50 protein-coding genes and 4 pseudogenes are annotated in these 56,445 nt (G+C 62.0%); 32 read left to right on the plus strand and 22 right to left on the minus strand.

Features of this window, described 5'->3' with window-relative positions; all coding sequences use genetic code 11:
- Positions 1-123 precede the first annotated feature (123 nt).
- Positions 124-720, plus strand: a complete 597-nt coding sequence (locus tag NTD89_RS27280; protein ID WP_017253590.1) for a MarC family protein — start codon at positions 124-126, stop codon at positions 718-720.
- On the opposite strand, the gene NTD89_RS27285 is transcribed toward NTD89_RS27280, so the two are convergent.
- From NTD89_RS27285 to cobG, 5 genes are all read right to left on the minus strand, one after another.
- Entirely contained in the window at positions 717-1,496 is a 780-nt protein-coding gene (locus tag NTD89_RS27285) for a hypothetical protein (protein WP_145160283.1), read from the minus strand. The two genes, NTD89_RS27280 and NTD89_RS27285, sit on opposite strands and share 4 nt — an antisense overlap.
- A 237-nt stretch (positions 1,497-1,733) precedes the next feature.
- Complete coding sequence (cobJ, locus tag NTD89_RS27290; RefSeq protein ID WP_262210632.1) at positions 1,734-3,371, minus strand: precorrin-3B C(17)-methyltransferase; 1,638 nt, start codon at positions 3,369-3,371, stop codon at positions 1,734-1,736.
- Complete coding sequence (locus NTD89_RS27295; RefSeq protein WP_177410092.1) at positions 3,371-4,105, minus strand: precorrin-2 C(20)-methyltransferase; 735 nt, start codon at positions 4,103-4,105, stop codon at positions 3,371-3,373. The genes cobJ and NTD89_RS27295 overlap by 1 nt, the downstream gene beginning before the upstream one ends.
- The gene (locus tag NTD89_RS27300; RefSeq protein ID WP_083355479.1) at positions 4,102-4,728 is read right to left on the minus strand and encodes a precorrin-8X methylmutase; all 627 of its coding nucleotides are present in this window, start codon (positions 4,726-4,728) and stop codon (positions 4,102-4,104) included. The genes NTD89_RS27295 and NTD89_RS27300 overlap by 4 nt, the downstream gene beginning before the upstream one ends.
- Positions 4,721-6,067 carry a precorrin-3B synthase gene (cobG, locus tag NTD89_RS27305; RefSeq protein WP_262210633.1) on the minus strand — a complete coding sequence of 449 codons (1,347 nt, stop codon included), beginning with the start codon at positions 6,065-6,067 and terminating at the stop codon, positions 4,721-4,723. The genes NTD89_RS27300 and cobG overlap by 8 nt, the downstream gene beginning before the upstream one ends.
- A gap of 38 nt (positions 6,068-6,105) precedes the next feature.
- Here cobG and cbiE point away from each other — a divergent pair, with 38 nt between their 5' ends.
- The 9 genes and pseudogenes from cbiE to NTD89_RS27345 all read left to right on the plus strand — a co-directional run.
- Positions 6,106-7,311 carry a precorrin-6y C5,15-methyltransferase (decarboxylating) subunit CbiE gene (gene cbiE, locus NTD89_RS27310; protein ID WP_262210635.1) on the plus strand — a complete coding sequence of 402 codons (1,206 nt, stop codon included), beginning with the start codon at positions 6,106-6,108 and terminating at the stop codon, positions 7,309-7,311.
- On the plus strand, positions 7,308-8,027 hold the full coding sequence (locus NTD89_RS27315; protein ID WP_262210637.1) for a cobalt-precorrin-6A reductase: 720 nt from the start codon (positions 7,308-7,310) through the stop codon (positions 8,025-8,027). Before cbiE ends, NTD89_RS27315 begins: the two co-directional genes overlap by 4 nt.
- Positions 8,028-8,934: 907 nt before the next feature.
- Positions 8,935-9,330 (plus strand): DUF2946 domain-containing protein, encoded by a 396-nt coding sequence (locus tag NTD89_RS27320; protein WP_106577683.1) that lies wholly within the window; start codon positions 8,935-8,937, stop codon positions 9,328-9,330.
- 46 nt (positions 9,331-9,376) lie between these two features.
- Positions 9,377-9,859 carry a copper chaperone PCu(A)C gene (locus NTD89_RS27325; protein ID WP_262210638.1) on the plus strand — a complete coding sequence of 161 codons (483 nt, stop codon included), beginning with the start codon at positions 9,377-9,379 and terminating at the stop codon, positions 9,857-9,859.
- Positions 9,860-9,923: 64 nt separating this feature from the next.
- Positions 9,924-10,286: a DUF2946 domain-containing protein gene (locus tag NTD89_RS27330; protein ID WP_262210670.1), complete on the plus strand. Its 363-nt coding sequence runs from the start codon at positions 9,924-9,926 to the stop codon at positions 10,284-10,286.
- Positions 10,287-10,379: 93 nt separating this feature from the next.
- Positions 10,380-12,440 carry a TonB-dependent copper receptor gene (locus NTD89_RS27335; protein ID WP_262210640.1) on the plus strand — a complete coding sequence of 687 codons (2,061 nt, stop codon included), beginning with the start codon at positions 10,380-10,382 and terminating at the stop codon, positions 12,438-12,440.
- Between the two features lie 116 nt (positions 12,441-12,556).
- On the plus strand, positions 12,557-13,939 hold the full coding sequence (locus NTD89_RS27340; protein ID WP_262210641.1) for a PepSY-associated TM helix domain-containing protein: 1,383 nt from the start codon (positions 12,557-12,559) through the stop codon (positions 13,937-13,939).
- Between the two features lie 14 nt (positions 13,940-13,953).
- A pseudogene (locus NTD89_RS29630) lies at positions 13,954-14,057 on the plus strand (iron ABC transporter substrate-binding protein); the annotation flags it as partial.
- Positions 14,058-14,067: 10 nt separating this feature from the next.
- Positions 14,068-14,400 (plus strand): annotated as a pseudogene (locus NTD89_RS27345) (FecCD family ABC transporter permease); the annotation flags it as partial.
- A 7-nt stretch (positions 14,401-14,407) separates the two neighbouring features.
- Here the strand turns inward: NTD89_RS27345 and NTD89_RS27350 are convergent.
- The gene (locus NTD89_RS27350; protein WP_262210643.1) at positions 14,408-18,982 is read right to left on the minus strand and encodes a DUF4329 domain-containing protein; all 4,575 of its coding nucleotides are present in this window, start codon (positions 18,980-18,982) and stop codon (positions 14,408-14,410) included.
- 259 nt (positions 18,983-19,241) lie between these two features.
- Between NTD89_RS27350 and urtA the strand changes: the two genes are divergently transcribed.
- The 11 genes from urtA to ureC all read left to right on the plus strand — a co-directional run bounded on the left by urtA (position 19,242) and on the right by ureC (position 29,394).
- Entirely contained in the window at positions 19,242-20,507 is a 1,266-nt protein-coding gene (gene urtA, locus NTD89_RS27355) for an urea ABC transporter substrate-binding protein (RefSeq protein WP_262210644.1), read from the plus strand.
- 141 nt (positions 20,508-20,648) lie between these two features.
- A complete protein-coding gene (gene urtB, locus NTD89_RS27360; protein WP_262210645.1) occupies positions 20,649-22,151 on the plus strand; it encodes an urea ABC transporter permease subunit UrtB in 1,503 nt (500 codons plus the stop codon).
- Positions 22,151-23,230, plus strand: coding sequence for an urea ABC transporter permease subunit UrtC (gene urtC, locus NTD89_RS27365; RefSeq protein WP_262210646.1), 1,080 nt, complete (start codon positions 22,151-22,153; stop codon positions 23,228-23,230). The genes urtB and urtC overlap by 1 nt, the downstream gene beginning before the upstream one ends.
- Entirely contained in the window at positions 23,227-24,087 is an 861-nt protein-coding gene (urtD, locus tag NTD89_RS27370) for an urea ABC transporter ATP-binding protein UrtD (protein ID WP_145160253.1), read from the plus strand. Before urtC ends, urtD begins: the two co-directional genes overlap by 4 nt.
- A gap of 163 nt (positions 24,088-24,250) precedes the next feature.
- On the plus strand, positions 24,251-24,949 hold the full coding sequence (gene urtE, locus NTD89_RS27375; RefSeq protein WP_262210647.1) for an urea ABC transporter ATP-binding subunit UrtE: 699 nt from the start codon (positions 24,251-24,253) through the stop codon (positions 24,947-24,949).
- A 31-nt stretch (positions 24,950-24,980) separates the two neighbouring features.
- Positions 24,981-25,820 (plus strand): urease accessory protein UreD, encoded by an 840-nt coding sequence (locus NTD89_RS27380; protein ID WP_262210649.1) that lies wholly within the window; start codon positions 24,981-24,983, stop codon positions 25,818-25,820.
- Positions 25,821-25,911: 91 nt separating this feature from the next.
- Positions 25,912-26,214, plus strand: coding sequence for an urease subunit gamma (gene ureA, locus NTD89_RS27385; RefSeq protein ID WP_003171437.1), 303 nt, complete (start codon positions 25,912-25,914; stop codon positions 26,212-26,214).
- A gap of 8 nt (positions 26,215-26,222) precedes the next feature.
- Positions 26,223-26,735, plus strand: coding sequence for a GNAT family N-acetyltransferase (locus tag NTD89_RS27390; RefSeq protein ID WP_145160247.1), 513 nt, complete (start codon positions 26,223-26,225; stop codon positions 26,733-26,735).
- A gap of 5 nt (positions 26,736-26,740) precedes the next feature.
- The gene (locus tag NTD89_RS27395) at positions 26,741-27,274 is read left to right on the plus strand and encodes a GNAT family N-acetyltransferase (RefSeq protein WP_145160245.1); all 534 of its coding nucleotides are present in this window, start codon (positions 26,741-26,743) and stop codon (positions 27,272-27,274) included.
- Positions 27,271-27,576 (plus strand): urease subunit beta, encoded by a 306-nt coding sequence (locus tag NTD89_RS27400; RefSeq protein WP_145160242.1) that lies wholly within the window; start codon positions 27,271-27,273, stop codon positions 27,574-27,576. The genes NTD89_RS27395 and NTD89_RS27400 overlap by 4 nt, the downstream gene beginning before the upstream one ends.
- 117 nt (positions 27,577-27,693) lie before the next feature.
- Positions 27,694-29,394, plus strand: a complete 1,701-nt coding sequence (gene ureC / locus NTD89_RS27405; RefSeq protein WP_262210651.1) for an urease subunit alpha — start codon at positions 27,694-27,696, stop codon at positions 29,392-29,394.
- A gap of 259 nt (positions 29,395-29,653) precedes the next feature.
- Here the strand turns inward: ureC and NTD89_RS27410 are convergent, their stop codons facing one another.
- On the minus strand, positions 29,654-30,598 hold the full coding sequence (locus tag NTD89_RS27410) for a DnaJ C-terminal domain-containing protein (protein ID WP_145160238.1): 945 nt from the start codon (positions 30,596-30,598) through the stop codon (positions 29,654-29,656).
- Between the two features lie 238 nt (positions 30,599-30,836).
- Between NTD89_RS27410 and NTD89_RS27415 the strand changes: the two genes are divergently transcribed.
- Positions 30,837-32,105, plus strand: a complete 1,269-nt coding sequence (locus tag NTD89_RS27415; protein ID WP_242199019.1) for an Hsp70 family protein — start codon at positions 30,837-30,839, stop codon at positions 32,103-32,105.
- A 135-nt stretch (positions 32,106-32,240) separates the two neighbouring features.
- On the opposite strand, the gene NTD89_RS27420 is transcribed toward NTD89_RS27415, so the two are convergent.
- From NTD89_RS27420 to NTD89_RS27430, 3 genes are all read right to left on the minus strand, one after another.
- Positions 32,241-33,254, minus strand: a complete 1,014-nt coding sequence (locus tag NTD89_RS27420; protein ID WP_145160234.1) for an AI-2E family transporter — start codon at positions 33,252-33,254, stop codon at positions 32,241-32,243.
- A 205-nt stretch (positions 33,255-33,459) separates the two neighbouring features.
- Positions 33,460-33,768, minus strand: a complete 309-nt coding sequence (locus NTD89_RS27425) for a PsiF family protein (protein WP_145160232.1) — start codon at positions 33,766-33,768, stop codon at positions 33,460-33,462.
- A gap of 71 nt (positions 33,769-33,839) precedes the next feature.
- Positions 33,840-34,628 carry an AraC family transcriptional regulator gene (locus tag NTD89_RS27430; protein WP_262210653.1) on the minus strand — a complete coding sequence of 263 codons (789 nt, stop codon included), beginning with the start codon at positions 34,626-34,628 and terminating at the stop codon, positions 33,840-33,842.
- A 97-nt stretch (positions 34,629-34,725) separates the two neighbouring features.
- Here NTD89_RS27430 and NTD89_RS27435 point away from each other — a divergent pair, with 97 nt between their 5' ends.
- Positions 34,726-35,613 (plus strand): DMT family transporter, encoded by an 888-nt coding sequence (locus tag NTD89_RS27435; RefSeq protein ID WP_262210654.1) that lies wholly within the window; start codon positions 34,726-34,728, stop codon positions 35,611-35,613.
- Between the two features lie 114 nt (positions 35,614-35,727).
- On the opposite strand, the gene NTD89_RS27440 is transcribed toward NTD89_RS27435, so the two are convergent.
- Both NTD89_RS27440 and NTD89_RS27445 read right to left on the minus strand, forming a co-directional pair.
- Positions 35,728-36,618 (minus strand): esterase/lipase family protein, encoded by an 891-nt coding sequence (locus NTD89_RS27440; RefSeq protein WP_262210655.1) that lies wholly within the window; start codon positions 36,616-36,618, stop codon positions 35,728-35,730.
- A gap of 78 nt (positions 36,619-36,696) precedes the next feature.
- Positions 36,697-36,912 (minus strand): annotated as a pseudogene (locus NTD89_RS27445) (NAD(P)H-dependent oxidoreductase); the annotation flags it as partial.
- Between NTD89_RS27445 and NTD89_RS27450 the strand changes: the two are divergent.
- A pseudogene (locus NTD89_RS27450) lies at positions 36,901-37,161 on the plus strand (LysR family transcriptional regulator); the annotation flags it as partial. The pseudogenes NTD89_RS27445 and NTD89_RS27450 sit on opposite strands and share 12 nt — an antisense overlap.
- Before the next feature lie 98 nt (positions 37,162-37,259).
- A complete protein-coding gene (locus NTD89_RS27455) occupies positions 37,260-37,790 on the plus strand; it encodes a bacterioferritin (protein WP_106577657.1) in 531 nt (176 codons plus the stop codon).
- Positions 37,791-38,663: 873 nt separating this feature from the next.
- Here the strand turns inward: NTD89_RS27455 and NTD89_RS27460 are convergent.
- Positions 38,664-40,730: an AsmA family protein gene (locus NTD89_RS27460; protein WP_262210658.1), complete on the minus strand. Its 2,067-nt coding sequence runs from the start codon at positions 40,728-40,730 to the stop codon at positions 38,664-38,666.
- Positions 40,731-41,098: 368 nt separating this feature from the next.
- On the opposite strand from NTD89_RS27460, the gene NTD89_RS27465 reads away from it, so the two are divergent.
- Both NTD89_RS27465 and NTD89_RS27470 read left to right on the plus strand, forming a co-directional pair.
- Complete coding sequence (locus NTD89_RS27465) at positions 41,099-41,470, plus strand: hypothetical protein (protein ID WP_106577655.1); 372 nt, start codon at positions 41,099-41,101, stop codon at positions 41,468-41,470.
- A gap of 151 nt (positions 41,471-41,621) precedes the next feature.
- The gene (locus tag NTD89_RS27470; protein WP_145160221.1) at positions 41,622-42,254 is read left to right on the plus strand and encodes a TetR family transcriptional regulator; all 633 of its coding nucleotides are present in this window, start codon (positions 41,622-41,624) and stop codon (positions 42,252-42,254) included.
- Positions 42,255-42,259: 5 nt separating this feature from the next.
- On the opposite strand, the gene NTD89_RS27475 is transcribed toward NTD89_RS27470, so the two are convergent.
- Positions 42,260-42,730 (minus strand): C40 family peptidase, encoded by a 471-nt coding sequence (locus tag NTD89_RS27475; RefSeq protein ID WP_262210660.1) that lies wholly within the window; start codon positions 42,728-42,730, stop codon positions 42,260-42,262.
- 339 nt (positions 42,731-43,069) lie between these two features.
- Here NTD89_RS27475 and ureE point away from each other — a divergent pair, with 339 nt between their 5' ends.
- The 5 genes from ureE (at position 43,070) to NTD89_RS27500 (ending at position 46,783) form a co-directional block, all read left to right on the plus strand.
- A complete protein-coding gene (gene ureE / locus NTD89_RS27480; protein WP_262210662.1) occupies positions 43,070-43,570 on the plus strand; it encodes an urease accessory protein UreE in 501 nt (166 codons plus the stop codon).
- Positions 43,567-44,241, plus strand: coding sequence for an urease accessory protein UreF (locus NTD89_RS27485; RefSeq protein ID WP_262210664.1), 675 nt, complete (start codon positions 43,567-43,569; stop codon positions 44,239-44,241). Before ureE ends, NTD89_RS27485 begins: the two co-directional genes overlap by 4 nt.
- Positions 44,242-44,267: 26 nt before the next feature.
- Positions 44,268-44,882: an urease accessory protein UreG gene (gene ureG / locus NTD89_RS27490; protein WP_017849719.1), complete on the plus strand. Its 615-nt coding sequence runs from the start codon at positions 44,268-44,270 to the stop codon at positions 44,880-44,882.
- A 25-nt stretch (positions 44,883-44,907) separates the two neighbouring features.
- Positions 44,908-45,480: a HupE/UreJ family protein gene (locus tag NTD89_RS27495; protein WP_145160211.1), complete on the plus strand. Its 573-nt coding sequence runs from the start codon at positions 44,908-44,910 to the stop codon at positions 45,478-45,480.
- Positions 45,481-45,661: 181 nt separating this feature from the next.
- Entirely contained in the window at positions 45,662-46,783 is a 1,122-nt protein-coding gene (locus NTD89_RS27500) for an AGE family epimerase/isomerase (RefSeq protein WP_262210666.1), read from the plus strand.
- A 111-nt stretch (positions 46,784-46,894) separates the two neighbouring features.
- Here the strand turns inward: NTD89_RS27500 and NTD89_RS27505 are convergent, their stop codons facing one another.
- The 8 genes from NTD89_RS27505 to NTD89_RS27540 form a co-directional block, all read right to left on the minus strand.
- Positions 46,895-47,800: a cation diffusion facilitator family transporter gene (locus NTD89_RS27505; protein WP_145160207.1), complete on the minus strand. Its 906-nt coding sequence runs from the start codon at positions 47,798-47,800 to the stop codon at positions 46,895-46,897.
- Between the two features lie 197 nt (positions 47,801-47,997).
- The gene (locus NTD89_RS27510) at positions 47,998-48,762 is read right to left on the minus strand and encodes an SDR family oxidoreductase (RefSeq protein ID WP_064450434.1); all 765 of its coding nucleotides are present in this window, start codon (positions 48,760-48,762) and stop codon (positions 47,998-48,000) included.
- Between the two features lie 823 nt (positions 48,763-49,585).
- The gene (locus NTD89_RS27515) at positions 49,586-50,302 is read right to left on the minus strand and encodes an ABC transporter ATP-binding protein (RefSeq protein WP_262210668.1); all 717 of its coding nucleotides are present in this window, start codon (positions 50,300-50,302) and stop codon (positions 49,586-49,588) included.
- Positions 50,299-51,174: an ABC transporter ATP-binding protein gene (locus NTD89_RS27520; RefSeq protein WP_119737880.1), complete on the minus strand. Its 876-nt coding sequence runs from the start codon at positions 51,172-51,174 to the stop codon at positions 50,299-50,301. Before NTD89_RS27520 ends, NTD89_RS27515 begins: the two co-directional genes overlap by 4 nt.
- Positions 51,171-52,448: a high-affinity branched-chain amino acid ABC transporter permease LivM gene (livM, locus tag NTD89_RS27525; protein WP_145160201.1), complete on the minus strand. Its 1,278-nt coding sequence runs from the start codon at positions 52,446-52,448 to the stop codon at positions 51,171-51,173. Before livM ends, NTD89_RS27520 begins: the two co-directional genes overlap by 4 nt.
- A gap of 2 nt (positions 52,449-52,450) precedes the next feature.
- Positions 52,451-53,365 carry an ABC transporter permease subunit gene (locus tag NTD89_RS27530; protein ID WP_053254074.1) on the minus strand — a complete coding sequence of 305 codons (915 nt, stop codon included), beginning with the start codon at positions 53,363-53,365 and terminating at the stop codon, positions 52,451-52,453.
- 232 nt (positions 53,366-53,597) lie between these two features.
- The gene (locus tag NTD89_RS27535; RefSeq protein WP_145160199.1) at positions 53,598-54,734 is read right to left on the minus strand and encodes a branched-chain amino acid ABC transporter substrate-binding protein; all 1,137 of its coding nucleotides are present in this window, start codon (positions 54,732-54,734) and stop codon (positions 53,598-53,600) included.
- A gap of 386 nt (positions 54,735-55,120) precedes the next feature.
- The gene (locus NTD89_RS27540; RefSeq protein ID WP_262210669.1) at positions 55,121-56,404 is read right to left on the minus strand and encodes an NAD(P)/FAD-dependent oxidoreductase; all 1,284 of its coding nucleotides are present in this window, start codon (positions 56,402-56,404) and stop codon (positions 55,121-55,123) included.
- Positions 56,405-56,445: the final 41 nt, after the last annotated feature.

Here is a 56,445-nt window from a genome sequence, read left to right on the forward strand (position 1 = left end):
TCGCCCCATTTCAATCACACACTTTTTGTCTGATCCACCGCTATCGCCGGCAAGCCAGCTCCCACATTTGACCTGTGTCGCCTGATAGACTCTGCCCACTTTCCCCGCCCGCGAGCCGCCCTCATGCTCCACGTGTTATTCAGCGTTTACCTGAAGATGCTGGTGCTCTACAGCCCGTTCTTCGTGCTGTCCTGTTTTATCAGCCTGACCCGTGGTTACTCCAGCAAGGAACGGCGGCGATTGGCCTGGAAAGTAGCGCTGGCAACGCTGGTGTCGAGCGTGTTGCTGTACCTGTTCGGGCGGGTGATTTTCAGCGTGTTCGGCATCACCGTGGACGCTTTTCGCATCGGCGCCGGCAGCGTGCTGTTCATCTCGGCGCTGGGCATGGCCCAAGGCAAGTCGGCGGTACAGACCGACAACGTGCAGCAGGACGTGACCATCGTGCCGCTGACCATCCCGCTCACCGTCGGCCCGGGCACCATCGGTGCGCTGCTGGTGATGGGCGTGAGCCAGCCGCACTGGGATGACAAGATCATGGCCATCCTCAGCATTGCCCTGGCCAGCCTCACGGTGGGCGTGGTGCTGTACCTGTCCAACCGCATCGAACGCATTCTGGGCGACCAGGGCTTGCAGATTGTCAGCCGGTTGATGGGGTTGTTCGTGTGCGCCCTCGCCGCGCAGATCATCTTTACCGGCGTACGCGGTTATCTGGTGCCCTAGATACGGTACTTGGCGATGGCCAACTGGACCTTGTCACCGGCGCTCTCACGCATCAGCTGGAGCGTCGTTTCGTTGACCACCGCGGTATTGAGCACCAGGCAGGTTTGCCCGCTGAAGGCCTCGAACGAGGCGCTGTCCCATTCCAGAAAGGGCAAGCCGACCTGCTTGCTCACGCCGTGACTGCTGTAGGTCACCAGCACCATCATCACTTCTCCCTCGGTTTCGGCGCAGGAGGCCAGGCCGAAATCACCGCCCTGATGCACCGTGCTATTGCGTTTGAACAGGTCGAACGTCGCGGGTTGCTGCTTCAACGCCTCCAACGCATCCGCCGCCAGCTTGGGCAGTGCGGTGAGCAACGGTCCTGCCAGCGACGTCGAGGCCAGCATCGCCGCAATGATGTTCAGTGCCGCCAGTTGCACGGTCAGGCCTTTGCCCGAGCGCGTGACCCGCTCGAAGCGGCTGCGCACCGGCAGCCAGCCCAGACTGACCATCACCTTGATAAATTCGTCGTACCAGGCTTCGGTGCCGCGTTGAACCTTCAACACATCGCTGACGTAGCTGCTCGCAAGCAAATAGCTCTTGCGAACGTATTCGCGGTTGGGGGCGGACATCCCCTCGATAAACGAGATCACGCCGTTGTTCACCACCGCCGCGTTGCTGTCATCGTCCGTGCCCATCGGCGCAGAGGTCTGTACACCCGGCGCTCCCGGCAACTTGTAGGCGGCAATCAACTTGCGCCTCTTTACGCTGTTGATCCTTCGGTGCTGTCGCTCCATTTTCAGTTCTCCACAGGCACCCCACATGGGGCGTGTGTTCACACTAGTCCAGCCGCGAGCGCGCTTTCCAGACCACAAACATCACTTGCCGGCATGCGGCGAGCTACGCCACCCAACGATTGCTGGGCGGCCCTTGAGCCCTTCCGGATTTCGTCGATAAAAAAAGAAAAAGCCCCGAATAACGGCGGGCGTTAACCCAGCGTTACTCGGAGCTTTCCGGCGTGCGACAGGCCGTTTTCAGGAGGCGGGTTTTTCGCCATACCAGCGCGGCGTGTACACCCACGCACCGCCACCGGCGCGCGGGAATACGCACGTGGTGGACGAGCCGATCAGCACCATGGTGCGCATATCGACCTGTTCAGGCGTCAGTTGCCCAAGCGTGGTGACACGCAGTGTCTGGCCTGGGCGACCGATATCGCGCCCCAGCACCACCGGCGTTTCAGCCGTGCGGTGCAGCGCAACGATTTCCAGCGCGCGCCCCAATTGCCATGGCCGCGAACGCGAGATCGGGTTGTAAAAGGCCAGCGCCAAGTCGGCCTGGGACGCAAGGTCCAGGCGCTTTTCGATGATCGACCAGGGCTTGAGGTTGTCCGACAGCGACATCACACAAAAGTCATGCCCCAGCGGCGCACCCGCCTGCGCAGCGGTGGCAAGCGACGCCGAGACGCCTGGCAGAATCTGCAGGTCAACCTGATGCCAGGCCGGGTTACTCGACTCATGCAAGGCCTCGATCACCGCAGCCGCCATGGCGAACACGCCGGGGTCTCCGGACGATACCACCACAACTGAACGCCCTTGCGCGGCCAGCTCGAAGGCATGGCGCGCACGCTGCATTTCTTCGCGGTTATCGGTGCAGTGCTGCACTTGGTCGTCACGAAATGGCCCGGCCATGCGCACATAGGTTTCGTAACCGAGCACATCGGTGCAGAGCGCCAGTTCAGCCTTGACCGCCGGCACCATCAACTCGGCGGCGCCAGGGCCCAGGCCAATCACCGCCAGACGGCCGCGCGGGCGCCCGACTTGCGCCAGGTCCAGGGGCTGCTCAGCGACGCTGATGAAAATGTCCGCCTCTTGCGTGACGCTGGAAAACAGCAGCGGCACATTCAACGCCAGCGCAGCCTCGTGCAGCGAAGGTTCGGCCATCTGTGTATCGCTGGCCAACACGCAGGCCAGGGATTGAACGGCAATACCCGCGTCGTGCAATGCCGCCCGCACACGCTCAGCCAAGTGCGCGCCGGGCTTGCAGGTGACGCACACGTTCTGCGAATAAATCAGCAACTCGTTGGCGGCAGGCACGCGCTCGGCGCTGCCCACATGAATCGCCAGACGCGCTTGCTGATCCTGCGGCAGATTGGCCTGAGCCAGCCAGGGCGCCGTGCCTTCGATGCGCACGCTTTCGCCGGCCAGCAGGTCCGAGACAAAACGCTTGCCCAGCTCCAGATCCGCCAGCTGATAACCGGCCGGCGGGTTGAGCAGGCAGGTGCCGAACCGCAACTCGCCACTGGTGGTGATCGCGGCAGGCACGCCCAACGCGGCGGCAATGTCGCGCGCCATCACGTTCACGCCACCGAGACCGCCGAGCAACGGCACCACGGCGCTGCCGTCTTCCGCCACGGCCAGCACGGCGGGTTCCTCGCCCTTTTCCAGCAGCAGCGGCGCCAGGGTGCGGATCACGATGCCGGCAGCGCACAGCGCAATCAGCGGCGTGCCCTGTTGATACAGCTGGCGCAGGGTCGCGCCGAACTCACTGTAGGTCTGGTCGGCGCCTTCAACGCGCCCGGCCAAGCCGTGGATCAGCGCGCCGGGGTAAACCTGCGCAATCCTGCGCGCCGTGGCCAGGCTGCCCTGGCCCAGAATGACAATCGCCGGGCGCATCAACCTTGCCACCTTTCGCCGGGCACGATGATCAGCGAGAAGTACGGTGAAGACGCCGGGTCGACCTGATCCAGCGGCACGATTTTCTGGTTGGCCATGGTCGCGCGCTCTACGTACAGCGCGCGTTCGGCCAGGCCCAGTTCTTCCAGCACCTGACGCACCTTGGGGAAGTTACGCCCCAGCTTCATGATCACCGCCGCATCGGCATCCGCCAGGCGACGCTTGAGGTCGTCATGGGGCAGCACGCCCGAGAGCACCGACAGGCTCTGATTGCGATACACCAGCGGCGCGCCGAGTACCGAGGCGCCGCCGAGCATCGAACACACGCCGGGAATCACCTGGGCGTCATAGCGCTCGGCCAGGCGATCATGCAGGTACATGTAGGACCCGTAGAAGAACGGGTCACCTTCGCAGATCACCGCCACGTCGCGGCCGGCGTCCAGGTGCGCGGCCACGTCGAGGCTGGCCGTGTCGTAGAAGTCGCTGATGACTTGCTCGTAGGACAGCGGCGCCGGCAGCACTTCGGTGGTCACCGGGTACACCAGCGGCATCAGGGTCTGCTGCGCGACCAAGTGGTCTTCGATGATGCCGAACGCATTGCCCTTCTTGCCCTTGGCCACGAAGTAGGCCACCACCGGCGATTCGCGCAGCAGGCGCAGGGCCTTGAGGGTGATCAGTTCCGGGTCGCCGGGGCCCACGCCCAGACCGATCAAACGTCCGCGTGCCGACATTATTCGACCTCCGTGGCCAAGGCGTTGACCGCAGCGGCCGCCATCGCACTGCCGCCCAGACGCCCTTGCATGATCACGAACGGCACGCCACGGCTGTCGGCCGCCAGCATGGCCTTGGACTCGGCAGCGCCGACAAACCCGACCGGGAAGCCCAGGATCAATGCAGGTTTTGGCGCGCCGGCATCGAGCATCTCCAGCAGGTAGAACAGCGCGGTCGGCGCGTTGCCGATCACCACCACGCTGCCTTCCAGGTGCGGGCGCCACAGCTCCAGCGCGGCAGCAGAACGGGTGTTGCCCAGCGCGCGCGCCAGTTCCGGCACGCTGTCGTCGCGCAGGGTGCAGATCACCTCATTGTTGGCCGGCAGGCGCGCACGGGTTACGCCTTCGGAGACCATCCGCGCATCGCACAGAATCGGCGCACCGGCGGCCAGCGCATCGCGCCCGGCCTTGCCTGCGCCTTCGGAGAACTGCAAGCCATCGATGGCCTCGACCATGCCGCAGGCATGGATCACCCGCACCGCGAGTTTTTCCAAATCAGCCGGGATGCGGTCCAACTTGGCTTCCGCGCGAATAATGGCGAAGGAGTTGCGATAGATCTCCTGACCGTCGCGGATGTAATCAATCATCGGTGTTGCTCCGTGAGCGTGCGCGTAACAGGGCGCCCGCCGCTTCAATGGAAAGAGTGCGCGCGTGCAGCCGGCCGAAACCTGGCTGGGCTGCATCGCGAAAATAGACGTCGTAGTGGCCGGGGCTCACCGCCAGCAACGTGACAGCCGCGGTGTGTGCGGCCGCGCAGGAGCGTGGGCAACCGGACAGGTGCACCTCAACGCCAGGTTGCAGCGCGGCCAATTGCAGGGCGTCGGCCTTGGTGTCGGCCAGGCCTTTGCCACAGCCGCTTGAGCCGGTGCAGGCAATCAGGCGCGCCAGGGGTTGGTCGACTGAGCAGAGAAAGCCCAGGTGCGCCAGACGTTCAGTCACTGCGCCGTGGCTTTTAATGTTGGGCAGCAGCACGCCCTGCCATGGCGTGAAACGTAAAGTGCCGTCGCCGAACTCCAAGGCCAACTGCGCGGCGCCTTTGAGCATGCTTGAATCCAGGCGACCCAGCGGTGCAACGGCGGCGACGTAGAACTGATCTTTTTGCCGCTGTGGATAACTGCCCAAGTGCAGTAAAGCCCCACTGGCCGGGCGCTTGAAGCCTTCCACCGGCAGCAGCGGCAGGCTCAGACGGGCCAGTAAGTTATCCACAGACAGATGACGCATACGGGTTTGCGTGGGCGTCGCCACGTCGAGAAACAGCTCCAGCACTGCAACGACCAGAGCATGGCCTTGCTCCAGGGGCACGGCCGCCAATGGCGCATCCAACCCAGGGCAACCGGCCAGCCCGAAGGCCAATAATGTTTCGCCATCGCGCTCAAACGCCGACAACCACAGGTCGTGGTGATGCTCGAGCATCGCCAGGGCTTCACCGCCATCGAGCTGCACGGCGAACTTGGCCGACAACTCATGGAACCGTGGATGGTTTTGCAAGGTGGCGAGGATCTGCCCGGCCAACGGTCGGGTGTCGAACAACATCTGAGTGTCGATACCGGCGCTGGGGCTGAGCATCAGGTTGCGCACATCATCGCCAGCCGCGTTGTTCGGGCCAAGGCCTGCGGCCAGCAGCGCGGCGATCAAGGCCTGCTGCTCGGCACCGATCCCGCGAATCTGCAGATTGGCGCGGTTGGTGGCCTCGATCACTCCACCGGCGTTGGCCTGGGCCGCGTCCGCCACGGCCATCGCTTGGGCGGCAGTGATGGCGCCACCGGCCAGCTTGATCCGGCAAATGCCGCCATCCAACGCCTGGACAATACGCAGCAACCCCGGACAAGCCGAGGGGCGCAAGGTGTTCAGAGCAGGTGTTGGGTTCACGGGGCTACCGGTTGACGGGTAAAGGCGCGGTATTATGCCTGCTTTGTCCGGCGGCATGAAAAGCCTGCCCGTCGGATGTCGTTCAAGGAATTGATATGTCGCCCTGGCTGACGGTAGTAGGCATCGGTGAAGACGGCTTCAAGGGGCTGGGCAGAAACGCCCGGCACGCCCTGTTGCGCGCCTCCCGGATTATAGGCGGCCAGCGTCAGTTGGACCTGTTGCCGGTGTGTATTCGTGGTGAGCGGCAGTTGTGGCCGAGCCCGTTTTCCCTGGCGCCCGTGTTGGCGCAACGCGGCGAGCCTGTGTGCGTGCTGGCCAGCGGCGACCCGATGTTCTATGGCGTGGGCGCCAGTCTGGCGCGGCAGGTGGCGGCTGAAGAGTTGCTGATTTTACCGGCGCCGTCGTCGGTGTCGCTGGCGGCGGCGCGGTTGGGCTGGCCATTGCAGGACGTGGTGACGTTGTCAGTGGTTGCGCGGCCGTTGGCGGCGCTGCATGCGCAGCTGGCCAGCGGCGTGCGGTTGCTGGTGTTGAGCAACGATGGCCGCAGCCCTGCGGCGATTGCTTCGCTGTTGGTTGAGTCCGGGTTTGGGGCCAGCCGTGTCAGTGTGTTTGAACACGTGGGCGGCGCGGATGAACAGCGCATTGACGGGCTGGCGGTTGATTGGCCACACGCTTCGGTTGCGGATTTGAATCTCGTCGCCATTGACTGCGTGGCCGACGCCAACACGCCGCGCCTGTCGCGCCTCGCCGGCCTGCCGGACTCAGCCTTCAAACACGACGGCCAACTGACCAAGCGTGACGTGCGCGCCATGACGCTCGCCCGCCTCGCACCGATGCCCGGCGAGTTGCTCTGGGACGTAGGCGCGGGCAGTGGCTCCATCGGCATCGAATGGATGCGTGCCCATCCCAGCTGCCGCGCGCTGGCGATTGAAGCCGACGCAGGCCGCCAAGGCCTGATCGAACACAACCGCGACGCCCTTGGGGTGCCCGGTTTGCAACTGATTCGCGGGAAGGCGCCGAACGTGCTGCACGGACTGGAGGCACCGGACGCGATCTTCATCGGCGGCGGCGTCACCCGCGAGGGTGTGCTCGACACCTGCTGGCAGCAGCTGCGTCCAGGTGGCCGCTTGGTGGCGAATGCCGTGACTCTGCAAAGCGAAATGACCCTGATGGCCTGGCGTGCGGAGCACGGCGGCGAGTTGACTCGCATTCATGTGGCGCAGGCCCAGCCGTTGGGTGAGTTCGATACTTGGCGCCAAGCGCTGCCAATCACCTTGCTGGAAGTGGTCAAGCCGTTATGAAAAGGATTCTGCTGTTGGGCGGCGTGACGGAAGCGCTGGCCATCGCCCGTACGCTGGGGCCTGAGCATATCTACAGTTTGGCCGGGGTGGGCCGTGTGCCTACCGATCTCTCCTGCCACGTGCGCGTCGGTGGTTATGGCGGGGCTGAAGGCCTGGCGCAGTTTGTTCGCGATGAAAATATCAGCTTGATCCTCGACGCCACCCATCCGTATGCCGCTCAGATCAGCCGGAACGCCGCGCAGGCGGCGCGGCTGTGCGACATCCCTTGCTGGGCGTTACGCCGCCCGGCGTGGCAACCGCAGGCAGGCGATGACTGGCGTGAAGTCAGTGATTGGGCCGAGCTGGTGGCAGCGTTGAAACCCTTCAAGCGCCCTTTGTTCACGCTGGGGCGCGAGCCATTGCAGCACCTCGATGAAATCCCCGCGGATCAGTTCTGGACGCTACGCGCCCTGGATGTGTATCCCGGCAATGCACGCTGCGAAGTCATCGGTGCCCGTGGGCCGTTTCTGCTTGAGGATGAGCGCGCCTTGTTTGAGCGGCGTGGGATTGATGTGCTGATCAGCAAAAACAGCGGCAGTGCGGCCACTGAGCCGAAGCTGGAAGTGGCGCGGGAGCTGGGAATGCCGGTGCTTGTCTTGAAGCGTCCAGTGTTGGCGGCGGTAGATCGAGAGTTCACCGACGTGGCTGCGGTGCTACAGGCAGTCAACACGCTCTAAACACCCCCTTTCCAATGTGGGAGCGGGCTTGCTCGCGAAGGCGGTGGGTCAGTCAATCAATCACTGGCTGACCCACCGTTATCGCGGGCAAGCCCGGCTCCCACATTTGGATTGTGGCGGGCGCAAAATTTTGGCCAGGCACAAATAAGTGTGGGAGCGGCTTGCCTGCGATGGCGGTGGGTCAGTCAGCCTGGTCGTTACTGATACACCGCCTTCGCGAGCAAGCCCGCTCCCACATTTGGATTGTGGCGGGCGCAAAATTTTGGTCAGGCACAAATAAGTGTGGAAGCGGGCTTGCCCGCGACGGCGGTGGGTCAGTCAGCCTGGTCGTTACTGATACACCGCCTTCGCGAGCAAGCCCGCTCCCACATTTGGATTGGGGCGGGCGCAAAATTTTGGTCAGGCACAAATGAGTGTGGGAGCTGGCTTGCCCGCGATGGCGGTGGTTCTGTCAGCCTGGTCGTTACTGATACACCGCCTTCGCGAGCAAGCCCGCTCCCACATTTGGATTGTGGCGGGCGCAAAATTTTGGTCAGGCACAAATGAGTGTGGGAGCTGGCTTGCCTGCGATGGCGGTGGGTCAGTCAGCCTGGCCGTTACTGATTCACCGCCTTCGCGAGCAAGCCCGCTCCCACATTTAGTTTGTGGCGGGCGCAAAATTTTGGTCAGGCACAAATAAGTGTGGGAGCTGGCTTGCCTGCGATGCGGGCGACTCGGTCTTCCAGCCACGCCAAGGTGATGCCATCGCAGGCAAGCCAGCTCCCACAGGGTTAAGATTGGCAATCTGTGGTTCCCGACTATCATGAAGGCAACCACTGCGACACCAAACCACACCGCCCTTTTTTACTTATCCCCACCGATCAGGCTAAATACGCACCTGATCGCTTAACCCTACGGATTGTCCGCCATGGCCCGTCAACGCTTTGCAATTGTGTGGATCGCCTGCTTTGCAGTGCTGTTCAACGCCTTTGCCATGCCGATGGCGAGTGCGATGCAGCAGTCCAGCGACCCTGTTCAGCAATTGCTGTGGGGCAGCTTTTGCTCCTCCAATGGCGCCAGCCTGAAGACCATTGCCCTGGGCAAGCTGGACATTCCGGCGCCGCAGCAGGACGACCACTCCACCATGCAGCACTGCTGGTGTTGCTCGGGCTCACCGCCTTTGGTGGCCTTGCCGGGGCATGTGCCGCAGTTGTATCTCACGCGTTTTGCGGCGGCGCAGAGCCTGCCGCCGCCTTCATTGCAAGCCCCTACCCCGCGCCAGCAATGGCCGAGCCTCAACCCGCGCGCGTCTCCAACGGTCTGATTTCTTCGCAAGTGAACTGCGTTTAGAACCGTTCTGGAGAACTGCCATGCTCAAATCTTCCCTGCTTCTGGCTGCGTTGTTGCTGCCGGTGTGTGTTGCTGCGAATGCCGATGACTACAAGGCCGGCGACCTGCTGGTCAGCGATCCCTGGTCACAGGAGCTGCCACCGAATGCGCCGACCGTCGCTGCGTATTTCGTGATTCATAACACCGGCGAAACGCCGGACCGCTTGCTTGGCGTCGAGACGCCGGTAGCGGATAAGGCCGAGCTGCACGAGCATGTGATGCAGGGCGACCTGATGAAGATGCAACAAGTGCCCAGCGTTACCGTGCCGGCCAAAGGGGATTTGACCTTCGCGCCAATGGCCTATCACGTGATGCTGCTGGGCCTCAAAGACCGCAGCCGGCTGGCCGACGGCAAGCAATTTCCACTGACCCTGACCTTCGAAAAAGCCGGCAAGGTTGAAGTGGAAGTTTCGGTGCAGAAAACGCCGCCAGCGGCTGGCCACGAGTCTATGCACGCGCAATAGGCCAACCTCGATGGGCGCCCCTCGCGCCAGGTTATCCGTGCAACGCCGCAAGCCCCTGGGGTTGATGCGCGCCAGCTGGATCAGCCTGTTCGCCATGCTGATGATCTTTATCGGTCCGCTGATTTCCCAAGCGATGCCGATGGATCATCACGCCGGTATGTCGATGGACATGTCCATGGACATGCCCAGCTGCCATGGCGATGCACCGCAACACAGCAAAGCGCCTGACAAGCACCACGTGCTCTGGGAAAAGTGCGGCTATTGCAGCCTGCTCTTCAGTTGCCCGGCCCTGCCCGGCAGCGTGTCCTATATCACCCTCGGCACCGCGCCACCCGCCAACGCCCTCACCCCCGCCCCACGCCTGGGCCATGCCCGGCAGAGCATTTTCCCCGGCGCCCGCAGCCGCGCGCCCCCCATCACCGCGTAAGCATTTCACCGCGTTACTTCACACCGGCCGACTTTAGACAGACAGCCGCAGGCTGCTGGCCGTGTTGTTTACGAATGATTGATGGAATTTTTCATGTCCAGGTTTTCTGCTGACACCCGTATGGGATGTACCCCCGTTTTCGCTGTTCTGTGTGGCGCACTGTTGGTGCCACAGGTACACGCCGATGATCATGAGTTAAGCCCCACGGTGATCACCGCGATTGCTCCCAGCTCGCCGCTGACCGTGATCACCAACCCCAAAGACCCACGCCAACCGGTGCCGGCCAGCGATGGCGGCGACTACCTCAAGACCATCCCAGGCTTCGCCCTGGTGCGCAACGGCGGCACCAATGGCGACCCGGTGCTGCGCGGCATGTTCGGTTCGCGCCTGAATATCCTCACCAACGGCGGCATGATGCTCGGTGCCTGCCCAGGCCGGATGGACGCACCGACCTCCTACATTTCACCGGAAACCTACGACAAGCTCACCGTGATCAAAGGCCCGCAAACCGTGCTCTGGGGCCCGGGCGCGTCGGCCGGCACCATTCTGTTCGAGCGTGAGCCGGAGCAGTTCGGCGAGTTGGGCACGCGGGTCAACGCCAGCGTGCTGGCCGGCTCCAACGGGCGCTTCGACAAAGTCATCGATGCCGCCGCCGGCGGGCCGCTGGGCTACGTGCGCGTGATCGGCAACCAGGCACACGCCGATGACTACAAGGACGGCAACAACGACACGGTTGCCTCGCGCTACGACAAGTGGAACGGCGACGTCGCCGTCGGTTTTACCCCCGACGCCGACACCCTGCTGGAACTTACCGCCGGCCGTGGCGATGGCGAAGCGCGTTACGCCGGGCGCGGCATGGACGGTTCGCAGTTCCTGCGCGAAAGCCTCGGGCTGCGTTTTGAAAAATCCAACATCGGCGAAGTGCTGGATAAGGTCGAGGCCCAGGTCTACTACAACTACGCCGACCACGTGATGGACAACTACAGCCTGCGCACGCCGTCGGGCACCGGCATGATGGCCGGGCCCATGGCCTCCAACGTCGACCGCCGTACCCTCGGCGCGCGGATCAAGGCCACCTGGCGCTGGGCCGATGTGCAGTTGATCAGCGGCCTGGATGCGCAGACCAACGAGCATCGCCAGCGCAGCAGCATGGGCATCGACACCTACAAGGATCTGCCGCGCAACAAGGACGCCAACTTCCACAACTATGGCGTGTTCGGCGAACTGACCTGGTACGCCGCCGACCGTGATCGCCTGATCACCGGCGCGCGCCTGGACCGCGCCTCGGCCAAGGATTTTCGCCAGAGGACCGGTTCAGGAATGATGTCCCGCCCCAACCCGACCGCCGACGACACCCGCGCCGATACGCTGCCGTCGGGCTTTGTGCGCTATGAGCACGACTTGGCCGACAGCCCCACCACCGTCTACGCCGGGCTGGGCCATTCGGAACGTTTCCCGGATTACTGGGAGCTGTTTTCCCCTAAGACCGGCGCGGTCGGTTCAGTGAATGCCTTCGAGGGTGTGAAGCCGGAAAAGACCACCCAACTCGACTTCGGCGCGCAGTACAAAACCGCTGACGTAGAAGCCTGGGCCTCGGCTTATGTCGGCCAGGTGCGCGACTTCATCCTGTTCGACTACAAGCCCGGCATGATGGGCACCACCTCCCAGGCGCGTAACGTCGATGCACGGATCATGGGCGGCGAACTCGGCGCGGCCTACAAGTTGACCCGCCACTGGAAAGCCGATGCCAGCCTCGCCTATGCCTGGGGCAAGAACACCAGCGACGGCAAGGCCCTGCCGCAAATGCCGCCGCTGGACGCGCGTTTCGGCCTGACCTACAGCGAAGACGACTGGAGCGCTGGTGCCTTGTGGCGCGTGGTTGCAGCGCAAAACCGCATCGACCAAAACAAGGGCAACGTGGTCGGCAAGGACTTCGACAAAAGCGGCGGCTTTGGCGTGTTCTCGCTGAACGCGGCGTACCGCATCAATAAGCACTTCAAGGTCAGCACCGGCGTCGACAACCTGTTTGGCAAGGCCTACGCCGAGCACTTGAACCTGGCCGGCAACGCCGGTTTCGGCTACCCGGCCAGCGACCCGCAAGCCATCAAGGAACCGGGGCGCACGCTCTGGACCAAGGTGGACATGAGCTTCTAACAGCTTCGCGAGCAAGCCCGCTCCCACACTTGGAATGCATTTCAAATGTGGGAGCGGGCTTGCTCGCGAAGGCGGCATAACCGACAAAAATTTTTAAAGCCTTTGCGGAGCACCCGATGACCACTCAAAAGATTTCCTTCTACAACCTGGCCTGGCGCTGGCACTTCTACGCCGGGCTTTTCGTCGCGCCGTTCATGGTGCTGCTGGCCCTCACCGGCATCATCTACCTGTTCAAACCCCAGCTCGACCCGCTGATGTACGGCGAGCTGCTCACCGTGCAAAGCGCCGAACACGCCCTGAGTGCCGACGAGCAATTACAGCGAGCGCAGGCAGCCTTTCCCCAAGGCAAAATCAGTAAATACCTGCCACCGGCCGACGCCACCAGCAGCGCGCAGTTCGTGATGCATGACAACGGCCGCGAAGTGACCGTATTCGTGGACCCGTACCGCGGCACTGTACTTGGCGAACAGGATGCCAACTACAACCTGCAAGCCATCGCCCGCGCACTCCACGGTGAGCTGATGATCGGCACCGTCGGCGACCGCCTGGTGGAACTCGCCGCCGGTTGGGGCGTGATGCTGGTGGTGTCCGGCCTGTACCTGTGGTGGCCGCGCGGCAAGTCGTCGGCCGGGGTGTTGTGGCCACGGTTCAACGCGCGAGGGCGCGTGTTCTGGCGCGACATGCACGCCGTCGCCGGTTTCTGGGGGGCGGCGTTTTTACTGGTGATGCTGCTCAGCGGCATGACCTGGACCGGCTTCTGGGGCAAGCAATACGCCGCGTTGTGGAATCGCTTTCCGGCGGCAATGTGGAACAACGTGCCGCAGTCGGATCAGCAGGCGCGCAGCCTCAATACCGCCAGCCAGCAAACCGTGCCGTGGGCGATGGAAAACACGCCGATGCCGATGTCCGGCGACCACGCCGAACACATGAACCACGGTGCCATGCAGTCGGGCCCGGCCGCGCCGACCGTGCGCTTGCAGCAGGTGGTCGATCTGGCCAATTCACGCAAGGTTGAGCCCGGTTACAGCATCACCTTTCCAAGCACCGCCGACGGCGTGTTCACCGTCGCGGTGTTCGCCAACGACCCACGCAACGACGCCACCCTGCACGTGGACCAATACACCGGCAAGGTGCTCGCCGATGTGCGCTGGGAACACTACAACACGCTGGCGCGCGCCACCGAGACGGGTGTGATGCTGCACGAAGGCAAGATGTTCGGTTGGGTCAACCAACTGATCGTTCTGCTGATCTGCCTGATGATTTTACTCAGCGCGGTGAGTGGCGTGGTGATCTGGTGGAAACGCCGGCCTGCCGGTGGCCTGGGTGTGCCGCCGCTGCGCCATGACGTGCCGAAGTGGAAAACCGCGATGGTGATCATGCTCGCGCTGGCGATCATTTTCCCCTTGGTCGGCGCTTCATTGATCGCGGTGTGGGCCTTGGATCGGCTGGTGTTGGCGCGCGTTTTCAACCAACGTGAATCCACCTCAGGTTCTGCATGAGGCAGGCGAGATGCGCCACCCTGGACGACACCTACAACGACCTGCGCAACCTGGGCAGGATCTTCGACGTGCAGGACGCACCAACGCGTTGATCGCGCAAATGCAAGCGCAAGTTGCCTAGGTGCAAAGGGCTGTTGTTGCTGCTGAGCATGGCGCGCCCGCTCAATGCCTTGATGGCCGGCGAACAGACCGCCGTGACCCTCGGCCTCAACGCACGCACTGTGCGGTTGAAGGTGTTCCTGGTCGCCTCGTTGATGACCGCAGTGCTGGTGTCGATCAGCGGCTCCATCGGCTTTGTCGGGCTGATGGTGCCGCACATTGCCCGGCGTCTGGTCGGCGCCGAGCATCGGCGTCTATTGCCGGTGTGCGTGCTGCTGGGCAGTGTGCTCCTGGTGTGGGTCGACGTGGCCACGGCGGCGATTGGCGGGCTGTTTTTTATCGGGCTGATGCGCAAGCGCTGATAACACCTCAGAGTTCGTCCTTGTCCCGGCCGTACTCGACGTCCAGCGGATCAGGTTCAGCCTGCAGGTTGGCTTGCCACGCCTTGCCCAACACCCCTGCGCGGGTCCAGAAGGCGTCGGTTTCCAGCACCGCCAGCTGGCCGGCCGCCCACAAACCGCTGACCAGCGCGCTGGGCAAGACCGACGCACCGGCACTCAGCAATTGCGTCTCGGCCGCCGTGAAACCGGGCACATACTTGAGCAGCGCGCCGCCCCGGCACGTCAGGTACACACTCTCGGCGACCGGGCGGTTGATCTTGACGATATCCAGGTACGACCTCAGCTCGTTGCCGGAGACAAAATTGTTCAGCAGCTTCACTTCCTGAGCTTGCAGGTCCGGCACAGCAGCCATGCCTTTGTAGAAGGCCTGCACGGCGTTAACGGCGTAGCCGAACAGAGGGTGCGCGACCGTGACCTCAAGCCCGGCGCGCTCGAACCGGAACAGTTTCACAATCGTGTCCTGCAGCCAGGCGTGGCGGTCCTCTACGGGTTCAAGTGGCACAAACCCGGTAATCCCGGGACAGGTCAGCACCGCGCCCAGGTATTCGACACCCTTGAATGGGCCCACCTGTTTGCGAGCCCAGCGCGCCGCGTCATCGGCATGGCTGAACAGCGGCCCGCAAAACGACAGCAAGTGCGGGTTGTGTTCGAACGGCCAGGGTTCGGCATTGGGCTCCCACTGCGCCGTTACGGTCTGCTCCTTGCCCCACACGGTGCTGCGCACCCGCACCTCCAGCGCGCCCTTGGCAGCCAGTTCTTTGACAAAACTTGCGACGGTCGAGCCGCCCTCAAGCAGACGCCGGTCGATGGCGCCCGCTTGGCTGAGCATTGCGTACGCCAACTGCCGGCCATTTTTATCGACCACATAGCTGAGCAGCGCACCGTCGGCACACAGCAGGTAAAGCGGCAAGCCTCGGCTTCTGGACAGACTGCCGAGGAAGCCGACGCCACCGGCCAACGCCTGGGGAGTGAAGAAACTGGTGGCCATGGCATCGCTGGACGGCGCAATCGCAGCGGTAGAGGCGCACAAATACAGGCCATCCAAGCCATAGCCCTGGGGCAGCAAGCCGTCGGCAAAAACCTGTTCGAGCCGCGTGTAATTCCCGCGTACCAGCGGCAGAGTAGTCATGTAGGCATTTTTATTGACGGACTTGAGCACGTAACCGAACTGTACCTCTGGCCGCGGCGATGCCAATCGTTGTGCATAACGTACGGCGTCGTCGGCGCGGGCAAAGATCGGGCTGCACGGCGCATCGGCGAATACCTGCTTGATCTCCAGGGCCGGCAGTGTCGCCAGATTCGCCACGAAAGGCACGCTCAAGCGCCGGGCAAACCCCCACAACGCATTGCCCTTGACGACGCGCAGGTCGCCGGCCTTGGCGACCTGGCCGACGAAGTCACCCGGCAGCAGGGTACCGGCCCGCAGTTGGCGTTCGACCTCGGTGTCTACTTGGTTGCCGTTCAGTGGGTTCAGTGGCACCAGACGCGCTTTGAGCGCCGCTTCGTCCACCGAGCCGGTCAACTGGTAACGCAGGATCGTGCCTTGGGGCCCGAACAGGTATTCGCGCTGTATTCGAGGATCACGGTGCAACAGGTTCGACAGCACTGGGGTGGGCAGCATGCTCTGGTAGATAGCCTTTTGGTCGGCAGCCACCAGCATTTGCGTCTCCTCGCCAAGCACCGAGCGGTAGCGCGCAACGATGGTGCTGCCATGGGGGTAAAGCCCGCCAGTGACGGCGACATCGGGGTACACCCAGTTCAGCGCAAAACCCTGGGGCGGCACGGCCAATGGGTCGGTCGCCACGTACATGCCATCCGCCTGCCGCAGCAGCACCCCGCCATAGGTGCGGCGGCGTCCCTCGCCGATAATGTCGGCGGCATAACGCGCCGCATCATCCGCGTCGGCGAAGGCCGGGCTCAATCGGCGTCGAGCCAGGTGCTCGTAGCCGGCCCAGGTACGCGATACCACTCCCGGAGTGTCCCAGCACTGGCTGGTGTGAATCACCTTGAGTTCACCTCGGTCGGCCCAGTCCCGGACAAAGGCTTGCGCCGTTTTCTGGCCCGAGGCCAACAAGCGTTCGTCATCCTCAAGGAGCCTGTCCACCGGGCCGCCACTTCCCACGTTGAACGGCAGCGACACGTACCGCAGCAAGGCGCCCTCCTGGGTCGAGAAGTACACCGGCAGGGTGGTGCCATTGTTGTATTTCTCGCCTGCACGCTTGGTGTCATAGAGGGCGACGTACAGCACCTTGGGCATCACGAAGTAGCGGGTCAGCCAGGCTGTCGAGGCCGGCACGCCCGCCGGTTGCCACTGCTGCGAACGAAACAATGCGCACAGAACGAACCCGTCCGGAAACTGGAAATCGCCGCCCGCGATCGGGGTAAACACACGGTTGAGCTTGAACAGGGCACTCTGGTCGCCGACGCCTGCAACCTCGCTCGCCAGGTACTGCTCGGTGTCCTTGTGCTTGAGAATAAAACCGAAGTAGGCCTGCTCGGCGAGGTTGCGCCCATGAACCCGTGCGTGAAGGTTGCGAGCGGCCGCATCAGCGCTGTCAAACAGCGCGCCGTAGGTCGCGTAGTCAGGCGCGCCGACTCTTGGCGCATAGTCAAAATACGCCGTCCAGTCGTCATAGACCGGTGAGCGCGGGCCCCACAACGCGTTGCCCAGGATCACCCGCAAATCACCGGCTTCGGCCAGCACGATGACCCATTGCGCAGGCTTGACCTGCCCGCTGTCCAGTCGTTGCTGAGCGGAACTGCCACCCGGTTGCGGCGCAGTGTGGGTCAGCAGCCGTTGCTCGGCGCTGGAAGAACTGGGCGTGTACGCCAGTAAACAATCCTCGGCGGCCGACAGATAGGCCGGCTGCCCGTGACTGATCACATCGTGGATCTCATCGGCGGAAAAAACCTGCAGGTTGATCAGCGCGTCTTCACGGCTCCAGCGCCGCTGCGCCACCCAACCGGGGTCGACCATCGACAGCGCGGGGTGCGAGCCGTAACGCCCAAAAACCTGATAGGGCTCAGGCGCAATCAACGGGCCTTGCCCATCCGCAGGAAAAAACAGCAGCTGGGCAAACGGGTTGGCATCACTTGCCTCAGGCTCGGTGATAAAGAAACGTCCCTTATCGTCTTTGAGCACGTAGCCGCCATAGGCACGCTCGCGTCGCCGCCCTATCTGCTCGTGCGCATACACCGCTGCATCGTGAGCCGAAATAAAGGCGCGGCTCAACACGGCCCGATATGAACCGTCCAGCACCGCCGACTGGTTGTCCACCGGGCCGAGGGTTCGCCAGAGCAACCCCGCCGCCACTACCGACACCGTCGTTGAGGCAATCACCCGGCGCACATAGCCACGCGGGCTCAGCGTGCCGGCCAGCAGCGCGGCCTGGGCGCCGTTGTCGTCACCATCGGCGCCCGCCAGGTCGGTCGCAGAACCGGGCACTTGCAGCTTGAGCAGCGCGCCATCCGACGCCTGCTGATACAGATGCAGCCCACGCGTCTTGTCCTGCAGCGCCAGGGTCGCGCGTGACTGGGTGATGGCGGCAGCTACTTCGGCCGGGGTAAAGAAAGTGGAATACAGCCAGGGTTCACGTGCGGGAATGTCAGCGGCCAAAGGCGTGGCGCGGTAGTAGATAGCCTCCAGTCGAAAGTTGGAGGGCAGGCGTAACTGGCCATCGGCGCGCAACGGGAACCGTGCAGCAGGAGAGAACAACGGCGTGCCAAGTTCCTCGGGGTAAGTGGCCACGTACGCTTCGCCGCGCGTGTGCTTCAGCACAAAGCCCTGGGCTGAGCCTTCAGGGAACAACGCGCGCGCGGCCATCAGCGCCAGCTCTGCGCGCTCGAAGACCGGCGTGCAGAACGGCTGTTCCTCTGTCACCTGGGTGACGGCCGTGTTGATCCGCCAGCCGTGCTTGACCCGTCCGCGCACGCCTCCCCAGTGAGCATTGGCCACCACCACGCGCAAATCGCCGGCTTGCGCGGCCTGCCAGATCAACGACTCGAAGTCCGCAGAGGGCGCGAATGGCTCCTCACCGACAATGCGCTTTCTCAATAGCACTTCGGCCGCCGAGCCACTGCTCACGTATTTGAGCAATGAGCCTTCGGGGCCGCACAGATAGTGCGCCGCCACTGAACGCCGGTGTTCGATGATAAAACGCAGATCGGCAGGCGAGAAAAAACTGACGAACACCGAGGCCTGCTCATCGCTCATGCCGGGGTTGTGCAGCTTCACCTGCGCCATGTCCGGCGGGTGGGAGTGATAGAGCGCCTCGCAGGTATAGCCCTCGGGGGCGATGAAATTATCGTCGGCGTCGGTGGCCAGCACGATCCGATGATCGAAGGTGACGTGCTGGTCGGCCATGGGCGTTGTGGCAAACCAGTGGTGGCCCTGCTTGAGGATCGCGCCACCGAATTCCTTGTCGGCCGATGCGTAATCGGTCTGTTCGTAGGCCCAACGCGCGGCATCGTCCGCGCTGATAAACGGCGGGCTCAAGACCGGCAGGGTCGGCTGCGGCGCAGCGACTCGGGGGGTACGTGGCATACATTCAGTCCTTGGAAAGTGAGGAGCGCTCACTGTTGCACCAACGAGATTCCAGGCGGCGCTAGATAGTTGTCGACCACAGCACCACTTCAGCGCACCCCGTGCACCCACACCCCGCCAGCGCGCCGATCTGGTGCGCACGACCGGCCCGGCAGCGTCCGTCTGCCGCACAAACAAGCGCCCGCATGCACCTCGGCACAGCCTTTGCAAAAGCCTGTGCAATGCCCTCATAACAACTTGAGTTCCTGGAGATCGCACCATGAAGCGTCGCAGCTTGATCAAGGCTTTCACCCTGTCCGCCTCCATTGCCGCCATGGGGCTGACCTGGACCGTGCAGGCCGCCGAGACCATCAAGGTCGGCATCCTGCACTCGCTGTCCGGGACCATGGCAATCTCCGAGACCTCGCTAAAAGACATGGCGTTGATGACCATTGACGAGATCAACGCCAAGGGCGGTGTGAACGGCAAGATGCTCGAGCCGGTGGTGGTCGATCCTGCATCGAACTGGCCGCTGTTCGCTGAAAAAGGCCGTCAGCTGCTGACCCAGGACAAAGTCGCCGTGGTGTTCGGCTGCTGGACCTCGGTGTCGCGCAAATCCGTGCTGCCGGTGTTCGAAGAACTCAACGGTTTACTGTTCTACCCCGTGCAGTACGAAGGCGAAGAGATGTCGCCGAACGTGTTCTATACCGGTGCGGCGCCCAACCAACAGGCGATCCCGGCGGTGGAATACCTGATGAGCGAAGAAGGCGGCGGCGCCAAGCGCTTCTTCCTGCTCGGCACCGACTACGTGTACCCGCGCACCACCAACAAAATCCTGCGCTCGTTCCTGCATTCCAAAGGCGTCGCCGACAAAGATATCGAAGAGGTCTACACCCCGTTCGGCCACGCCGATTACCAGACCATCGTGGCCAACATCAAGAAGTTCTCCGCCGGCGGCAAGACCGCGGTGGTCTCAACCGTGAATGGCGATTCCAACGTGCCGTTCTACAAAGAGCTGGCCAACCAGGGTTTGAAAGCCACCGACGTACCGGTGGTGGCCTTCTCCGTGGGTGAAGAAGAACTGCGCGGCATCGACACCAAGCCACTGGTGGGCAACCTCGCCGCCTGGAACTACTTCCAGTCGGTGGAGAACCCGGTGAACAAGAAATTCGTCGCGGACTGGAAGGCCTACGCCAAGGCCCACAACCTGCCGGGCGCGGATAAAGCGGTGACCAACGACCCGATGGAGGCCACTTACGTCGGTATCCATATGTGGGCGCAGGCGGTTGAGAAAGCCAAGTCCACCGACGTCGACAAGGTGCGCGAAGCCATGGCCGGCCAGACCTTCGCCGCGCCGTCGGGCTTCACCCTGACCATGGATAAAACCAACCACCACCTGCACAAGCCGGTGATGATCGGCGAGATTCAGTCTGACGGGCAGTTCTCGGTGGTGTGGCAGACCCAGGAACCGATCCGCGCACAGCCATGGAGCCCGTACATTCCTGGCAATGACAAGAAGCCGGATTATGCGGTGAAGAGCAACTGATCCGAGGGGTGTCGGCACTTGAGTGCCGACACACACCCTGTGGGAGCTGGCTTGCCTGCGATGCAGACGACTCGGTGTATCTGATGCACCGCTATCGCAGGCAAGCCAGCTCCCACATTAGTTCGAGCAAGGCCCACGAATATGCCCACTGCCCTCTACCGCTTCATCCTGGCTACCCTGCTGTTGCTGCCTTTTGCCGCACACGCCAGCGACGCCGAAGACTTCCTCAACGCCAACCCGATGCAACAAGCCAAGCTGCTGCAGGACTGGGCCGCCCAGCCTGACCCGGCGCGCATCGAGCTGGTGGACGCCCTGCAACACGGTCAACTCACGCTCAACGGCGAAACCAAAACCGTGCGCCTGAACAACCGCCTGCGCGGCCTGCTCGACAACGTGCAGGCCAGTCAGCAGTTGCTCGCCGCCGACCCCAAGGTACGCCTGGGCGCCGCGCAAACCCTGCAAAAAACCGCGCAGCCTGCGCAGCTCAAATTCCTCGACCAGCAAGTGGCCGCCGAAACCAATGAGGACGTGCACACCGCCCTCAGCCTGGCCCTGGCCAACCTGCAATTGGTGGACAGCGACCCCGTCGTGCGCCTTGCCGCCGTGCGTTTGCTCGGCAGCACCGGCGACCCGTTGGCGCGCACGCGCCTCGAAGCCTTGCTCGCGCCTGGGGTCGAAACCGACGCCGGCGTACACACCGCCGCCGAGACCAGCCTGGCGCAGGTCAAACGCAAATTGATGGTCGGCGAGATCCTCGGCCAGGCCTTCAGCGGCATGTCCCTGGGCTCGATCCTGCTGCTCGCGGCCCTGGGCCTGGCGATCACCTTCGGCCTGCTCGGCGTGATCAACATGGCCCACGGCGAAATGCTGATGCTCGGCGCCTATTCGACTTACGTAGTGCAACTGATGATGCAGCGCTACGTGCCTGCGGCCATCGAGTTCTACCCGCTGATCGCGCTGCCGGTGGCGTTTTTTGTCACCGCCGCCATCGGCATGGCCCTGGAACGCACAGTGATTCGTCACCTCTACGGCCGCCCGCTGGAAACCCTGCTCGCCACCTGGGGCATCAGCCTGATGCTGATCCAGTTGGTGCGCCTGGTGTTCGGTGCGCAGAACGTCGAAGTCTCCAACCCGCAGTGGCTGTCCGGTGGCATTCAAGTGCTGCCCAACCTGGTGCTGCCGTACAACCGCATCGTGATCATCGCCTTCGCGCTGTGCGTGGTGGTGCTGACCTGGCTGCTGCTGAACAAGACGCGCCTGGGCCTCAACGTGCGTGCCGTTACCCAGAACCGCAACATGGCCGCCTGCTGCGGCGTGCCCACCGGGCGTGTGGACATGCTCGCCTTTGGCCTGGGCTCCGGCATCGCCGGCCTGGGTGGCGTGGCCCTGAGCCAGATCGGCAACGTCGGCCCGGACCTGGGCCAGAGCTACATCATCGACTCGTTCCTGGTGGTGGTGCTCGGCGGTGTCGGCCAGTTGGCCGGTAGCGTGATGGCCGCCTTCGGGCTGGGCATCGCCAACAAGATTCTCGAACCGCAGATCGGCGCCGTGCTCGGCAAGATCCTGATCCTCGCGCTGATCATTCTGTTTATCCAGAAACGCCCGCAAGGACTCTTCGCACTGAAAGGACGGGTGATCGACTGATGAACCAGCCATTGATGCTTACGGTCACGCAAAAGGCCGGCCCCACGCTGACGATAGCCGTCGGCGCGGTGATCCTGATCCTGCTGCTGGCGTTGCCTTTGTGTTCGCTGATGGCGCCGGAAAACCCGCTGCACGTGTCGGCCTACACCCTCACGCTGGTGGGCAAAATCCTCTGCTACGCCATCGTCGCCCTGGCCCTGGACCTGGTGTGGGGCTATGCGGGGATGCTGTCCCTCGGCCACGGTTTGTTCTTTGCCCTCGGCGGTTATGCGATGGGCATGTACCTGATGCGCCAGGCGTCCGGCGATGAGCTGCCGGCGTTCATGACCTTTTTGTCGTGGACCGAACTGCCCTGGTATTGGGTCGGCACCGAGCATTTCCTCTGGGCCATGTGCCTGGTGGTGCTGGCGCCGGGGTTGCTGGCGCTGGTGTTCGGCTTTTTCGCCTTCCGCTCGCGGATCAAGGGCGTGTATTTCTCGATCATGACCCAGGCCCTGACCTTCGCCGGGATGCTGCTGTTTTTCCGCAACGAGACCGGGTTTGGTGGCAATAACGGCTTCACCAATTTCCGCAACATTCTGGGCTTCGGGATTACCGAGCCCGGCACACGGGCGGTGCTATTTTTGGCCACGGTCGTGTTGCTGGTCGCGAGCCTGTACACCGGCTGGCGCCTGGCGCAGAGCAAGTTCGGCCGCGTGCTGACCGCCCTGCGCGATGCCGAAAATCGCCTGATGTTCTGCGGCTATGACCCACGTGGCTTCAAGCTGTTTGTGTGGGTGTTGAGCGCGGTGCTGTGTGGCCTGGCGGGCGCGTTGTATGTGCCGCAAGTGGGGATCATCAACCCCAGCGAAATGTCCCCGACCAACTCCATCGAAGCCGCCGTGTGGGTGGCCTTGGGTGGGCGCGGCACGCTGATCGGGCCATTGCTCGGCGCCGGTGTGGTCAACGGCATGAAGAGCTGGTTCACGGTGGCCTTTCCGGAATACTGGCTGTTCTTTCTGGGGGCGCTGTTCATCCTCGTCACCTTGTATTTGCCCAAGGGCGTGATCGGCCTGTTGAAGAAACGGGGTGAACAATGAGAGTCACAGCGACGGCGGAATTTATGCTCGAACCCATTCTTGAGCCAAACAAAGACGCGGGCAGCAGCCGCGATGCAATCGGCCTCGGCCAGGCCGCCGGCAAGGGCCTGAACACCCGTCACGGCACCATCCTGACCCTGGAAGACATCAGCGTCAGCTTCGACGGTTTCAAGGCGCTCAACGACTTGAACCTCTACATCGGCGTCGGCGAGTTGCGCTGCATCATCGGCCCCAACGGCGCGGGCAAGACCACACTGATGGACGTGATCACCGGCAAGACCCGCCCCAGCCACGGCAAGGCCTGGTTCGGCGAAACCCTCGACCTGACAGGCATGAGCGAAGTGCAGATCGCCCAGGCCGGCATCGGCCGCAAGTTCCAGAAACCCACGGTGTTCGAAGCCCTCAGCGTGTTCGAAAACCTGGAGCTGGCGCAGAAAACCGACAAATCCGTGTGGGCCAGCCTGCGCGCCCGCTTGAGCGGCGAGCAAAAAGACCGCATCGATGAAGTGCTCGACACCCTCCGCCTCAGCGCCTCGGCGCAGCGCCCGGCGGGCTTGCTGTCACACGGGCAAAAGCAGTTCCTGGAGATCGGCATGCTGCTCATGCAAGACCCGCAGCTGTTGCTGCTGGATGAACCCGTGGCGGGCATGACCGATGCCGAAACCGAATTCACCGCCGAACTGTTCAAGCGCCTGGCGGGCAAACATTCGCTGATGGTGGTGGAGCACGACATGGGCTTTGTCGGCTCGATTGCCGACCACGTCACTGTGCTGCACCAGGGCAGCGTGCTGGCTGAAGGCTCGCTGGCACAGGTGCAGGAAAACGAGCGGGTGATCGAGGTTTACCTCGGTCGCTGAGCCAGACAGAGCGCTTACTGTGGGAACCGAATCAATGTGGGAGCTGGCTTGCCTGCGATGGCATCACCAGGGTCCATCAGACATACCGAGTTGCCTGCATCGCAGGCAAGCCAGCTCCCACAGTTGATCCGGTTCCTACAAGGGAATTGAGGAGAATTTGAACATGCTGCAAGTCGACACGCTGCATCAGTACTACGGCGGTAGCCACATCCTGCGCGGGCTGTCCTTTGACGTGAAGATCGGCGAAGTCACCTGCCTGCTTGGCCGTAACGGTGTGGGCAAGACCACGCTGCTCAAGTGCCTGATGGGCTTGCTGCCGGCCAAAGAGGGCGCGGTGAACTGGGAAGGCAAGGCCATCACCGAGTTCAAGCCACATCAACGCGTGCACGCAGGTATCGCCTATGTGCCTCAGGGCCGCGAGATTTTCGGGCGGCTCACCGTGGAAGAAAACCTCCTGATGGGGCTGTCGCGGTTCCCCGGCTCCGAGGCCAAGGAAGTGCCGGCATTTATCTACGAATTGTTCCCGGTCTTGCTGCAAATGAAACATCGGCGCGGCGGCGATTTGTCCGGTGGCCAGCAGCAACAGCTGGCAATCGGCCGCGCCCTGGCCAGCCGCCCACGCTTGTTGATTCTGGATGAACCCACCGAAGGCATCCAGCCGTCGGTGATCAAGGAAATCGGCATGGTGATCAAGAAGCTCGCCGCCCGCGGCGACATGGCGATCCTGCTGGTGGAGCAGTTCTATGACTTCGCCGCCGAGCTGGCGGATCAGTACCTGGTGATGTCACGCGGCGAAATCGTCCAGCAAGGCCGCGGTGAAAATATGGAAAGTGAAGGTGTACGCGGGCTGGTTACCATCTAATCTGTAGCGTCCTGACGATAAGCACTCAACCATGAACCTGCCCGTTTCCCCCGCCCTGTTCACCCCCAGCTGGCATGCCGAGCTGGACCTCGGCTATGCGCGTTTCGGCGACACCACGCGCCCAGTGATGCGCCGCCACCTCGGCCCGCTGCGCGTGCAAAAGCACCTGTACGCCGAAGGCCCCCAGGTGTGCCAGCACATCATCGTGCACCCGCCCGGCGGGATTGCCGGCGGTGATCGCCTGGACATCCGCGCCCATGTTGGCGCCGGTGCCTGGGCGCAATTGACCAGCCCCGGCGCAGCCAAGTGGTACCGCGCCAGCGGCCCGGCCTTTCAACAGCTTGAATTGACCGTGGAAGCGGGCGCCACGCTGGAATGGCTGCCCCAGGAAACCATCGTGTTCAGCGCCGCCCAGGCCGAACTCACCACCCGCATTGACCTGCAAGGCGATGCCCGGCTGTTCTACTGGGATGTAGTCGCCCTCGGCCGCCCCGCCAGTGGCGAGCGTTTTGACCTCGGGCACTTTCAATCGCACCTGGATATCCGCCGCGACGGTCAGTTGCTCTGGCATGAGCGCCAGCGCATTGTAGGCGCCGACGGGTTGCTCGACTCGCCCATCGGGCTGGACGGGCAACCGGTGTTCGCCACGCTGTTGCTCACTGGCGATATCGAGCCTGAGTTACTGGAAAGCTGCCGCGCCCTGCCCCATGCGGTGCGCGGCGACCTGACCCAACTGCCCGGGCTGCTGGTGGCCCGCTGCCTGGCCAGTGAAGCGCTGTTGGTACGGGGCTGGTTGATTGATTTATGGCGTCTGTTGCGCCCGGCGGTACTGGGGCGAGAAGCTGTTTCACCGAGAATCTGGAGCACATGAAGATCTGAAGTGGAACCAGCTCCCACACAAGCCCTTTCCCACATTGATCTTCAGTGTTTTTAAGAATGTTGTTTATGAAGGACCTTGAACCATGGATTTGACCCCACGGGAAAAAGACAAACTGCTGATCTTCACCGCAGGCCTGGTCGCCGAACGCCGCCTGGCACGTGGCGTGAAGCTTAACTACCCGGAGACCATCGCCTACATTTCCGCCGCCTTGATGGAAGGTGCCCGCGATGGCCGCACCGTCGCCGATTTGATGCACTACGGCACCACCCTGCTCAGCCGTGAGCAAGTGATGGAAGGCATCCCGGAAATGATCCCGGATATCCAGGTGGAAGCCACCTTTCCCGACGGCACCAAGCTGGTCACCGTCCACCAGCCTATCGCGTGAGGCCGATCATGATTCGTGATGCAACCGAGCAAGACCTGCCGGCCATTCGAGCCATCTACAACGACGCGGTGCTCAACACCACCGCGATCTGGAACGAACAACCCGTCGACCTGGCCAACCGTCAGGCCTGGTTCACGGCGCGTCAGGCCCAGGCGTACCCGATTCTGGTGGCGGTGGAAAACGATGAAGTCACCGGCTACGCCTCGTTCGGCGACTGGCGACCCTTCGAAGGCTTTCGCTACAGCGTCGAGCACTCGGTGTATGTGCGCAATGACCAGCGCGGCAAAGGCCTCGGCCAGCGCCTGATGCAAGCGCTGATCGAGCGTGCCCGCAGCGCCGGCAAACACGTGATGGTCGCGGCCATCGAAAGCGGCAACCAGGCGTCTGTTCGCCTTCACGAGCGCCAGGGTTTCATCATCACCGGGCAAATGCCGCAAGTGGGCATCAAGTTCGGCCGCTGGCTGGACCTGACCTTTATGCAACTGACATTGAATCCGGGCGCCGAACCGCCCAAGGAGTGAGATCGATGAACACGGCTCAACTGCGTCGAGTGAATGCTGAAAGTTTTGCCCATTACCGCCTGGGCTTGATCGAGCTGTTGCTGGACGCGGTGAAGCATGGTGCGTCGGTCGGCTTCATGGCGGACTTCGATGAAGCCCAGGCCCGCGACTATCTGAAGGGCGTACAGGCCAGTATCGAAGACGCCAGCCTGCTGCTGTGGGTGGTGGTGCGCGATGAACAGGTAATCGCCAGCGTGCAATTGGCGCTGTGCCAGAAAGCCAATGGCCTCAACCGCGCCGAAGTGCAAAAACTGTTGGTACACAGCAGCGCCCGCCGCCATGGCCTGGGCCAGCAATTGATGAACACTCTGGAACTCGCCGCGCGCCAGCACAAGCGCGGCCTGCTGTACCTGGACACCGAAGCCGGCTCCGGTGCCGAAGCTTTTTACCAGTCGCTGCGCTACACCAAAATCGGTGAATTGCCCGACTACTGCCAAAGCCCGGACGGGCGCTACAGCCCGACCGCCATCTACTTCAAGACCCTGGGGCAACCTGCATGATTCCTGGTGAATATCAGATCCAGCCTGGCGATATCGAACTGAATGTCGGCCGGCGCACCGTCACCCTCAGCGTGGCCAACAGCGGCGACCGGCCGATCCAGGTCGGCTCGCACTACCATTTTTTCGAGACCAATGACGCGCTGACGTTTGACCGCGCGGCGAGCCGTGGCATGCGCCTGAATATTCCGGCCGGGACGGCGGTGCGGTTTGAGCCGGGGCAGAGTCGCGACATCGAGTTGGTGGATTTGAGCGGCGGGCGGCGGGTGTTTGGGTTTGCCGGACGGATCATGGGCGACCTTTAGGGCCTCATCGGGGGCAAGCCCCCTCCCACATTTGAATGCGTTCACACATCAACGGTGGGAGGGGGCTTGCCCCCGATAGCAATTTCACATTCAACACAAATATTTCAGGGCACACACATGAAAATCAGCCGCCAAGCCTACGCCGACATGTACGGCCCCACCGTCGGTGACAAGGTCCGCCTGGCGGACACCGAGCTGTTCGTCGAAGTCGAAAAAGACTTCACTGTTTATGGTGAGGAAGTGAAGTTCGGCGGCGGAAAAGTCATCCGCGACGGCCAGGGCCAGAGCCAGTTGCTCGCCCATGAGGTCGTGGACACGCTGATCACCAACGCGCTGATCATCGACCACTGGGGCATCGTCAAGGCCGATGTTGGCCTGAAGAATGGCCGCATCCACGCGATCGGCAAAGCCGGCAACCCGGACATCCAGCCGGGCGTGACCATGGCCATCGGCGCCAGCACCGAAGTGATCGCCGGTGAAGGCATGATCCTCACCGCCGGCGGCATCGACTCCCACGTGCATTTCATCTGCCCGCAGCAGATCGAAGAAGCACTGACCAGCGGCGTCACCACCATGATTGGCGGCGGCACCGGCCCGGCCACTGGCACCAACGCCACCACTTGTACGTCAGGGCCGTGGCACCTGGCGCGCATGCTTCAGGCCAGCGACTCGTTCCCGATGAACATTGGCTTCACCGGCAAGGGCAACGCCAGTTTGCCGCAGCCCTTGATCGAACAGGTCAAGGCCGGCGCTATCGGTTTGAAGCTGCACGAAGACTGGGGCACCACGCCTGCGAGCATTGATAACTGCCTGAGCGTGGCCGACGAGTATGACGTGCAGGTCGCCATCCACAGCGACACGCTCAATGAATCCGGCTTCGTCGAAACCACGCTCGCCGCGCTCAAGGGCCGCACCATTCACACCTACCACACCGAAGGCGCCGGAGGCGGCCACGCGCCAGACATCATCAAGGCCTGCGGCTTCTCGAACGTGCTGCCCAGTTCCACCAACCCGACCCGGCCGTTCACCCGCAATACCATCGACGAGCACCTGGACATGCTGATGGTCTGCCATCACCTGGACCCCAGCATTGCCGAAGACGTGGCCTTCGCCGAAAGCCGCATCCGCCGCGAGACCATCGCCGCCGAAGACATCCTGCACGACCTCGGCGCGTTCTCGATGATCAGCTCGGACAGCCAGGCCATGGGCCGCGTCGGTGAAGTCATCACGCGCACCTGGCAGACCGCCGACAAAATGAAAAAACAGCGCGGCCCGTTGCCGGGTGACGGCGAAGGCAACGACAACTTCCGCGCCAAGCGCTACATCGCCAAGTACACCATCAACCCGGCGATCACCCACGGCATCAGCCATATTGTCGGCTCTATCGAAGTCGGCAAGTGGGCCGACCTGGTGCTGTGGCGCCCCGCATTTTTTGGTATCAAGCCGACCCTGATTCTCAAAGGCGGCGCGATTGCCTCAAGCCTGATGGGCGACGCCAATGCGTCAATTCCCACGCCGCAGCCGGTGCACTACCGCCCCATGTTCGCCAGCTTCGGCAGTTCGTTGCATGCCACCAGCCTGACCTTTATCAGCCAGGCCGCGCAGGCAGCCGGATTGCCCGAAGCCCTGGGCCTGAAAAAGCAGATTGCGGTGGTCAAGGGGTGTCGCGACGTGCAGAAAACCGACCTGATCCACAACGACTACCTGCCGGATATCGAAGTGGACCCACAGACCTATCAGGTCAAGGCCGACGGCGTACTGCTGTGGTGCGAGCCCGCCGACGTGCTGCCAATGGCGCAGCGTTACTTCCTGTTCTGACGCCTGGGCGACCAGTTCATGGGGTTCTGCGTGGACGTTTGCCAGAGACGGCGGAATGACAGAGGACAGAAACGCGTAATGCTGCCCCTTCCCCCCCGGCAGCGCGAGCGCCGGGGGAGCAGGGTGATGTGAAGGCCCATGGCGGGTTCCCTTGGGCGGTGATAAAGCGCTGGAGCTTATTCACCACCCGCCATTGGCCGAGCCTATCTACGCAGTGCTGCCATGCAGTGCTCGGCGCCTGAACGCGAGCGGCCCGGCGTCAGCTGTTCCAGTTTTCTCGCGGATCGAACGCGGCCTTTTTCGCCAGCTCCTGCCACAACGCCTTGACCTCATCGTCGCTGGTTTTCGGCATCACGGCCTTGAGCTGCACGAACAGGTAACCGCGCTGCCCGGCCTTGTTCAGCAGGCCATGGCCTTTGGCGCGCATGCGTTGGCCGTTTTGGCTGCCGGCCGGCACCTTGAGGTTGATCTTGCCGGTGAGGGTCGGCACGGCCACTTCCGTGCCCAACGCCAACTCCCACGGCGCCAGGGGCAGATTGATGATCAAGTTTTCGCCGTCCACTTCAAAGCGTGGGTGCGGCGCAAACTTGATGATCAGGTACAGATCGCCATTGGCACCGCCGCCAATGCCCGGCGCACCCTGGCCCTTGAGGCGGATGCGCTCGCCATCGGCCACGCCGGCGGGGATCTTCACGTTCAGGCTCTTGGTGGTGTTGCTGACGTGACGACCCGAGGCGTCGTATTGCGGCACCTGGAAGCTGATCTGCTTGGACTCGGTGGACAGCGTCTCTTCAAGGAACACCGACAGCTGCATTTCCACGTCCTGGCCCTTGCGCCCGGTTGGACGGCGCTGACCGCCGCCAAACGCGTCGCCGCGCGAGCCGAAGATCGAACTGAAGAAGTCCGAAAAGTCGCCCGCGTCCTGGCCGCCGCCAAAGCCGCCACGGCTCTGCCAGCCCGGTGGCCCCTGGAACGGCTGGCCATGTTGGCCGTATTTGCGCAGTTCGTCGTATTCCGCGCGCTTATCGGCGCTTTTAAGCGCTTCATAGGCTTCGGACGCGTCCTTGAATTTCTCTTCGGCGTCTTTTTCCTTGCTCACGTCCGGGTGATATTTGCGTGCGAGCTTGCGATAGGCGGCCTTGATTTCCTTGTCATCGGCGCTCGGCTCGACACCCAGAATCTTGTAGTAGTCTTTGAAATCCATCGGCGGTTCACCATCCTTAATCGAGATCGCACAGCCCGGGGCACAACGTGCGCTGCATTGCACCTGTTGAGTGATGTGGCCTGGGGGTGCGTCAAAGTGTTATCGGCGCTAGCCGTATGCAACAGATGTGGGGGCAAATCCCGCACTTTCAAGCACGATTTAACGGATGGTCGGCCTACGCATCCGTGCCCGACTGGCATACACTGCGCGGCCGTTTTTCAACCGGAACCCGATAGACATGAAAAACCCATCCCCAGCCCGTGCCTGCGGTATCGACTTCGGCACGTCCAACTCCACCGTCGGCTGGATCCGCCCCGGCATGGAAACGCTTATTGCGCTGGAGGACGACAAGATCACGTTGCCGTCGGTGGTGTTCTTCAACTTCGAGGAGCGTCGCCCGGTGTACGGTCGCCTGGCCCTGCACGAGTACCTGGAAAACTACGAAGGCCGGCTTATGCGCTCGCTCAAGAGCCTGCTGGGTTCCAAGCTGATCAAGCACGACACCAGCGTACTCGGCACGGCGATGCCGTTTACCGACCTGCTGGCGCTGTTTATCGGCCAGCTCAAAAGCCGCGCCGAAACCAACGCCGGCCGTGAATTCGAAGAAGTGGTCCTGGGCCGGCCGGTGTTCTTCGTCGATGACGACCCGATGGCCGACCAGGAAGCGGAAAACACCCTGGTCGATGTGGCCCGCAAAATCGGTTTCAAGGATATCTCCTTCCAGTACGAACCGATTGCAGCAGCGTTCGACTATGAGTCGACCATTGAGAAGGAAGAGTTGGTACTGATCGTCGACATCGGCGGTGGTACGTCCGACTTCTCGCTGGTGCGCCTGTCACCGGATCGCCGTCACAATGACAACCGTCACGACGACATCCTTGCCACCGGCGGCGTGCACATCGGCGGTACCGACTTCGACAAACAGCTCAGCCTGCAAGGCATGATGCCGCTGTTCGGCTATGGCAGCCGCATGAAAAGCGGCGCCTACATGCCCACCAGCCACCACATGAACCTGGCCACCTGGCACACCATCAACTCGGTGTACTCGCAAAAATCCCAACTGGCCCTGGGCAGCATGCGCTACGACATCGAAGACACCGGCGGCATCGACCGCCTGTTCAAGCTGATCGAACAGCGCGCCGGGCACTGGCTGGCCATGGAAGTGGAAGAAACCAAGATCCAGCTGACCCACGAGGACAGCCGCCACGTGCTGCTCGACCGCGTTGAGCCAGGGCTGAGCGTGGAGTTGAGCCGCGCGCTGTTCGAGTCGGCCATCGATGGCTTGCTCGAGCGCGTGCGCAACAGTGTCACGCAGCTGCTGACCGATGCGTCGGTCAGTGTCGCGCAGGTGGACACGGTGTTCTTTACCGGCGGTTCCAGCGGCATTCCGGCACTGCGCCACAGCATTTCGGCGATGTTGCCGAATGCGCGGCACGTGGAAGGCAACATCTTCGGCAGTATCGGCAGCGGTTTGGCGATTGAGGCCAGCAAGCGTTACGGCAGCTGAGTTTCTGCCCGCCCCGCGTCGCGCCCATCGCGGGCAAGCCCGGCTCCCACATTCATGCGTGTTTTACCTTTGGGACACCTTTGAATGTGGCAGCGGGCGGGCTCGCGAAGGGGCCAGCCCAGGCACCCTCAAGCGCTAGACCATGCCCGCCAGCTTCAGCTCACTCTTCAAATACGCATAGTAGATCGGCCCCGCCACCACACCCGGCAGGCCGAATGCGGCTTCGAACACCAGCATCGCCAGCAACAATTCCCACGACTTGGCACTGATCTGCCCGCCAACGATGCGCGCGTTGAGGAAGTACTCGACCTTGTGGATCACGATCAAGTACCCCAGCGCCGCCACCGCGACCCAAATCGACAGCGACAGCGCGACGATGGTGATCAGCGTATTGGAGATCAGGTTGCCGATCACCGGCAGCAGGCCGACCAGGAAGGTCAGCACGATCAGGGTCTTGGTCAGCGGCAGGTGAATCCCGCACAGCGGCAGCACGATCCCGAGGAAGATCGCAGTGAACACGGTGTTGAGCGCGGCGATCTTGATCTGGGCGAAGACGATATTGCGAAACGCCTGGACCAGCAGGTGCAGGCGGTCGAACAGGGCGGCGGCCAGGGGTTTGCGTTTAGTCAGGTCGGGCACGCGCTGCAGGGCGATGATCGCGCCCAGCACCATGCCGATGAGCAGGGTGACGAACATGTGGGCAGCGTCTTTGCCGACCAGTTGCAGTTCGCTCAGGTGCTTGCTCAGCCAGTCGCCGATGGCCACGCGAAACTCGGCGGCGCTGGCGGGCAGGTAGGCGTCGAGGAACGGCGGCAGCTGGCCGCGCGCGCGATCGACCACGCCCATGAATTTGTCGAGGGAGGCCCCGGGATTTTCCGCTTCGTGGAGCAGGAAACTGATGGCGCCGGCGAAGATCAGGGCCAGCACGCTGACGATCAAGGTGCCGAGCAACGCCACAGCGAGCCAGCGCGCGCGCCGACCTTCGATCAGCCGCTGCAACTGTGGGGTGAGCATGTTGACCAGTTCATAAACCAACAGGCCGGCCAGCAGGCTGGGCAGCAGCTTGAGCGGCAGGACCAGCAATAATCCACCGAAAATGATGATGCAACTGACCAGCAACAACACGTGACGCTGAGAAAACGTTGGCATACAGCCTCAAAACGAACGGCGTTAAAGGATGGGCAGTCTGCCAGCCTTGAAGGAATCAAGCGAGAGGCCAGGGTGTGAATGCGATCAACTGTGGGAGCCGGGCTTGCCCGCGATGCAGGCGCCTCGGTGCAGCAAACTTACCGAGGTGATGCTATCGCAGGCAAGCCAGCTCCCACATTGAGCTCCAGCGTTGGCGAAATCGTGATCAGCCTTTGAGGCAAGTGCTCATAAAGGTCTTGCGTGCATCGCCGGTCAACGCCTTGGTTTTCGCCGTGGCATTGCAGTCTTTCATCTTCTGCTGCTGCGGCGTCAGGGTCTTGGCGTCGTTGGCTGCGGGAGCGGCCTTGAGGCAAGTGCTCATGAATGTTTTGCGCTCGTCGCCGGTCTTGCCTTTGGCTTCGGCGTTGCAGGTGGTCATTTTTTGTTGCTGGGCGGTCTGTGCGGCGGTGGCGGCAAACCCTTGGGAACACAACAGCAGGCCCATCATCAACAGCGGAATACGCAGCATCTTCATGGAGTTTTCTCCCTGTTGCCGTGCCGGGGGGCACGGCCTACGCAGCAGTGTAGTCAAAGCCCGTTACATCTTCATCGGCCACGGATATTAGTTCGACGATACTGCTCCGGCGTACAGCCGGCGTGGCGCTGGAACATCGCGATGAACGCCGAGGCGGTGCTGTAACCGAGGTCAAACCCCACGTGTTGCACGCTGCGCTGGCTGTCGAGGGCTTCGATGGCGGCGAGGTAGCGCAGGCGCTGGCGCCATTCGCCAAAGCTCATGCCCAACTCCCGCACAAATTGCCGCGCCAGGGTGCGTTCGCTCACATGCACGTGCTCGGCCCAGTGCGCCAACGGGCGATTGTCCCCGGGCTCGGCCTGCATGCCCTCAAGCACACCGAGCAGGCCGGGGTGGCACGCATAGGGCAGGAAACAATCGTGAATCGGCGCTTGCTTGAGCTGGTCCACCAGCACCTGCGCCAGGCGCACGTCCGCTTCGGTCTGCGCAATATTGACGTCGCGCCGGGCAAAGTCGCTGAGAATCGCCTTGAGAATCTCGCTGATCGCCAGGGTGCACGGCGCCTGCGGCAATTGCTCGCACAGCTGCGGGGCCAGGCCCACCGAGCGATAGACAATTGCCTGGGCGTTGTAGGAACTGTGCTCGGTATTTGGCGGGATCCATACTGCGTATTGCGGCGGCGACATAAAACGGTTGCCCGCCACCTCCATGCGCATGACACCACTCGCCGAATAGTCCAGCGAACCCCAGCCATGCCGGTGCGGCGTGCACTCGGTATCGGGGGCGAAATCGGAGTAACGGAAGTAGACGGGGCTTGGCAGGCTGGGGAAATCGGCCAGGCGTACGGTGTGTCTGGGCATATTGTCTGGATACAAAGGTCGGTTGTCTGGATCGCAGTATAGGCTTCGATCCAGACAGGGGATAATCCCGCCTCATCAACACACCTGGTTTCCTTCAATGCAATACGCGTATCCCCTGCTGGCCATCTTTATCTGGGCCGGTAATACCGTGGTCAACAAACTGGCCGTCGGCACCCTCTTTCCGGCAGAAATCGGCTTTTACCGCTGGTTGCTGGCGGCGCTGCTGTTTACCCCGTTCATGCTCAAGCCGGTGATCGCCAACTGGGCGCTGATCCGCCCGAACCTGGGCAAAATCTTCATCCTCGGCGTGTTGGGCATGGCGGTGTATCAAAGCCTGGCCTACTACGCCGCAGCACTGACCTCGGCGACCAACATGGGCATCATCCTCTCGCTGATGCCGTTGATGGCATTGACCGCCGCCATTATCAGCCTCGGCCAGCGCCTGACCTTTGGCGCGCTGACCGGTGCGGTCCTGTCGTTTGCCGGCGTGGTGGTGGTGGTGTCGGCCGGCAGTCTGGGCGCGTTGCTGCAACACGGGCTCAACCTGGGCGACGCCATGATGCTGATCGCCACCCTGGCCTATGCGGTTTACAGCACGCTGCTGAAAAAATGGCAGTTGCGCCTGCCGCCCCTGGTATTGCTGTATTTGCAGGTGCTGGTGGCGGTGGTGGTGCTGTTTCCATTGTTCCTGTTCTCGAACAAGGCTGGCCTGGGCTGGGCGAATATTCCACTGGTGCTGTATGCCTGCCTGCTCGCCTCGATGCTCGCGCCGTTGGCGTGGATGCATTCGGTGAAGACCTTGGGGCCAAGCCGCACCACGCTGTTTTTCAACCTGTTGCCGTTGATTACCGCGCTGATTGCGGCGGTGGTGCTCAAGGAAGAGTTGGCGATGTACCACGTGGTGGGTGGATTGCTGACATTGGGCGGGGTGATTTTGTCGGAGCGCTGGACTACGCCGGTGCGCCAAGAGGTCAGCGTCGCCTGATAGACCGCTATCGCGGGCAAGCCCGGCTCCCACCGTTGACCGAGTTCCACATTTGGAATGTGATCGAATGTGGGAGCTGGCTTGCCTGCGATGAACGATAACGCGGTCGGCCTGCTAAACCCCCGCCGCCTTCAACCGCTGCGCATGCTCCACAAACAGCCGAATCGGCTCCGCCCCCTTGCCCACCAGCCCCATCGACTGGTTGACGATGTCAAAGTGGTCCAGCGGGTAGTCATCGCCAATCACCAGACTCAGGTGTGAGCTGTAGCGCCCGACCATGCCGTCGCACTGGCCTTTTTCGCGCACAAAACTGCGCGCAAACAACCGACAACTGCGGTTCGTGCCGTCCAGCAGGTTACGCCCGCGATCGGTCTTGCCCGGCTGCAAGGTGCCGGACCACGAGTAATAACGCACGCCGTTGACCACCTCGGCGCCCTGCCCGCCCCATGTTGACGGCAAACCCTGGGGGAACTGACGGTTGAACAGCGCCACGCCTTCGCAGGTCAGGGACTGGTGCGAGGCCTGCACATCCACCTTGAAGCGCGGCCCGCGATAGCCGGTCTCAAGCACGCCCATCACCCAGGCAGCCACATGCAGCACCGCGCTCACGAGCCGGCCCTTCCAATGGTCTGCGCGGTAATGAACCTGAAAGTGGTCTGCCAATTCCGAGCCATGGTTAGGCCCGGCCACCGATGTCACCGACGCCACCCATTCCGGGCGCCTGGCCGCCGCATAACGCGCCGTCAGCGAGCCCTGGCTGTGCCCGATCAGGTTGACCTTCTCGGCACCTGTTTCCCGGCGAATGCGCTCGATCTGGGCCAACAACTGCTCACCGCGCACCTCACTGGCGTTCAGCGGCGCCACCTGCACCGGGAACACCTGCGCGCCGCCCGCCCGCAGCGCCGGAACAATGCCATACCAGTAAGGGAACAGCCCCAGGCGCACAAAGCCCAGCATGCCGGGCACCAACACAAGCGGGTAACGCGTGGCGAGGGATTCGTCCATGCAGCGGATATCCTGATCGGAGAGGCGATACGGTCATCCTAGACCACACGAGATGACCGCCCCATGACCGCTGGCGCTTTAGAAATGCCCCGCCAGGTCGCGCAGCTGGCGCTCGGCTTCCTCACAGGCACGCAGGAACACGCTTTTGTCCGACTCTTCACCTTCGGCAGCGATCACCCGAATGTCATCGATGCCGATGTAACCCAAGGCCGTGCGCAGGTGCGGGCCGGCATGGTTCATCGACTCGTTTTCGCCACCGGGGCCAAACCCATTGCCGCCGCGGCGGGTATCGATCTGGTGATTCGCTACAGCCTCGGCGACTACCCGAACCTTTACGGCCAGTGTCTGCTCGATGAGTGCTTTGCGGTGTATGGCGCGCCTGACGTGGTCGCGCGGGCCAGCGCCGACGTGCCGACGCTGATCAGCGTGCAAGGGGCCGGTTACAGTGCGCTCTGCGTGCCGGGCCGTGAGCGACATCCGCCGGTGCGCGCGTTTTTCCAGTGGGTGCAGGCGCAGGCGAAGCTGTCCGGCCAGGCACTTTAAAATCCGATAAAACTTTTTGCGTCGCGCAGCACTCACAACTTGGAGCGATCACGCCGGCAGAGCGTGGCGTAAAACCGGATTAGCACCAGGAGATTGAGATGACTGAAGCACATTTGACTGACGTTGCGACCCTGCGCTCACGCGCCCGCCAGAACGTCGAAAACGGCGCCGTCACCGAAGGCTACGACGCTGACCGCGAAGAAATCATTCGCCTGCTCAACGCGTCGCTGGCCACCGAGCTGGTGTGCGTGCTGCGCTACAAACGCCACTACTTCATGGCCACCGGCCTGAAAGCCAGCGTCGCGGCCGACGAGTTCCTGGAGCACGCCACCCAGGAAGCCGAGCACGCCGACAAACTGGCCGAGCGCATCGTGCAACTGGGCGGCGAGCCGGAATTCAACCCCGACCTGCTGTCGAAAAACTCCCACGCTCAATACGTGGCCGGCAACAACCTGAAGGAAATGGTCTACGAAGACCTGGTCGCCGAGCGCATTGCCGTGGACAGCTACCGCGAAATCATCCAGTACATCGGTGACAAAGACCCGACCACGCGTCGCATCTTTGAAGAAATCCTGGCCCAGGAAGAAGAACACGCCGACGACATGGCGGATATTCTGCAGGACCTGTAACCCGCCATACCGCTGAACCCTTGTGGGAGCGGGCTTGCTTGCGATAATGCTGTGTCAGTTGATGAAGATGTCGACTGACTTACCGCTATCGCAGGCAAGCCAGCTCCCACATTTGGTTTCGGGTTTTGGCAGTTACTTTTTCAGTGTCTTCAGCGCCTGACGGGGCGTTTTTTTGTCAGCCCTGTAACCCGCCACACCGCCGAACCCCTGTGGGAGCGGGCTTGCCCGCGAAAGCGCTGTGTCAGTTGATGAAGATATCGACTGAGCCACCGCTATCGCAGGCAAGCCAGCTCCCACATTTGGTTTCGGGTTTTGGCAGTTACTTTTTGACTGTCTTCAGGGCCTGACGGGGCGGTTTTTTGCCAGCCCTGTAACCCGCCACACCGCCGAACCCCTGTGGGAGCTGGCTTGCCCGCGAAAGCGGTGGACCAGTCAATGAAGATATCGACTGATCTACCGCTATCGCAGGCAAGCCAGCTCCCACATTTGGTTTTGGGTTTTGGCAGTTACTTTTTCACTGTTTTCAAGGCCTGGCAGGGCGGATATTTGTCAGCCCTGTAACCCGCCACACCGCCGAACCCCTGTGGGAGCGGGCTTGCTCGCGAAAGCGCTGGATCAGTCAATGAAGATGTCGACTGAGCCACCGCTATCGCAGGCAAGCCAGCTCCCACATTTGGTTTTGGGTTTTAGCAGTTACTTCTTCACAGTCTTCAGCGCCTGACGGGGCGGTTTTTTGCCAGCCCTGTAACCCGCCACACCGCCGAACCCTGTGGGAGCGGGCTTGCCCGCGAAAGCGGTGGATCAGTCAACGAAGATTTCGACTCAACCACCGCCATCGCCGGCAACCCCGCTCCCACATTTGGGTTTTGTCAGCTACTTCACAGTTTTCGGTGCTTTACCTTCTTTCATCTGCTGCAGCAACGGTGCGCACTGGTTCGGCTCATCGCCGCTCGGTGCTACCAATGCCAGCAACCCGGCGGCTGGGCCGGCGATGACGCCCAGTGCGACCATGCCGGCGCCGCGCAGGGCCAGAGGAATGGCTTTCACGCCCGCATTGGGCTTGATGAACGGCCCGTTGACGTAAAGCGGTGAACGCAGGGAGAACAGGCGAAAGCCCTTCGACTCCGGCGTAATGGTGAGATCCAGCTGTTCGGTCGCCATGTTCGCGGTGCCGTCGATGTAGATGATCGCGTTTTCGGTATCGAACACAAACAAGCGAGTCGTGGCCAGGCCGGTCTTGATGCCGAAGTCTGCCGCCGCACAGTTGATCTTCACTTCCTTGTCGCCAAACAGGCGGCCCACCACGTAGTTGCCCACGTTAAGCCCGGCAATTTCCATCAGCCCACGGCTGATCGCGCCATCGTTGATGAGCATTTTCAGGTCGCCGTTGGACGTGCCCAGCAGCGCCGCCACGGAATTGCCGCGCCCGGAAATGTCCGCGTCGCCGTTGAGTTCACCGAAGCTGGTTTTCATCGGTTCGAAGGTTGGGAACAACTGCTTGAGCTTGAAGTTACGCGCGGTGAGTTTGGCGCGACCTTCCATCGGTACGGTGCGGCCGTTCAAGCGAATCTGCGCATCCAGCTTGCCGCCGGCGACGCCGAAACGCAGGGGTTCCAGGCTGAGTTCGCCGTCATTGAGCACCAAGTGGGTGTAGAGATCGGTGAACGGCAATTCGGCGCTGTGCACGATGCGCTTGCCGGTGAACTCCACGTCAGCGTCCATCTCGCGCCAGCGCTCGGTGCGGAACTCTTCCACCGGCAGCACTTTGGTGGCCGGTTGCTTGCTTTCACCACCGCGGGCTTTTTGCTTGGCGTTGGAGTCGGCGCCGATCAAGGGCGCAAGGTCCGCCATCAGCAATTGGTTGGAAACCAACGCGCCACTGAGCTTGGGCCGTGGCTGGCTGGCGACGTAGGCCAGGTTGCCATGGATGTCGCTGTCGCCGATCTTGCCGTTGAAGTTTTCGTAGCGGAATGACGCGCCGCTGGCTTCATGCAGTTTGGCGATCAGGTGGCCGTCAGTGGAATAAGCCGGCGAGTCTGGCAGCGTCACGCCGGTGAGTGGGTACAGGTTGCCCAGGCTGCTGCCGGCGAGTTTCAGGCGCAGGTCCAGGGCGCCAAGGTTCAGCGGGTCGGTCAGGGTGCCGGCCAGCGCAATGCTGGTGTCGGCGATTTTCACCTGGGCTTGCAGCGGGAACGGCTTGGCCGCGTCCTGCAAGGCGAGCAGGCCGCCGATCTTGCCAGTGCCCTCGAGTTTCTGGCCGTGGTACTGGCCTTTGACCTTGAGGCCGAACGCGTAGTCCTGTGGCGCCGAACCTTTTTCCAGGGCCTTCTTGGCATCGGCGTCGCCGACGATCTCGCCGAAGGGAATCGGTTTGCCCAGCGGGTCAATGATCACGTCCAACTGACTCTTGAGTGTCTGGTCGTCCAGGGTCACGTGGCCCTTGTCGAAGCCGATGGCACCAATGTCCACCACCCAGCTGGACGGCTCGGCGTTGGGGTCTTTGGGATCGAACTTGAAGGTCCAGTTGGCGCGACCGTCGGCCAGGCGCTGCAGGTCTGCACTCGGCTCGGTGAGGTCGATACGTGGAATCACCACACGCTGCGCCAGCAGCGCCAGCGGTGAAATGCGCAGTTCCACGCGTTTGAGCGTGACCATCTGCGGCTTTTTCGACCAGTCCGGGTTGCCCAGCGTCAGGTCTTCAGCGATCACGTGCGGCCATGGCACCCAGGCACGCCAGCCGCCTTCATCGGGCTCACGCGCCCACACCACCGCCAGGTTGCCATTGATGGCAAAGGGGCGATGCAGCTCTTCGGAGACCTTGGCATTGATCGGCGGTTTTAGGCGGTTCCAGTCAAAGAACACCAGCACCAAGACCACCACGGCGATTAACAGAACGAAGCTGGCGCAGCTCCAAGCGACGATTTTACGAGTGCGCGTCATTGCACAGGACTCCTGGTTACGACTGAGGGTGCGCGTTGCTACGCACCTTTTGACTACAGCTTATAAGGCTACGACTGACAAATGGCGTGGGGGTTTAGCCCAAGTACGAATTCCTAGCAAAAAAAGCGACTCCTCCTACAGCTCGAATCGACCAAACCATCAACAATGCACCGGTGTTACCCATGAACGGGTCGAAAATACCCACCATGGTGCAAAACCGCGGGCTTGAGAGGCGCGTTCTAGAGCCTCTGATGGGAACAATCAATTCTGTTGATTATTACCATTGTGTTTATGAACTTTTATATCGACTTATCGAGAGTAGCATTAGCCCTGTACCCACTTTATCGCCCTCCCAAGGAGCAACCCTCATGAAACGTCAAATACTCGCTACTGTTCTGCTGTCTGTCCTGGCTTCCAGCGCCTTTGCCCTGCCCGCCACTGAACAAGCCACCCCACAGAACAAAGCTCAAGCCGTTCAATCCAGCCAAACCCTGGCTCGCAGCGGTTCGCAAGAAGACGAAAACCGTGACTACGCCAAAGGCGCCGTTGCAGAAAATGGTTCGGAACACGCCAACAAACGTGCTTACACCGAAGGCGTTGCTGAAGGTGGCCGTGATCGCCTTGAACAGAAAGGTCTGGTAGAAGGCGGTGCTGAACAAGCCAACAAACGCGCCTACACCGATGGCGTTGCCGAAGGCGGTGCTGATCGTCTGCAAGAACTGCATCAAGCACAGAGCTAAGCCCGTGGTGGCCGAGAAAAAAGCCCGATCAGCCGATCGGGCTTTTGCTTTTTTATAGACTGCCTCACGCTTCACTCCCGCCAAGTTCGACGCCGACGAAGCTGTTTTGCTAGAGTGCGTCGCTGTACTTGCCGACAAAGTCCGCCCGCCGATGCTGCCCCGCGCTGAACAGAAGCAACAGACCCGCCTCGCCTTGATGGACGCAGCCCGCCATCTGATGGAGTGTGGCCGCGGGTTCGGCAGCCTGAGCCTGCGCGAAGTGGCCAAGACCGCCGGCATTGTGCCAACCGGCTTCTATCGCCATTTTGACGACATGGATCAGCTGGGCCTGGTGCTGGTAAGTGAAGTCGGCCAAACCTTCCGCGCCACGATTCGCCTGGTACGCCACAACGAGTTCGTTATGGGCGGCATCATTGATGCGTCCGTGCGGATTTTTCTGGATGTGGTGTCGGCCAACCGATCGCAATTCCTGTTCCTGGCCCGCGAGCAATACGGTGGCTGCCTGGCCGTGCGCCAAGCCATCGCCGCCTTGCGCGAAGACATCACCAGTGACCTGGCGGCTGACCTCACGCTGATGCCCAAGCTCCAGCACCTGGATGCCGAAGGCCTGCACGTGATGGCCGACCTGATCGTCAAAAGTGTATTCGCCACCCTGCCCGACATCATCGACCCGCCGGCCCATGCCCTGCCCGCCCACCTCACGCCCCAGGCGAAAATCACCCAGCAATTGCGCTTTATCTTCATCGGCCTCAAGCATTGGCAAGGCCTGGGCAGCACCGAGTAAGCCGATCAGCCCGCCGCATGAAAACGTTTGGCGGTGGTGTAGTGCTTTTTCCAATAGCGGCTGCTCAATGAATCGATGCGCACGCGTTTGCCGGTGCTGGGCGAATGGATGAATTTGCCTTTGCCCACATACAGGCCGACATGGCTGACCTGCCCGCTGCCATTGCCCTTGAAAAACACCGCATCGCCCGGCTTGAGCGCGGCTCTCTGAACTGTTGCGGCGCTTGATCGGTGCATCTGCGTTGTCGTGCGCGGCAGGCGGATATTGGCCTGGGTCTTGAACAAATAGACCAGCAAGCCGCTGCAATCGAACCCCTGACCGACGCTGGTGCCGCTGCCGTTATAGGGTGTGCCGAGCAACGCATGGGCGCGGTCAATAACACGCGTGATCGACGCGTCAGGCAGGGCATTGGCCGCAACTGACCCTGCGGCGCACCACAGACCGAGAATGACCAGACACGTGAAGCCTTTGAACATGATCGACGCCGCGGTGAATTAAGGACGGCGAATATCCTAATGAAACAGCGCCGAGCTTCTTGAACGCCCTATCCGGCGTTCGTGTAGGTCAATTCCTGGAAAATTCCAGCACGAATCAGATGAAGGAAATTTCATGCGGCGCGCTGCGGATCTCAACGCAAAACGCCCACATCCGGTGCTATAAATCCAGCCACGCACCAATTGGAGGCACTGTCAGAATCGACTGACGCCCTATTCGGTGGCACGCCGGTGCTTGCCTACAAGGATTTCCCACGCGCGTGCGTGATTGGCAAGCACCTTGCTCTAGCACTCTTATCGCTCATAGCTGGAAGCCTCCTGATGCTGGTGATCCACCGCCGAATCACGCCCCAAACCCTCTGGGCCGCTGAGCTGCTGCTGAATTTCGAAGCACGCAGCAAAAGCCGGCTGCGCTGTTTCAGTGCCGACGGCGAAGACGTCGGCCTGTTTCTGGAGCGCGGTCAGCCGCCGTTGCATGATGGCGAGTTCCTACAGGCTGAAGACGGACGCGTCGTACGCGTGGTCGCGCGCCCTGAACAACTGCTGCACGTCACCTGCAGCAGTGCGTTTGAATTGACCCGCGCCGCTTACCACCTCGGCAACCGCCACGTCGCCCTGCAAGTCGGCGACGGCTGGCTACGCCTGCTGGATGACTACGTGCTCAAGGCCATGCTCGAACAGCTCGGCGCGCAGACCGAAACCCTCGAAGCGCCGTTCCAGCCGGAACACGGTGCCTACGGCGGCGGCCATCACCATTCGCGCCATGGCGACGAAGACTTCAACTACCCGCCCAAGCTGCACCAGTTCGGCGTACGTCCATGAACCCAGCCTGGGCGCTGTTGCGTCTGGCCAGTCCGCAATTGCCGATTGGTGGCTACAGCTATTCTCAGGGCCTGGAAATGGCCGTGGAACATGGCCGCGTCAATGATGCCGCCAGTGCCCGGCGGTGGATCAGCGACCAGTTGCTGCTCAACCTGGCGCGCTTCGAAGCGCCCTTGCTGCTCGCCCATTGCCGCGCGGCGGCGGACCAGGACTGGCCGCGCCTGACACAGTTGTGCGAAGAACACCGCGCCAGCCGCGAAACCCGCGAGCTGTACCAGGAGAGCCGGCAAATGGGCTACTCCCTGCAGCAACTGCTCAATGGTTTGCCGGAACTGGACGCCGCCGCACGCGCATTTGTAGAAAACTGCGCCGAACCGCACCTGGCCCTGGGCTGGGCGCTGGCGGCCCGCGCGTGGCAGATCAGCCCGGATGACGCCCTCGCCGCCTGGCTGTGGAGCTGGCTGGAAAACCAGCTCGCCGTGCTGATGAAAACGTTGCCGTTGGGCCAGCAGGCCGCCCAGCGCCTGACCAGTGAGCTGCTGCCGTTGCTGCAGCAAGCCCAACAGGACGCCGGCCGCCTGGACTTCAACTCTTTTGGCAGCGCCGCGTTCGGCCTGTCCCTGGCGTGCATGGCCCACGAGCGCCAGTACAGCCGCCTGTTCCGTTCCTAAGCCCTTTTACTTCTGTGGAGAAGCACATGAACACACAACCCTTGCGTGTCGGCATCGGCGGCCCGGTGGGCTCCGGCAAGACGGCCCTGACCCTCGCGCTGTGCCTTGCGCTGCGTGATCGCTACAACCTGGCCGTGGTGACCAACGACATCTACACCCGCGAAGACGCCGACTTCCTGGTGCGCAACCAGGCCCTGGCGCCGGAGCGCATCATCGGCGTGGAAACCGGCGGCTGCCCGCACACGGCGATTCGTGAAGACGCATCGATCAATCTTGAAGCGGTGGACCAGCTCAACCGCCGCTTTCCCGGCCTGGACCTGATTCTGGTGGAGTCCGGCGGCGACAACCTGTCGGCCACCTTCAGCCCTGAACTGTCAGACCTGACCATCTACGTGATCGATGTGTCGGCCGGCGACAAGCTGCCGCGCAAGGGCGGGCCCGGTATTTGCAAATCCGACTTGCTGGTGATCAACAAGATCGACCTGGCCCCGCTGGTCGGCGCCTCGCTGGAATTGATGAACAGTGACACTCAGCGTATGCGCAACGGTAAGCCCTTTGTGTTCAGCAACCAGAAAACCGGCGTCGGCCTGGATGAAATCGTCGCCTTTATCGAACGTCAGGGCTTGCTGACCGCAGCCTGATACCACCCTGAAAAGGAGCCTGTTCATGGGTCTCAACAAACTTCTCGCCACCGCAGCCTTGCTGCTCACCCCGGCCCTCGCCTTCGCTCACCCCGGGCATGGCGATAATGGGCTGGTCGCCGGCATCAGCCACCCACTGGGCGGCATCGATCACTTACTGGCCATGGTCGCCGTCGGCCTCTGGGCGGCGCAGCAAAAAGGCAACGCACGCTGGGCGCTGCCTTGCGCCTTCGTCGGCACCATGTTGATTGGCGGCCTGCTGGGCTTTGAAGGCCTGGAGCTTCCGGCGCTGGAAAGCGGGATCGCGGCTTCGGTGCTGGCGCTGGGCCTGGCCGTGGCGCTGGCGGTGCGGCCGCCACTGTTCGTCGCGGTGGCTGCAACGGCGTTGTTTGCACTGTTCCATGGCGTGGCGCATGGCTTGGAGCTGCCGGACATGTCCAGCCCTTGGGCGTATGCCGCCGGTTTTGTCGGCGCGACGGCGGTGTTGCACGCGGCCGGGTACGCGGTGGTGCGTTTTCTGCCGACGGCGGCTGCGCCATTGGTGCGGGTGGCCGGGGCGGCTTCGGCGGCAACGGGGGTCTGGTTGCTGGCGGGCTGATTTGCGGCGCTGCTGAAGGCCTCTTCGCGAGCAAGCCCGCTCCCACATTCGACCGCATTCCAACGCCAGGACGCGGTTAAATGTGGGAGCGGGCTTGCCCGCGATTGCGGTGGCACAGACACCACGCAACTCAAGCCTGCTACCATGCGCGCCTACACCCCTGCCGTGACGACGCCAGCCGATGCCCACCGCTCCAAGTTCCGCCTCCCAGCCTTCGTTGAATGCCGTGCTCACGCACTTCCATGACCTGATCGTGCCGCTGTGGCAGGGCCCGGGCTGGAATGCCGAGCTGGCGTTGCCCTATGAGGCGCTGGACGCCAATCACCAGCCTTTGCCCCCGCAACGCTACCGGGCCATGGCCTGCGCGCGGCAGCTGTACCTGTTCGCCAGCCTGATCGGCGAGCCGCAGGCGGCCTTTGCCGAAGAGCGCGCGGCGGCGCTGTTTCGCTCCCTGCAACGGCACTTTCACGACGCCGAGCACGGCGGCTGGTTCTACAGCATCGACGCGCACGGCAAGCCGCTGGATAAGCGCAAAGACCTCTACACCCACGCCTTCATCATCTTTGCCTGTGCCCACTACTGGGCCAAAGTGCGTGAGCCATTGGTGGAATCGGTGCTCAATGCGGCGCTGGCCGTGGTCGCCGAACGCTTCGCCACAGGCGACGGCCTGTACGAAGCGGTATTGGAGCGCAACTGGTCATCCCTCAAGTCCGGCCCCCTGCAAAACCCGCTGATGCACTTGGCCGAAGGCTTTCTCGCCACCCTGGCCGTGCGTGAAGACGCCGTCACGCAAGACGCACTGCTGGACCTTGCCACGGCCATGCAGAAGCGCTTCATCGACCGCGAGCACGGCGTGATGATGGAGAAACCGCTGGGCGCTGTGGATAACTGGTTTGAGCCCGGCCATCAGTTCGAATGGTTCTTTTTGCTGGCGTCTTCAGACGTGCTTCGCGGCACCGCGCTGCATGCCTCGTTGACGCGGGCGTTTGCCTACGCCGAGCTCAAGGGTGTGGATAAATCGAACGGCGCGGTCAGCGGCATGCTCGCTCTGGACGGCACGGTGCGCGATGGCACTCAACGGATCTGGGCCCAGGCTGAATACCTGCGCGCGCTGACCTTGCGGCCCGCCAGCGAGGCAGTGCTGCAACGCCAATTGCTGGCGCTGCAACAGCACTTTTTGCATGACAAAGGCTGGCATGAATGCCTGGATGCCAAGGGCGTTGTGAGCCGACGGGACATGCCGTCGACCACGCCGTATCACTTGGCGACCTGCTACCAGGGTTTGATCCAGCATTTGGGCTGACTTTCAGGGTCGCATCGCGGGCAAGCCCGCTCCCACACTTGAATGGGTTCACACCTTCAACATGTGGGAGCTGGCTTGCCTGCGATGGCCCCACCGCGGTCTAGCCGACCGTCACGCAATCCACTTGCGATCCCCGGTAAAGCTGATCGTCAGCCAGCGCGCCGCATCCGGCGTGCCCAGCGCTGTGGATATCTCTTCGCGCAGCGCGTCGAGGGTCGCGACGTTGCCCACCGGGTAATCCGCCGGCAGCACCACATGAATCTCGATAAACCGCGCCCGCCCGTGCTTTTGCACGTAGGACTCGTAGTCGTCGAAACCATGCTTGGCTTGCGCCGCCTCCATCACTTCGCGCACCTTGTCGTCCAAGTGATCCGGGGCAATCCCCAGCACTTCGCGCAAGGCCGGACGCAGGATCTTGAACGCCGGCGCCAGCATACTCAGGGCCAACAGGATCAAGATCAGCGGGTCCACATACACCGCCCACTCGTCATACCCCTGAGACTTGAGCAACAGCGCGGCGAGAAAGCTGATCAGCAAACCCACCGAGAGCATCGCGTCCACCAGCCAACTGATGTTGTCGAACTGGATCAGCGAAGATTTCAGCGTGCGATTGCGGTAGCGCACGTAGAAGAAGTAAGCGAATTCGACGACGGTAAACACCGCCGCATAAACGATCACCAGCCCCAACTCGATCTCGCGCCCGCCATTGATAATGCCGAACACGCCGTTGAGAAACGCGTAGATGGCGATCAGCAGCAAAAAGCTGCCTTCGATCAGCAATACCATTGGCTCCAGGTGCCAATAGCCGAACTGGAAACGCTCGTTGCTTTTCTTGGCGATCAGCTTGGCCGTGATCAGCATCAACACCTTGATGGCGGTGGCGATCAGCGAGAAAAAGCCGTCGAACAGAATGGATTGGGCGCCAGATATCACACCCGTGACAATCCCGGCGATCGCTACCGCGAACATCAGGATGGTCGATTGTTTGAGCAGTGCCTGCTCACCTCGGTTACTCACATTTCCTCCCGTCAAAACCTTTAAACCGCACAGTGCGGAGGGGTTTTCAGGGGTGGAGTGTACCTTATGTCGTGTTTTGGCCGATTTGACGCCATCGGGGGCAAGCCCCCTCCCACATTTGACCGCATTTCAAAGTTGAAACTCGGTTGAGTGTGGGAGGGGGCTTGCCCCCGATGGCAGCGACTCGGTCTTAAGCCTTACTTGGCCCCACGCTCAATCGCAAACCCAGCCCAGGTCTGGCTCACCGGCATCAGCTCCAACCGGTTGATATTCACGTGCGCCGGGGTGTTCAGCACCCAGAAGATGGTGTCGGCAATGTCCTGCGGCTGGATCGGCTCAGCACCGGCGTAGGTCGCGTCGTAACGCGCCTGGTCGCCGCCAAAGCGCACCAGCGAGAATTCACTCTCGCACAGGCCTGGTTCGATGTTGGTCACGCGCACGCCGGTGCCTTGCAGGTCGCAACGCAGGTTCAGCGAGAACTGCTTCACGAACGCCTTGGAGCCGCCATACACGTGGCTGCCCGGGTACGGGTAGCTGCCGGCGATGGAGCCCAGGTTGATGATCCCGGCGCCTCGGCCGTGAGCGATCAGGCGTGGCAGCAGCAGGCTGGTGGTGGTCAGCAAGCCTTTGATGTTGGTGTCGACCATGGTTTCCCAATCGTCGAGGCTGCACTTGGGCGCAGGGTCAGTGCCCACGGCCAGGCCGGCGTTGTTGATCAGCCCGCGCAGCTTGGCGAACGAAGGCGGCAGGTTGGCGATGGCGTCTTCCATGCCCTTGCGGTCACGTACGTCCACCACCAGCCCGTGCACTTCAGTCTGCTTGGAAAGCTCTTCAACCAGTGCATTCAAACGGTCGGCACGACGGCCGGTGAGCACCAGTTTCCAACCGGCGTCGGCAAAGCGGCGGGCGCAGGCTTCGCCGAAACCTGAGGTTGCGCCAGTAATAAACAGCGTGTCGGACATGGTGTTCTCCTTGCGGGCATCTGGGAAAAAAGTTGCCAGCAGAATGCCCTTACGCCGCGATTGCGGCAACCGCTGTGCACACACCTTCATGTACAGCTGGTCAATTTTTAACCATCTCGAGCGAGGCCTTATAAACCGTGGTCTGCAGCCATATGCGCGCAGGTTATCCACAACTGCGCCCACAGTCTTTGGGGGCAAGTGCAAAAAGCCAAAAGCCGCTGTGTACAAGGCCTGCAGGCAGTTTTAGAAAGTTTTTTGCTTGACCTTGGACGGGCCGTATGTAGGCCCGGTTGACAGATGCAAACGCGAACGATGGCTCCAGGCCAGTCATTCCGGCCTCTGCGGCCGTCTTTCCAGAGTTTAGTCACAGACTTATCCACAGGCCCAGGCAACATAAATCGGTCATATACCTGTGTCTTTAAACAGGTTGACAAAGCGCTCGACAGGGCCCGAAAAAACCGCTGATCAATAAACAACCACCGCGCTGCAAGCCACGGTTTTAAAGGCTTTCAGCCAGCTACTCCCACGTTACCCACAGCCGGTTCCACAGCGGATGGGGACAAGTCAAAACTGTGACAAAACAGGGATTTGCGGCGGCTATATGTCGCGCTTTGGAAGGTGGCTGGATTTGTTTTCCACAATTTGGCGGGAAGCCTGTGGACACCCAAAAACAAATGTGGGAACCGCCTTTATGTAGGAGCCGGGCTTGCTCGCGATAGCATCACCTCGGTTTGCCTGACAGACCGAGGTGTTCGTATCGCAGGCAAGCCAGCTCCCACATTAAAGCCGCTTCCCACAGGGGTGATTGCATCAAGCCTTCAGATCAGTGCCCGCCGAGGTAGGCATTGCGCACTTCCTCGTTCACCAGCAACTCCTTGCCGGTGCCGGTCAGGCGAATCTCGCCGTTGACCATCACATACGCCCGGTCCGACAAGCGCAGCGCATGGTTGGCGTTCTGCTCCACCAGGAAGATGGTCATCCCGGTCGCCGCCAGCTCACGCAAGGTCGCGAAGATCTGCTTCACCACAATCGGCGCCAGGCCCAGGCTTGGTTCGTCGAGCAGCAACAGCTTGGGCCGGCTCATCAGCGCGCGGGCGATGGCGAGCATTTGCTGCTCGCCGCCGGACATGGTCATGGCGCGCTGGGTGCGCCGCTCCTTGAGCCGCGGGAACAACTCGAACATGCGCTGCATGTCTTCCTGCGCGTATTTGTCGCCAATCGGGATCGTGCCCATCAGCAGGTTTTCCTCGACGGTCATGTCGGGGAACACCCGCCGCCCTTCCGGCGACTGCGCAATGCCGTTGGAGGCGATGTAGTGGGACGACTTGTGGGTAATGTCGACGCCGTTGTAGAGGATCTGCCCGGACTCCGCACGTGGCTGGCCGAAAATCGACATCAGCAGCGTGGATTTACCCGCGCCGTTGGAGCCGATCAGGCTGACGGTTTCGCCTTCGTTGATGTGCAGCGAGACTTTTTTCAGGGCCTGGATCGGGCCGTAAAACACGTCCAGCTCCTTCATTTCGAGGGTAGGTGCACTCATACCAGCTCCTCTTCGTCGGCGCCCAGGTAGGCGGCAATCACTTTCGGGTCGTTGCGGATCGCTTCCGGGCCGCCCTCGGCGATCACGTTGCCGTGGTCGAGCACCACAATGTGGTCGGAAATACTCATCACCATGCCCATGTCGTGTTCGATCAGCACCACCGTGAGGTCGTGTTCGTCGCGCAGCAGGCGAATCATCGCGCTGAGCGCTTCGGTTTCCTGCGGGTTAAGGCCGGCTGCCGGTTCGTCCAGGCAGATAATCTGCGGCCGGGTGCACATGGCACGGGCGATTTCCAGGCGGCGCTGCTGGCCGTAGGAAAGCTCGCCGGCCAGGCGGTTGGCGCAGTCCACCAGGTCGACCACTTCCAGCCAGTAGAAGGCGTGGTCGAGCGCATCGCTTTCGGCCTTGCGGTAGCCCTTGGTGTTGAGGATGCCGGCGAGCATGTTGCGGTTGACCCACATGTGCTGGGCCACCAGCAGGTTCTCCAGCACCGACATTTCCTTGAACAGGCGAATGTTCTGGAAGGTGCGCGCCAGCCCGGCACGGTTGACCAGGTGAGTGCCGCCAAACATCTTGTAGTAAACACGGCTGAAAAAGCTTTTCGGCGACACAAAGTCGGTGACCTTGAAGCGCTCGCCCAACAACTGGATCACGTTGGTCTGCTTGCCGCGGATGTTGAGTTGGATCTTGCCGCCGCTGGCCTTATAGAAACCGGTCAGGCAGTTGAACACCGTGGTCTTACCGGCGCCGTTGGGGCCGATCAGGGCGAAGATCGAGTTGCGTTCGACCTTGAGGCTCACATCGCTCAAGGCCTTGATGCCACCGAAGTGCATCATCAAATGTTCCACGGACAGGACGACTTCCTTGCTCATGGCGCCACTCCTTTACGTGGGGTCACACCGGTACGGCTGATGCGAATCAGGCCGCGCGGCCGCCAGATCATCATCACCACCATCAACACGCCAAACAGCAGCACGCGATACTCCGAGAAGCTGCGCAGCAACTCGGGCGCGACGGTCAATACGAACGCCGCAATCACCACGCCGACCGTCGAGCCCATGCCGCCCAACACCACGATGGCCAGGATCAGCGCCGACTCGAAGAAGGTGAACGACGACGGGTTGACGAAACCCTGGTAGCTGGCGAAAAACACCCCGGCCAGACCGGCCGTGGACGCGCCGATGGTGAACGCCGAGAGCTTGACCAGCACGTGGTTCAGGCCCATGGAGCGGCAGGCGATTTCATCTTCGCGCAAGGCTTCCCAGGCGCGGCCGACCGGCATGCGGGTCAGGCGATGCTTGATGTACAGCACGGCCAGCACCACCAGGAACAGCACGATGTAGATGAACATGAACTTGATGTTGGGGTTGTAATCGATGCCGAAGAACTCATGGAACGGAATCCCACCGTCCTTCGCCTTGCGCCCGAACTCAAGGCCCAGGAAGGTCGGCGAAGGCACCGGCATGCCGTTCGGGCCGCCAGTGAACGACAGCCAGTTATTGAGCACCAGGCGAATGATTTCACCGAAGCCCAAGGTCACGATGGCCAAGTAGTCACCGTGCATTCGCAGCACCGGGAACCCGAGTATGCACCCCGCCAGCGCCGCACAGATGGCCGCCAAGGGCAGCACCGTCCAGAAGCCGAGGCCCAGGTATTGATAACCCAGCGCCAGGCCGTAGGCACCGATGGCGTAGAACGCCACGTAACCCAGGTCGAGCAGCCCGGCCAGGCCCACCACGATGTTCAGGCCCAGGCCGAGCAACACATAAATCAACCCGAGGATGACCACCGTGAGCAGGTACTTGTTGGCGAAGATCGGGAACACGATGGCGATCACGATCAGCGCCGGGATGATCCAGCGCAGGCGTGATTTGTAGTCGGGCGGCAACACGTGCACGCCGGAGCCACTGCTCTCGAAACCCTGCAGAATCTTCAGGCCCTTGGGGGTTTGCAGGAACAGGCTGAGGGCAAAACGGCCAGCCATCACAATGGCAACCAATACGGCCACGCGCGCCGGTTGCAGGTTGAAGCTGTAGCCGTCGAGGACCACGCCGACGATCGGACCGAACACGATCAACGAAATCAGCCCGGCGAGGACCGTATCGACCACACTTTTTTTGATATCAATCGATTTGGCAGCAGACATGTTTACACCTTCGCCACGAGCGGACGACCAAGCAGGCCCTGAGGACGGAAAATCAGAATCACCACCAGCAGGGAGAAACTGAACACGTCTTTGTAGTCAGAGTTGATCAACCCCGAGAACAGCGACTCGGAGATACCCAGGATGATCCCGCCGAGCATGGCCCCAGGCAGGGAGCCGATGCCGCCGAGTACCGCTGCGGTAAACGCCTTGATGCCGATGATGAAGCCGGCGTAGAAGTCGAACGTGCCGTAGTTGAGGGTAATCAGCACGCCGGCCAGGGCCGCCATCGCTGCACCAATCACGAATACGTAGGAAATCACCCGGTCGGTGTTGATGCCCAGGATCGAGGCCATCTTGCGGTCTTGCTGAGTCGCGCGGCACATGCGGCCGAGCTTGGTGTATTTGATGATGTAGGTCAGCAGCCCCATGCCCAGAAACGCGGCCACCAGGATGAACACCTTGGTGTAGGTCAGCTGCACGAAACCGCTGCCGATATCGACGCGCCAGGCGCCGGCCAGCAGGGTTGGAATGCCTTGTTGTTTCGCGCCCTGAGCGATCTGCGCATAGTTTTGCAGGATCAGGGAGATGCCGATGGCGCTGATCAGCGGTGCCAGTCGGGTGGAGTTGCGCAGCGGTTTGTAGGCGACACGCTCGATGACCCAACCGTAAACGCCGGTGACGACCACGGTGAATATCAGGGTGCCGAGAATGAGCAGCGGGAAGGATTCGATCCCGAAGTAAGCCAGCAGTGCCAGACTGATCGCCGCGAGGTAAGCGGAAATCATATAAACCTCGCCGTGGGCGAAGTTGATCATGCCAATGATGCCGTAGACCATTGTGTAGCCGATGGCGATCAGGCCATAGACCGACCCGAGGGTCAGGCCATTGACCAGTTGCTGCAGGAAAATACCATCCATAACGCAATCTCACGCGGTGAGCACCTGCACACCGGTGGGCGTGCGGCGCTTCTGGAGGAAAAGACAGACTTGTCGCCTGACACGATGGTGCGAGCAACCGCGCCCCCTGTGGGAGCCGGGCTTGCCCGCGATGACGGACTGACAACCAACACCTGTGTTGAATGTGAAACCGCTATCGCAGGCAAGCCAGCTCCCACAGGGGATCGAGGCGCTTAAACGATCGTGTTTGTTCTTACTTCTGCTTTTCCAGCTGGTGGTATTTGCCGTCTTTATCCCACTGGTAAACCACGTAGTCGGAGATCTTCAGGTCGCCCTTGGCGTCCCAGTTTTTCTCGCCCATCACGGTTTTGACCGGGTGCGATTTCAGCCACTTGGCGGCGTCTTCGCCTTTATTGGACTTGGCGCCGTTGAAACCGGCGGCCAGGGCCTGGATCGAGGCATAGGCGTACAGGGTGTAGCCTTCAGGCTCGGTGCCGTTTTTGCGGAACTCTTCCACGACGGTCTTGCTGTCTGGCAGCAGGCGCGGGTCGGCGCCGAAGGTCATGTAAACGCCGTCTACGTATTGCGCGCCGCCCGCGGTGGCAACCAGTTCGTCGGTCACGATGCCGTCATCGGACATGAACTTGACGTCCTTGAGGCCCGCTTCACGGATCTGGCGCACCAGTGGACCGGCTTCAGGGTGCAGGCCGCCGAAGTACACCACATCAGCACCGGTGGAGCGGATTTTGGTGACCAGGGCGCTGAAGTCTTTCTCGCCACGGGTCAGGCCTTCTTCCAGCACCGGCTTGACGCCACGTTTGGTCAACTGCTGAGCGGTGGCGTCAGCCAGGCCTTTGCCGTAGGTGTCTTTGTCGTTGATCACCGCGACTTTCTTACCCTTGAGCACATCGACAATGTAGTCGCCGGCGACGATGCCTTGCTGGTCGTCACGCCCGCACATACGGAACACCGCGCCCAGGCCACGTTCGGTCACCTGTGGGTTGGTGGAACCCGGGGTGATCATGATGATGCCGGCCTCGTCGTACACCTCGGAGGCCGGGATGGTGTTGGAGGAGCAGAAGTGCCCGACCACGCCGATCACTTTGTCCTGGTCTGCCAGACGGTTGGCGACGGCCACCGCCTGCTTCGGCTCGCAGGCGTCATCGCCGGCCACCAGCTTGAGTTGCTCGCCGTTGATCCCACCGGCCTTGTTGATCACATCGGCTGCCGCTTGGGCACCCTTCATGTACTGCTCACCGAAAGCTGCGTTGGCGCCCGTCATCGGCCCCGCTACGCCAATCTTCACATCAGCTTGAACAAACGCAGAAACACCCAGCGCCGCTGCAACGGCGAGGGCCAGAAAACCTTTCTTGTAAAACGTCTGGGACATGAGTGGTGCTCCGAGGTTTTTGTTTATTGGCACTACGATTTCACTGCGAACCTTCAACTGAAACTTTCAGGGAAAGCCCAGAGCAAGCCGCGTGCCATTACTTTTTTATTCTTCAAAAAGACACGGTGTCATTGTTATTACAGGCGTTTCGACTCCTTTTGCCAGGACGTGCAACCGCCTGGTACCGAGAGGTGCAACCGATGGAGCAAAAAAGTACAACCCTGACAGGTCGCACCTGCAACCAGACGGATAAACGACAGTTCCTACGCCTGTAACAATGTGCGTAACGGAACTGCACATTTACAGTGCGTGATTGCTACGACTTGCACCAATACAGATTAGTAGCCTGCTAAGAAAATGCAGGCTTCTGACAGGTATTTCGCTGATCAGATCACGATCCGTAGGCATTGGCCCGCGTGATACAGCGAAAATCCGGCTTCATACAGGCAACTGCGCAAGCCCACCCCGGCCAGCGGTTGCATCGGTGCGAAGGGAATCGGCAAGGCCTGGGCATTCTGGTGACACAAATAGTCGGCAAATGCCTTGCCCACTACGCTGCCGGTGGTCACGCCGCGCCCGTTATAGCCGGTCACCGCCACCAGGCCCGGCGCGGGTTCGAACAGACGCATCAGGTGGTCCGGGGTGAAGGCGATGCAGCCGGTCCAGGTGTATTCCCACTGCACCGATTTGAGGTACGGGAAGTAATGCTGCTGCACCCGATCGGCCCACGCCTTGAGGAACCAGGCGGGTTTCTGATTCCCGTTGCCCAGGCTGCCGAGCAACAGCCGGCCGTCTGCATCGCGGCGGATGCTGCTCAACACCTGGCGTGTGTCCCACGAGCCCTGCCCGCCAGGCAGGATCTGTTGGGCAGCGTCGTCCGTCAGCGGCGCCGAAGCGACCTGGTAGTAATAGCCTGGGAAGAAATTGCGCCGCAGCTCAGTCCATTCGCCTTCGGTGTAGGCATTGGAGGCGATCACCACTTGTGCAGCCTGCACCGAGCCCTGCGCGGTTTGCACCGACCAGGTTGCGCCCTGGCGCTCCAGCCGGGTGACCGGGGAATGGTCGAAAAGCTGCCCGCCCAGGCCAACCGCCGCATTCGCCAAACCACTGGTGTAGGCCATCGGGTTCAAGGTGCCCGCGCGCCGATCCAGCAGTGCGGCGGCGATCTTTTTAGTGCCGGTGGCGTGTTCGCAGGCTTGCCCGGTCAGCAATTCAACCGGCGCGCCACGGCGCTTCCATTGTGCTTCACGACTGCGTAAATCCGCCTCGCCACGGGCGTTGTGCGCCATGTGCAAGGTGCCCTCGCGGCGCAGTTGGCAATCGATGCCGTACTTGTCGATCAGGCTGAACACCAGTGACGGCGCTGCGCCCAACATGCGGTTGAGCTGGCTGCCCACCGCCTCGCCGAAACCGGCTTCGATCTCGTCCGGGGGAATCCACATACCGGCATTCACCAGCCCGACGTTACGCCCCGAACCGCCATGGCCGGTGCGATGGGCCTCCAGCACGGCGACGCTTTTACCTTGCTCCAGCAAATGCACGGCTGCCGACAACCCGGTGATCCCGGCGCCGATCACGCACACATCGACCTTGACCTCGCCCTTGAGCGCGGCCCGGTCCGGGCGGCCAGGGGTAAGGTGTTCCCACAAACATGCTTCGCGTAATGCCATTGCCAGACTCCGATGAGACCTAACAAACCACCATTATTCTG

The organism is Pseudomonas sp. 14P_5.3_Bac1, from assembly GCF_025466135.1.
In the GTDB taxonomy this organism is placed as follows: domain Bacteria; phylum Pseudomonadota; class Gammaproteobacteria; order Pseudomonadales; family Pseudomonadaceae; genus Aquipseudomonas.

Excerpts from the sequence above, each read along its gene's own strand:
- NTD89_RS27280 (WP_017253590.1), top strand. The coding sequence starts at position 124 with ATGCTCCACGTGTTATTCAGCGTTTACCTGAAGATGCTGGTGCTCTAC.
- NTD89_RS27285 (WP_145160283.1), bottom strand. The coding sequence starts at position 1,496 with ATGGAGCGACAGCACCGAAGGATCAACAGCGTAAAGAGGCGCAAGTTG.
- cobJ (WP_262210632.1), bottom strand. The coding sequence starts at position 3,371 with ATGCGCCCGGCGATTGTCATTCTGGGCCAGGGCAGCCTGGCCACGGCG.
- NTD89_RS27300 (WP_083355479.1), bottom strand. The coding sequence starts at position 4,728 with ATGATTGATTACATCCGCGACGGTCAGGAGATCTATCGCAACTCCTTC.
- cobG (WP_262210633.1), bottom strand. The coding sequence starts at position 6,067 with ATGCCGCCGGACAAAGCAGGCATAATACCGCGCCTTTACCCGTCAACC.
- cbiE (WP_262210635.1), top strand. The coding sequence starts at position 6,106 with ATGTCGCCCTGGCTGACGGTAGTAGGCATCGGTGAAGACGGCTTCAAG.
- NTD89_RS27315 (WP_262210637.1), top strand. The coding sequence starts at position 7,308 with ATGAAAAGGATTCTGCTGTTGGGCGGCGTGACGGAAGCGCTGGCCATC.
- NTD89_RS27320 (WP_106577683.1), top strand. The coding sequence starts at position 8,935 with ATGGCCCGTCAACGCTTTGCAATTGTGTGGATCGCCTGCTTTGCAGTG.
- NTD89_RS27325 (WP_262210638.1), top strand. The coding sequence starts at position 9,377 with ATGCTCAAATCTTCCCTGCTTCTGGCTGCGTTGTTGCTGCCGGTGTGT.
- NTD89_RS27330 (WP_262210670.1), top strand. The coding sequence starts at position 9,924 with ATGCGCGCCAGCTGGATCAGCCTGTTCGCCATGCTGATGATCTTTATC.
- NTD89_RS27335 (WP_262210640.1), top strand. The coding sequence starts at position 10,380 with ATGTCCAGGTTTTCTGCTGACACCCGTATGGGATGTACCCCCGTTTTC.
- NTD89_RS27340 (WP_262210641.1), top strand. The coding sequence starts at position 12,557 with ATGACCACTCAAAAGATTTCCTTCTACAACCTGGCCTGGCGCTGGCAC.
- NTD89_RS27350 (WP_262210643.1), bottom strand. The coding sequence starts at position 18,982 with ATGCCACGTACCCCCCGAGTCGCTGCGCCGCAGCCGACCCTGCCGGTC.
- urtA (WP_262210644.1), top strand. The coding sequence starts at position 19,242 with ATGAAGCGTCGCAGCTTGATCAAGGCTTTCACCCTGTCCGCCTCCATT.
- urtB (WP_262210645.1), top strand. The coding sequence starts at position 20,649 with ATGCCCACTGCCCTCTACCGCTTCATCCTGGCTACCCTGCTGTTGCTG.
- urtC (WP_262210646.1), top strand. The coding sequence starts at position 22,151 with ATGAACCAGCCATTGATGCTTACGGTCACGCAAAAGGCCGGCCCCACG.
- urtD (WP_145160253.1), top strand. The coding sequence starts at position 23,227 with ATGAGAGTCACAGCGACGGCGGAATTTATGCTCGAACCCATTCTTGAG.
- urtE (WP_262210647.1), top strand. The coding sequence starts at position 24,251 with ATGCTGCAAGTCGACACGCTGCATCAGTACTACGGCGGTAGCCACATC.
- NTD89_RS27380 (WP_262210649.1), top strand. The coding sequence starts at position 24,981 with ATGAACCTGCCCGTTTCCCCCGCCCTGTTCACCCCCAGCTGGCATGCC.
- ureA (WP_003171437.1), top strand. The coding sequence starts at position 25,912 with ATGGATTTGACCCCACGGGAAAAAGACAAACTGCTGATCTTCACCGCA.
- NTD89_RS27390 (WP_145160247.1), top strand. The coding sequence starts at position 26,223 with ATGATTCGTGATGCAACCGAGCAAGACCTGCCGGCCATTCGAGCCATC.
- NTD89_RS27395 (WP_145160245.1), top strand. The coding sequence starts at position 26,741 with ATGAACACGGCTCAACTGCGTCGAGTGAATGCTGAAAGTTTTGCCCAT.
- NTD89_RS27400 (WP_145160242.1), top strand. The coding sequence starts at position 27,271 with ATGATTCCTGGTGAATATCAGATCCAGCCTGGCGATATCGAACTGAAT.
- ureC (WP_262210651.1), top strand. The coding sequence starts at position 27,694 with ATGAAAATCAGCCGCCAAGCCTACGCCGACATGTACGGCCCCACCGTC.
- NTD89_RS27410 (WP_145160238.1), bottom strand. The coding sequence starts at position 30,598 with ATGGATTTCAAAGACTACTACAAGATTCTGGGTGTCGAGCCGAGCGCC.
- NTD89_RS27415 (WP_242199019.1), top strand. The coding sequence starts at position 30,837 with ATGAAAAACCCATCCCCAGCCCGTGCCTGCGGTATCGACTTCGGCACG.
- NTD89_RS27420 (WP_145160234.1), bottom strand. The coding sequence starts at position 33,254 with ATGCCAACGTTTTCTCAGCGTCACGTGTTGTTGCTGGTCAGTTGCATC.
- NTD89_RS27425 (WP_145160232.1), bottom strand. The coding sequence starts at position 33,768 with ATGAAGATGCTGCGTATTCCGCTGTTGATGATGGGCCTGCTGTTGTGT.
- NTD89_RS27430 (WP_262210653.1), bottom strand. The coding sequence starts at position 34,628 with ATGCCCAGACACACCGTACGCCTGGCCGATTTCCCCAGCCTGCCAAGC.
- NTD89_RS27435 (WP_262210654.1), top strand. The coding sequence starts at position 34,726 with ATGCAATACGCGTATCCCCTGCTGGCCATCTTTATCTGGGCCGGTAAT.
- NTD89_RS27440 (WP_262210655.1), bottom strand. The coding sequence starts at position 36,618 with ATGGACGAATCCCTCGCCACGCGTTACCCGCTTGTGTTGGTGCCCGGC.
- NTD89_RS27455 (WP_106577657.1), top strand. The coding sequence starts at position 37,260 with ATGACTGAAGCACATTTGACTGACGTTGCGACCCTGCGCTCACGCGCC.
- NTD89_RS27460 (WP_262210658.1), bottom strand. The coding sequence starts at position 40,730 with ATGACGCGCACTCGTAAAATCGTCGCTTGGAGCTGCGCCAGCTTCGTT.
- NTD89_RS27465 (WP_106577655.1), top strand. The coding sequence starts at position 41,099 with ATGAAACGTCAAATACTCGCTACTGTTCTGCTGTCTGTCCTGGCTTCC.
- NTD89_RS27470 (WP_145160221.1), top strand. The coding sequence starts at position 41,622 with ATGCTGCCCCGCGCTGAACAGAAGCAACAGACCCGCCTCGCCTTGATG.
- NTD89_RS27475 (WP_262210660.1), bottom strand. The coding sequence starts at position 42,730 with ATGTTCAAAGGCTTCACGTGTCTGGTCATTCTCGGTCTGTGGTGCGCC.
- ureE (WP_262210662.1), top strand. The coding sequence starts at position 43,070 with ATGCTGGTGATCCACCGCCGAATCACGCCCCAAACCCTCTGGGCCGCT.
- NTD89_RS27485 (WP_262210664.1), top strand. The coding sequence starts at position 43,567 with ATGAACCCAGCCTGGGCGCTGTTGCGTCTGGCCAGTCCGCAATTGCCG.
- ureG (WP_017849719.1), top strand. The coding sequence starts at position 44,268 with ATGAACACACAACCCTTGCGTGTCGGCATCGGCGGCCCGGTGGGCTCC.
- NTD89_RS27495 (WP_145160211.1), top strand. The coding sequence starts at position 44,908 with ATGGGTCTCAACAAACTTCTCGCCACCGCAGCCTTGCTGCTCACCCCG.
- NTD89_RS27500 (WP_262210666.1), top strand. The coding sequence starts at position 45,662 with ATGCCCACCGCTCCAAGTTCCGCCTCCCAGCCTTCGTTGAATGCCGTG.
- NTD89_RS27510 (WP_064450434.1), bottom strand. The coding sequence starts at position 48,762 with ATGTCCGACACGCTGTTTATTACTGGCGCAACCTCAGGTTTCGGCGAA.
- NTD89_RS27515 (WP_262210668.1), bottom strand. The coding sequence starts at position 50,302 with ATGAGTGCACCTACCCTCGAAATGAAGGAGCTGGACGTGTTTTACGGC.
- NTD89_RS27520 (WP_119737880.1), bottom strand. The coding sequence starts at position 51,174 with ATGAGCAAGGAAGTCGTCCTGTCCGTGGAACATTTGATGATGCACTTC.
- livM (WP_145160201.1), bottom strand. The coding sequence starts at position 52,448 with ATGTCTGCTGCCAAATCGATTGATATCAAAAAAAGTGTGGTCGATACG.
- NTD89_RS27530 (WP_053254074.1), bottom strand. The coding sequence starts at position 53,365 with ATGGATGGTATTTTCCTGCAGCAACTGGTCAATGGCCTGACCCTCGGG.
- NTD89_RS27535 (WP_145160199.1), bottom strand. The coding sequence starts at position 54,734 with ATGTCCCAGACGTTTTACAAGAAAGGTTTTCTGGCCCTCGCCGTTGCA.
- NTD89_RS27540 (WP_262210669.1), bottom strand. The coding sequence starts at position 56,404 with ATGGCATTACGCGAAGCATGTTTGTGGGAACACCTTACCCCTGGCCGC.